Source organism: Mogibacterium kristiansenii, from assembly GCF_009695905.1.
In the GTDB taxonomy this organism is placed as follows: Bacteria; Bacillota; Clostridia; order Peptostreptococcales; family Anaerovoracaceae; genus Mogibacterium_A; species Mogibacterium_A kristiansenii.
This window is the reverse complement of sequence record NZ_VUNA01000010.1, coordinates 1-57,671: the sequence shown is the minus strand read 5'-3', so window position 1 is coordinate 57,671 and position 57,671 is coordinate 1. Positions and strand designations below refer to the sequence as shown.

General features: G+C 48.6%; 49 protein-coding genes and 1 pseudogene (1 of these 50 running past the window's edge). 11 read left to right on the top strand and 39 right to left on the bottom strand.

Annotated elements, in window-relative coordinates; all coding sequences use genetic code 11:
* Positions 1-1,026, top strand: the 3' portion of a protein-coding gene (locus FYJ65_RS06155; RefSeq protein ID WP_154554474.1) for an aminotransferase class V-fold PLP-dependent enzyme. It extends 129 nt beyond the left edge of the window; only the last 1,026 of its 1,155 coding nucleotides appear in the window; its start codon lies off the left edge, out of view; the stop codon is at positions 1,024-1,026.
* Between the two features lie 105 nt (positions 1,027-1,131).
* On the top strand, positions 1,132-2,148 hold the full coding sequence (selD, locus tag FYJ65_RS06150) for a selenide, water dikinase SelD (protein WP_235898218.1): 1,017 nt from the start codon (positions 1,132-1,134) through the stop codon (positions 2,146-2,148).
* 80 nt (positions 2,149-2,228) lie between these two features.
* On the opposite strand, the gene FYJ65_RS06145 is transcribed toward selD, so the two are convergent.
* Entirely contained in the window at positions 2,229-3,143 is a 915-nt protein-coding gene (locus tag FYJ65_RS06145) for a selenium metabolism-associated LysR family transcriptional regulator (RefSeq protein ID WP_154554473.1), read from the bottom strand.
* 163 nt (positions 3,144-3,306) lie between these two features.
* Positions 3,307-4,779, bottom strand: a complete 1,473-nt coding sequence (gene thrC, locus FYJ65_RS06140) for a threonine synthase (protein ID WP_154554472.1) — start codon at positions 4,777-4,779, stop codon at positions 3,307-3,309.
* Positions 4,780-4,920: 141 nt separating this feature from the next.
* On the opposite strand from thrC, the gene FYJ65_RS06135 reads away from it, so the two are divergent.
* From FYJ65_RS06135 to FYJ65_RS06125, 3 genes are read left to right on the top strand one after another with little or no spacing between them, the layout of a single operon-like run.
* Positions 4,921-6,069: a homoserine dehydrogenase gene (locus FYJ65_RS06135; protein ID WP_206157334.1), complete on the top strand. Its 1,149-nt coding sequence runs from the start codon at positions 4,921-4,923 to the stop codon at positions 6,067-6,069.
* 4 nt (positions 6,070-6,073) lie between these two features.
* Entirely contained in the window at positions 6,074-7,396 is a 1,323-nt protein-coding gene (locus FYJ65_RS06130) for an aspartate kinase (protein ID WP_154554470.1), read from the top strand.
* Positions 7,397-7,409: 13 nt separating this feature from the next.
* The gene (locus FYJ65_RS06125) at positions 7,410-8,420 is read left to right on the top strand and encodes an aspartate-semialdehyde dehydrogenase (protein ID WP_154554469.1); all 1,011 of its coding nucleotides are present in this window, start codon (positions 7,410-7,412) and stop codon (positions 8,418-8,420) included.
* Between the two features lie 101 nt (positions 8,421-8,521).
* Here the strand turns inward: FYJ65_RS06125 and FYJ65_RS06120 are convergent, their stop codons facing one another.
* Both FYJ65_RS06120 and FYJ65_RS06115 read right to left on the bottom strand, forming a co-directional pair.
* Complete coding sequence (locus FYJ65_RS06120; RefSeq protein WP_206157333.1) at positions 8,522-10,336, bottom strand: AMP-dependent synthetase/ligase; 1,815 nt, start codon at positions 10,334-10,336, stop codon at positions 8,522-8,524.
* Positions 10,320-12,023: an AMP-dependent synthetase/ligase gene (locus FYJ65_RS06115; RefSeq protein WP_154554467.1), complete on the bottom strand. Its 1,704-nt coding sequence runs from the start codon at positions 12,021-12,023 to the stop codon at positions 10,320-10,322. Before FYJ65_RS06115 ends, FYJ65_RS06120 begins: the two co-directional genes overlap by 17 nt.
* A gap of 193 nt (positions 12,024-12,216) precedes the next feature.
* Between FYJ65_RS06115 and FYJ65_RS06110 the strand changes: the two genes are divergently transcribed.
* From FYJ65_RS06110 to FYJ65_RS06100, 3 genes are read left to right on the top strand one after another with little or no spacing between them, the layout of a single operon-like run.
* The gene (locus FYJ65_RS06110; RefSeq protein WP_154554466.1) at positions 12,217-13,035 is read left to right on the top strand and encodes a purine-nucleoside phosphorylase; all 819 of its coding nucleotides are present in this window, start codon (positions 12,217-12,219) and stop codon (positions 13,033-13,035) included.
* Positions 13,036-13,092: 57 nt separating this feature from the next.
* On the top strand, positions 13,093-13,668 hold the full coding sequence (locus FYJ65_RS06105; RefSeq protein ID WP_154554465.1) for an HD domain-containing protein: 576 nt from the start codon (positions 13,093-13,095) through the stop codon (positions 13,666-13,668).
* A 42-nt stretch (positions 13,669-13,710) separates the two neighbouring features.
* Positions 13,711-13,965 (top strand): TIGR03905 family TSCPD domain-containing protein, encoded by a 255-nt coding sequence (locus FYJ65_RS06100; protein WP_154554464.1) that lies wholly within the window; start codon positions 13,711-13,713, stop codon positions 13,963-13,965.
* Between the two features lie 63 nt (positions 13,966-14,028).
* On the opposite strand, the gene FYJ65_RS06095 is transcribed toward FYJ65_RS06100, so the two are convergent.
* From FYJ65_RS06095 to rpmB, 20 genes and pseudogenes are all read right to left on the bottom strand, one after another.
* Positions 14,029-14,196: a DUF896 domain-containing protein gene (locus FYJ65_RS06095; RefSeq protein ID WP_154554463.1), complete on the bottom strand. Its 168-nt coding sequence runs from the start codon at positions 14,194-14,196 to the stop codon at positions 14,029-14,031.
* Positions 14,197-14,200: 4 nt separating this feature from the next.
* A complete protein-coding gene (gene nifJ / locus FYJ65_RS06090; protein WP_235898214.1) occupies positions 14,201-17,740 on the bottom strand; it encodes a pyruvate:ferredoxin (flavodoxin) oxidoreductase in 3,540 nt (1,179 codons plus the stop codon).
* A gap of 90 nt (positions 17,741-17,830) precedes the next feature.
* Positions 17,831-18,373, bottom strand: coding sequence for a sporulation initiation factor Spo0A C-terminal domain-containing protein (locus FYJ65_RS06085; RefSeq protein ID WP_154554462.1), 543 nt, complete (start codon positions 18,371-18,373; stop codon positions 17,831-17,833).
* Positions 18,374-18,388: 15 nt separating this feature from the next.
* Positions 18,389-18,946: a helix-hairpin-helix domain-containing protein gene (locus FYJ65_RS06080; protein ID WP_206157332.1), complete on the bottom strand. Its 558-nt coding sequence runs from the start codon at positions 18,944-18,946 to the stop codon at positions 18,389-18,391.
* 281 nt (positions 18,947-19,227) lie between these two features.
* Complete coding sequence (gene obgE, locus FYJ65_RS06075) at positions 19,228-20,511, bottom strand: GTPase ObgE (protein ID WP_154554460.1); 1,284 nt, start codon at positions 20,509-20,511, stop codon at positions 19,228-19,230.
* Between the two features lie 57 nt (positions 20,512-20,568).
* The gene (rpmA, locus tag FYJ65_RS06070; protein ID WP_154554459.1) at positions 20,569-20,829 is read right to left on the bottom strand and encodes a 50S ribosomal protein L27; all 261 of its coding nucleotides are present in this window, start codon (positions 20,827-20,829) and stop codon (positions 20,569-20,571) included.
* Positions 20,830-21,021: 192 nt separating this feature from the next.
* Positions 21,022-21,321 (bottom strand): annotated as a pseudogene (rplU, locus tag FYJ65_RS06065) (50S ribosomal protein L21); the annotation flags it as partial.
* A 168-nt stretch (positions 21,322-21,489) separates the two neighbouring features.
* Positions 21,490-22,557: a recombinase RecA gene (recA, locus tag FYJ65_RS06060; RefSeq protein ID WP_154554457.1), complete on the bottom strand. Its 1,068-nt coding sequence runs from the start codon at positions 22,555-22,557 to the stop codon at positions 21,490-21,492.
* A gap of 174 nt (positions 22,558-22,731) precedes the next feature.
* Positions 22,732-23,970: a competence/damage-inducible protein A gene (locus tag FYJ65_RS06055; protein ID WP_154554456.1), complete on the bottom strand. Its 1,239-nt coding sequence runs from the start codon at positions 23,968-23,970 to the stop codon at positions 22,732-22,734.
* Between the two features lie 12 nt (positions 23,971-23,982).
* The gene (pgsA, locus tag FYJ65_RS06050; RefSeq protein WP_154554455.1) at positions 23,983-24,507 is read right to left on the bottom strand and encodes a CDP-diacylglycerol--glycerol-3-phosphate 3-phosphatidyltransferase; all 525 of its coding nucleotides are present in this window, start codon (positions 24,505-24,507) and stop codon (positions 23,983-23,985) included.
* On the bottom strand, positions 24,491-25,825 hold the full coding sequence (rimO, locus tag FYJ65_RS06045) for a 30S ribosomal protein S12 methylthiotransferase RimO (RefSeq protein WP_154554454.1): 1,335 nt from the start codon (positions 25,823-25,825) through the stop codon (positions 24,491-24,493). Before rimO ends, pgsA begins: the two co-directional genes overlap by 17 nt.
* Positions 25,818-28,553, bottom strand: coding sequence for an FtsK/SpoIIIE family DNA translocase (locus FYJ65_RS06040; protein ID WP_154554453.1), 2,736 nt, complete (start codon positions 28,551-28,553; stop codon positions 25,818-25,820). The genes rimO and FYJ65_RS06040 overlap by 8 nt, the downstream gene beginning before the upstream one ends.
* 146 nt (positions 28,554-28,699) lie before the next feature.
* A complete protein-coding gene (rpmF, locus tag FYJ65_RS06035; protein WP_277672376.1) occupies positions 28,700-28,879 on the bottom strand; it encodes a 50S ribosomal protein L32 in 180 nt (59 codons plus the stop codon).
* Positions 28,880-28,978: 99 nt separating this feature from the next.
* Entirely contained in the window at positions 28,979-30,169 is a 1,191-nt protein-coding gene (locus tag FYJ65_RS06030; protein ID WP_154554452.1) for a tRNA(Met) cytidine acetate ligase, read from the bottom strand.
* Positions 30,132-30,716, bottom strand: a complete 585-nt coding sequence (locus FYJ65_RS06025) for a hypothetical protein (RefSeq protein ID WP_154554451.1) — start codon at positions 30,714-30,716, stop codon at positions 30,132-30,134. Before FYJ65_RS06025 ends, FYJ65_RS06030 begins: the two co-directional genes overlap by 38 nt.
* A 17-nt stretch (positions 30,717-30,733) precedes the next feature.
* Positions 30,734-31,255, bottom strand: a complete 522-nt coding sequence (coaD, locus tag FYJ65_RS06020) for a pantetheine-phosphate adenylyltransferase (RefSeq protein WP_154554450.1) — start codon at positions 31,253-31,255, stop codon at positions 30,734-30,736.
* Positions 31,256-31,312: 57 nt separating this feature from the next.
* Positions 31,313-31,894 (bottom strand): 16S rRNA (guanine(966)-N(2))-methyltransferase RsmD, encoded by a 582-nt coding sequence (gene rsmD / locus FYJ65_RS06015; RefSeq protein WP_277672405.1) that lies wholly within the window; start codon positions 31,892-31,894, stop codon positions 31,313-31,315.
* Positions 31,884-33,920 carry an ATP-dependent DNA helicase RecG gene (recG, locus tag FYJ65_RS06010; RefSeq protein WP_206157331.1) on the bottom strand — a complete coding sequence of 679 codons (2,037 nt, stop codon included), beginning with the start codon at positions 33,918-33,920 and terminating at the stop codon, positions 31,884-31,886. The genes rsmD and recG overlap by 11 nt, the downstream gene beginning before the upstream one ends.
* Before the next feature lie 4 nt (positions 33,921-33,924).
* A complete protein-coding gene (locus tag FYJ65_RS06005; RefSeq protein ID WP_154554447.1) occupies positions 33,925-34,344 on the bottom strand; it encodes a hypothetical protein in 420 nt (139 codons plus the stop codon).
* A 127-nt stretch (positions 34,345-34,471) separates the two neighbouring features.
* Positions 34,472-34,663, bottom strand: coding sequence for a 50S ribosomal protein L28 (rpmB, locus tag FYJ65_RS06000; RefSeq protein WP_154554446.1), 192 nt, complete (start codon positions 34,661-34,663; stop codon positions 34,472-34,474).
* 172 nt (positions 34,664-34,835) lie between these two features.
* Here rpmB and FYJ65_RS05995 point away from each other — a divergent pair, with 172 nt between their 5' ends.
* Positions 34,836-36,293, top strand: a complete 1,458-nt coding sequence (locus FYJ65_RS05995; protein ID WP_154554445.1) for a zinc-binding metallopeptidase family protein — start codon at positions 34,836-34,838, stop codon at positions 36,291-36,293.
* A gap of 102 nt (positions 36,294-36,395) precedes the next feature.
* Entirely contained in the window at positions 36,396-39,974 is a 3,579-nt protein-coding gene (locus FYJ65_RS05990; protein WP_206157330.1) for a transglycosylase domain-containing protein, read from the top strand.
* Between the two features lie 83 nt (positions 39,975-40,057).
* Here the strand turns inward: FYJ65_RS05990 and FYJ65_RS05985 are convergent, their stop codons facing one another.
* Positions 40,058-41,398 carry an acetyl-CoA hydrolase/transferase family protein gene (locus FYJ65_RS05985; protein WP_287795620.1) on the bottom strand — a complete coding sequence of 447 codons (1,341 nt, stop codon included), beginning with the start codon at positions 41,396-41,398 and terminating at the stop codon, positions 40,058-40,060.
* A 161-nt stretch (positions 41,399-41,559) separates the two neighbouring features.
* On the bottom strand, positions 41,560-43,383 hold the full coding sequence (locus FYJ65_RS05980) for a fibronectin type III domain-containing protein (RefSeq protein WP_206157329.1): 1,824 nt from the start codon (positions 43,381-43,383) through the stop codon (positions 41,560-41,562).
* Positions 43,384-43,570: 187 nt separating this feature from the next.
* Here FYJ65_RS05980 and FYJ65_RS05975 point away from each other — a divergent pair, with 187 nt between their 5' ends.
* On the top strand, positions 43,571-44,539 hold the full coding sequence (locus FYJ65_RS05975) for an aldo/keto reductase (RefSeq protein ID WP_154554442.1): 969 nt from the start codon (positions 43,571-43,573) through the stop codon (positions 44,537-44,539).
* A 776-nt stretch (positions 44,540-45,315) separates the two neighbouring features.
* Here the strand turns inward: FYJ65_RS05975 and FYJ65_RS05970 are convergent.
* The 13 genes from FYJ65_RS05970 to FYJ65_RS09505 form a co-directional block, all read right to left on the bottom strand.
* Entirely contained in the window at positions 45,316-47,307 is a 1,992-nt protein-coding gene (locus FYJ65_RS05970) for a polysaccharide biosynthesis protein (protein ID WP_235898213.1), read from the bottom strand.
* A 174-nt stretch (positions 47,308-47,481) separates the two neighbouring features.
* Positions 47,482-48,168 (bottom strand): hypothetical protein, encoded by a 687-nt coding sequence (locus tag FYJ65_RS05965; RefSeq protein ID WP_206157328.1) that lies wholly within the window; start codon positions 48,166-48,168, stop codon positions 47,482-47,484.
* A complete protein-coding gene (locus tag FYJ65_RS05960) occupies positions 48,116-48,823 on the bottom strand; it encodes a CpsD/CapB family tyrosine-protein kinase (protein ID WP_154554440.1) in 708 nt (235 codons plus the stop codon). The genes FYJ65_RS05965 and FYJ65_RS05960 overlap by 53 nt, the downstream gene beginning before the upstream one ends.
* The gene (locus FYJ65_RS05955) at positions 48,824-49,627 is read right to left on the bottom strand and encodes a YveK family protein (RefSeq protein WP_154554439.1); all 804 of its coding nucleotides are present in this window, start codon (positions 49,625-49,627) and stop codon (positions 48,824-48,826) included.
* A 63-nt stretch (positions 49,628-49,690) separates the two neighbouring features.
* Positions 49,691-50,713 (bottom strand): LCP family protein, encoded by a 1,023-nt coding sequence (locus tag FYJ65_RS05950; protein ID WP_154554438.1) that lies wholly within the window; start codon positions 50,711-50,713, stop codon positions 49,691-49,693.
* Between the two features lie 44 nt (positions 50,714-50,757).
* Complete coding sequence (locus tag FYJ65_RS05945; protein WP_154554437.1) at positions 50,758-51,489, bottom strand: CpsB/CapC family capsule biosynthesis tyrosine phosphatase; 732 nt, start codon at positions 51,487-51,489, stop codon at positions 50,758-50,760.
* A 237-nt stretch (positions 51,490-51,726) separates the two neighbouring features.
* Entirely contained in the window at positions 51,727-52,479 is a 753-nt protein-coding gene (locus FYJ65_RS05940) for an acyl-CoA dehydratase activase (protein WP_154554436.1), read from the bottom strand.
* A gap of 59 nt (positions 52,480-52,538) precedes the next feature.
* On the bottom strand, positions 52,539-53,693 hold the full coding sequence (locus FYJ65_RS05935; RefSeq protein ID WP_154554435.1) for a double-cubane-cluster-containing anaerobic reductase: 1,155 nt from the start codon (positions 53,691-53,693) through the stop codon (positions 52,539-52,541).
* Positions 53,694-53,809: 116 nt separating this feature from the next.
* On the bottom strand, positions 53,810-54,262 hold the full coding sequence (locus tag FYJ65_RS05930) for a C-GCAxxG-C-C family protein (RefSeq protein ID WP_154554434.1): 453 nt from the start codon (positions 54,260-54,262) through the stop codon (positions 53,810-53,812).
* A gap of 33 nt (positions 54,263-54,295) precedes the next feature.
* Entirely contained in the window at positions 54,296-55,105 is an 810-nt protein-coding gene (locus FYJ65_RS05925) for an aminotransferase class IV (protein ID WP_154554433.1), read from the bottom strand.
* Between the two features lie 262 nt (positions 55,106-55,367).
* Positions 55,368-56,585 carry an iron-containing alcohol dehydrogenase gene (locus tag FYJ65_RS05920; RefSeq protein ID WP_154554432.1) on the bottom strand — a complete coding sequence of 406 codons (1,218 nt, stop codon included), beginning with the start codon at positions 56,583-56,585 and terminating at the stop codon, positions 55,368-55,370.
* 184 nt (positions 56,586-56,769) lie between these two features.
* The gene (locus FYJ65_RS05915; protein ID WP_154554431.1) at positions 56,770-57,282 is read right to left on the bottom strand and encodes a helix-turn-helix domain-containing protein; all 513 of its coding nucleotides are present in this window, start codon (positions 57,280-57,282) and stop codon (positions 56,770-56,772) included.
* Positions 57,283-57,446: 164 nt separating this feature from the next.
* Positions 57,447-57,671: hypothetical protein (locus FYJ65_RS09505; protein WP_206157327.1), on the bottom strand; the 225-nt coding region annotated here is incomplete at its 5' end.

Sequence of the window (57,671 nt, the reverse complement as noted above, 5' to 3'; positions counted from 1 at the left end):
GCCGGCGTTGTGCTGGAAACCCGAGAGATGATTAGCAAAATGATGAACGGTTACGGTTCCCGGTACACGATTTTCACGCCGGGCAACACCTATTCTCTGAATTTCCTGATTAAGGGACTTGCCCGGAAAGGCGATAAGATTCTGATTTCCGGCATGGAACACAACGCCGTGTACCGCCCGGCATATCAGCTGGAGCAGGAAGGCCTGATTGAAGTAGGCTATATGCCGTGCAATGAGCGCGGAGAATTGAAGCTGGAAGAAGCCCTGGCCATGATTGATGAGTCCGTTCGGGCAGTGGTGATGGTTCACGCATCCAACGTCAGCGGCACGCTGATGCCTATCCGGGAGGTGGGACAGCGCTGTCACGAGAAGAATGTTCTTTTCTTCGTAGATGCCGCCCAGACTGCAGGAAACGTGCCGATTGACATGAAAGCCTGCCACATCGACGGTCTCAGCCTGCCGGGACACAAATCCATGCTGGGACCTCAGGGCATCGGGGCCCTTCTCCTGAACCCGGCGATAACCGGAGAATTAACCCCGATTATTTCCGGAGGAACCGGAAGCCATTCCGATATGGCGGAGATGCCGGAGGAACTGCCGGACCGTTTCGAAAGCGGAACCATGAACCTGCCGGGTATTTTTGGACTGCACGCATCCGTCGGCTGGCTGGCGGAGCATCAGCAGGAGGTTCACGAACACGAGCAGAAACTGGTAAAAAGAATGCTGGACAGTATTCGGGATGTGGAGGGAATCCGCATTGCGGGTATGCCGACGGAGGAAGGCCGAGTCGCAGTGGTTTCCGTGGATTTTCTCAATGGCGATAACGGCATGATTGCCTTTCAGCTGGAGCAGGAATACGGCATCATGACCCGGGTGGGACTGCACTGTGCCCCACTGGCCCACAAATCCCTGGGCACCTTCCCGGAAGGAACCGTTCGATTCTCCATCGGACCGTTCAACACGGAGGAAGAAATCGACACGGCAATTGAAGCCATCCGCAAATATGCACAGGAATCCAACGAGTAATTTTAACTATTGAAAAAAACTATAGGAGTTAAATTGTCTATGAGTAACAACGAAAAAATGGCCTGCCCGATTCCGGGGATTCCTCAGAAGGTACGGCTGACAGAAATGACCAGCGCCGGCGGCTGAGGCGCTAAAGTAGGGCCGGGAGTCCTAAGCGATATTCTTTCCAATTTGCCGAAAATCAAAGATCCGAACGTAATGGTCGGATTCGACAGCAGTGACGATGCCTGCGTCTATCGGGTTTCCGATGACGTTGCACTGATTAACAGCATCGACTTCTTCCCGCCGATTGTAGATGATCCGTACATGTTCGGTCAGATTGCAGCGGCGAACTCCCTCAGCGACATCTACGCCATGGGAGGCACTCCAAAGCTGGCCATGAACCTGCTCACCTTCCCGAACTGCCTTCCAATCGATGCGGTAGAAGCCATTCTCGCCGGAGGAAACGAAAAGGTCAATGAGTGCGGTGCCATGATTGTTGGCGGTCACAGCATCAACGACGATGAGCCGAAGTACGGCCTCAGCGTCACCGGTTTCGCCCATCCGGATGACATTCTCAGCAACAGCGCCGAGGAAGAAGACTATCTGGTAATCACCAAGAAAATCGGCATTGGCATTCTCACCTCTGCCGCAAAGGTGGATTTGCTCACACCGGAAGAGGATGCGGAAATGAACCGTACCATGGCAGAGCTGAACAAGTACGGCTATGAGGGAATGCAAGGGGTAAAAATAGACGGCTGCACCGACATCACCGGTTTCGGTCTGATTGGTCACGCCGCGGAAATGGCCAAAGCCGGAAACGTCACACTGGAACTTTACGCGGAACGCGTGCCTATTTTTGACAGAGCCTTGGAATTTGCTGCAGACGGCATCATTCCGGCCGGCGCCCACAATAACATGTCCTATTTGGAAAAGGACGTGATGGATTACACCATCCGGGTACCGCAGGAGCGCCTGGATTGCTTGTACGATCCACAAACCTCCGGTGGGCTTCTCATTGCCTGCAAGAAAAACGAGTTGGAAAGACTGCAGTATCAATTGGGGGAAAAGGGCTGCCAGAACGCCGTAATCGGCCGTTTCAAGAAGCGCACCTCCCACGCCATCGAGATTCTCAACAAATAAATATATTCTATACGAAAAAAGGTGCGGCATAAGCCACACCTTTTTTATATGGAAAACACATCAATGAGAAAAAACATACATTATTTCTTATTTCTCTTTCGACCACCTGCCGGCCGTCTCTCCAGAACGTACTGTTTAAAGGATTCCGCCACCGGAGACAGCGCCACGCTCTTCATGTTGATCATGTAGAAATCCCGGTTCGCATTGAAACCGTTGATATTCACCGCACGAATGCCTGGTGAACTCAGCTTCGCCACGGTCTGTTCCGACAGGATGGACACTCCCAATCCCGACTCCACGGAGCGAATAATCGCATCCAAATCGTTGAACATTGCCACCACTTCGAAACTGGTTCGATCGTATCCCTTTCGTATCACCGCATCCTCGAAGGATTTCTGCGTTGCGGAACCGTTTTCTCTCCAAATAAACGGCAGCCCCACAATTTCTTCAATATCCACTTCCTCTGAATCCGTGAACATGCCGTTCGGCACCACCAGTACCGAGCGGTCGGAGAACAATTTGTTGTATTCCAGATTCGGGTTGTTCCCCTTCTCCCCCACAAAACCAAGTTCGCCTCGGCGCTCGCAGATGTTGCCCGCTACAGTCGCACTATCGGACTGATCCACATAGAACATGGTCTTCGTATGTTCTTTGCGAAATCCCGCCAACATCTCCGGAAGAAAAGTAATTCCAGGAATGGATGAAGTCTGAAGTTCCAGAACCCCCTCCACCTTATCGCTATCCTTGTCCAGCGCATCAATCGCCTGTGCCCGGGTGTTCACCATTTCTACCGCATACTTGTAGAACTGACGCCCCTGGGGTGTCATTTCCACAATACGTCCCTTCCGATCCAGAAGTTTCGTCCCCAGCTCCTTCTCCAAGATGCTGATGTGCGTGCTAATAGTAGGCTGCGTAAAGAATGTCGCATCTGCCGCTCGGCTGAAACTCTTATACCGGACCACGTTTACAAAAGCTTCAATCTGTTTAAAATCCATATCATCCCTATTCTTTCTATCTATAACTCCATTGACTCCATTCTACTCAATTTCTTAGCGGATTTCAAGGAACATAAAAACAGGACCGAAACGGTAGTTTAATCCGGTCCTGTTTTTCTATAGATTTTTTCTATACATCTACATCTTTATCGCATAGATGTTTTTACTTTTCGGCATGCTTCACGACATAGCTCTTCATATCCGGCACATCGATTACATCGGTGTGGCAGATCGGCCGCTCAAAAATTCCCTGCAGCGGCACCGGTGCCTCCACCTGTGTCACCTTTTTCAGCTTCTGCATGCACTCTTCATCTGTCGGGCACTCTTCTTCACCCAGAGCCGCCAGAACCGCACGGGTGAACTTGTACGGAGATGCCGTGGAAAGAACCACGGTCTTATCCTTTGTCCATTCCTCGCCCCTATCCCGGCATTCCTCATAGGCTGCCCAAGCGATTGCCGTATGGGTATCCATCAGATAATGCTCCGCCCGGAACACATCGCCGATTGCCTTTGCTCCCCGCGCATCATCACACGCCACACCGCTGAATACCTCGTTGATTTTCTTCAATTCGTCTTCCGTAATCGTGTATTCGCCTTGTTTCGCCAGAAGATCCATGTAAATCTTCGTCCGCTCCACGCCGCACACGAAGCAGAGCAGGCGCTCCAGGTTGCTGGATACCAGAATGTCCATGGATGGAGATGTGGTCTTGTGGAAGTCTCTCTTCCGGTTATAGTGACCGGTTTCCAGGAACTCCCGCAGCACATCGTTGCTGTTGGATGCACATACCAGGCGGCCCACCGGAAGGCCCATCTCCCGGGCAAAATATCCCGCCATAATATCACCGAAGTTTCCGGTAGGAACTACGAAGTTCACCTTGTCTCCGTCTTGAATCTCGCCCATGTCCAGAAGCTGGCGATATGCGGAGAAATAGTATACCACCTGCGGCACCAGCCGGCCGATGTTAATGGAGTTGGCACTGGACAGGGATACTCCGTCGCACGGCTTCGGAATCTCACGGAACAGCTTCTTCACCCCGCTCTGGGCATCGTCGAAGTTCCCGCGAACCGCCACGGCACAGGTATTCTTTCCGTCCTGCGTCACCATCTGAAGACGCTGGGTTTCCGACACGCCGCCTTCCGGGTAAAAAACAATAATCTTTGTGCCCGGAACGTCCGAGAATCCATGAAGTGCCGCACTGCCGGTGTCTCCGCTGGTAGCGGTGAGAATCAAAATTTCATCCTGAAAATCATTCATTCTCATGGATTCCACCATCAGATTCGGGAGTGCGGAAAGCGCCACATCCTTGAACGCACAAGTCGGACCGTGATACAGTTCCAGTACGAAAGCGTCCTCCACCTTTGCCAACGGAGTGATTTCTTCTGTCGAAAACTTTCCGGTGTAGCTTCTGGAAACAACCTTCTCAATCGTTTCCTCATCAAAATCCGAGAAGAATTTTCCGAAAACAGTTTCGGCCATTCCCGGATAATCCTGCTGAATCACTTCGTGGTAATCCAGCTTCAAATCTTCCAGATTTTCCGGAATATACAGTCCTCCGTCCTCCGCCAATCCGTTGATGATGGCCTGAGAAGAAGTAATCGTATGCGTGTTGTCTCTTGTGCTTAAATATTTTATCATTATCTCATCCTTTTTATTGTAAAAATTATGTAATTATGATACATTATTTATGGTATGAAAACAAGTATGTTTGGTTAATTTTATGACATTTTACATAAAAATAACCTTTTTCACTGGATAATGAATGAAATGGAGATGCATATGAATATTGCAATTTTAGGTTTGGGAACCGTGGGGAGCGGTGCCTGTGAAGCGGTGAAATCTGCCATCGACCTGGAAGTGACTCGCATCCTGGTTCGCCGGCCGAAGCCGGAATATGCGGACCTGCAGACAGAAGATATCGACGATATTCTGAACGATCCGAATATCGATCTGGTAGCAGAATGTATCGGTGGCATCCATCCGGCATTGGAATACGTGCTGGGGGCCATGGAGCACGGAAAACACGTGGTTACCGCCAACAAAGCGCTGGTCAGCGCTCACTTCGAAGAATTGGAAAACTGTGCCCGGAAGAACGGTGTTCAGTTCCGATTCACCCCTTCTGCCGGCGGCGGCATTCCGTGGCTGTACAATCTGCAGCGAGCCGGACGGTGCGACACCATTGAAGAAGTACACGGCATCGTGAACGGTACCTGCAACTACATTCTGGATCTCATGCATACCAAAGGATTGGATTTCGCGGAAGTTCTCCGGGACGCACAGGAGCTGGGCTATGCGGAGAGCGATCCCGGAGCGGATATCGAGGGCTGGGATACCCAGCGGAAATGTGTGATTTCTGCCAACCTTGCTTTTCGCACGGTAATCCCGGAGGATTCGGTACCGGTTCTGGGCATTCACCATATTCTGGCAGAGGACATCGCATTTTTCAATGAAAACGGCCTCACCTGCCGTCTTCTGATGAACGCGTCCCTTCAGGGCGATGCAGTCAGCGCGTATGTCGAGCCAACCCTGCTCACCTCCGCAGCGTTGGAATCCGGCGTTGGTACTAATTACAACATGGTTAGCCTTACCGGAAAGAACGTAGGTCCGCTCAGCTTCTACGGTCAGGGAGCGGGAAAGATGCCGACAGGCACCTCTCTGGTGCACGATATCATCGATATCAAAGACGGCATTTCATTCAGCCCGTCTGCTTCCACGGGACCGGCGCCATCGAAGGTGGACAACACCAAGACCAGTCATCCGTACTATTTCCGAATTGCGGCCGGCGCCTCTTTCCCTGAAGAGCCGATTGCTTCGGAACAGGTTCGAAATTCGTATCGTTATATCACAACGAAGCCGATGACCGTTTCGGACGCCCATGCACTGGCATCCCGATACGAAAATGCTTTTGTCGCCGGCTACAAGGAGTAAAAATATGCTGAAAGTTGCTAAATTCGGAGGATCCTCCCTCAGCGATTCTGCGCAGTTCGCCAAGGTGAAACACATCGTGGAATCCGATGATGCCCGCAAGGTGGTTGTGGTCTCCGCACCGGGAAGAAGAACCTCCGACGATAATAAAATCACGGATTTGCTGTATCTCTGCAAAGCCCACCTCAAATACGACGTGTCGCCGGATCCAATCTTCGAGATGATTTCCGCCCGGTATCGGGAGATCCGCGATCAGCTGGGACTGACGCTGGACGTGGACTCCGAGCTTGCGGAAATCCGAAGCAAGATGACGAAAAACATGTCCGTGGACTATTTGGTTTCTCGAGGTGAATATCTGAACGCTAAGCTGATGGCGGAATATCTGGGATACCATTTCGTGGACTCTGCCGACTGGGTGGCCTTTGGATACGATGGAAAAGTGGATTACGAAAAAACCGAGCAACAGCTCCAGGAAATATACAATGTATACAACCGGATCGTGGTTCCCGGCTTCTACGGTTCCCTTCCGAACGGCCAGATTCATACTTTTTCCCGAGGCGGATCTGACGTCACCGGCGCTTTTGCCGCCGCCTCTCTGGATGCGGACATCTACGAGAACTGGACGGACGTAACGGGAATTCTCATGGTGGACCCAAGAATCGTCTCTAATCCAAAGACGATTTCCCGGGTTACCTATGCGGAACTGCGGGAACTGTCCTATATGGGCGCAGCGGTTCTTCACGAGGATACAGTGGTGCCGGTTCGCCGGAAGGATATCCCGGTTAATATCCGGAACACCAACGATCCGGAAGCGGAGGGAACCATCATTCGGGAATCCTTTGAAGCGGACAATGCGGAGGAAACGTCCCGTTTTATTACCGGAATCACCGGCAAGAAGGACTTCTCTATCATCAGCCTACACAAGGCCAATATGAGCGATGCGGTGGGGGCTATCCGTCGCGTGCTGGAAGTTCTGGAACAGTATCGGATTCCGATTGCACAGATTCCAAGCGGTATCGACAGCTTTTCCCTGGTGGTCCCGACGGACAAGCTGGCACCGGTGAAATATGATTTGATTTCCGATATCAAGCGGAACTGTCAGATTACGGACATCAACGTGCAGGATGATATCAGCCTGATTGCCATTGTCGGACGCCAGATGGCGTACCGCACCGGCATTTCCGGCAAAATCTTCGGTGCTCTGGGTGCAAACCGGATTAATATCCGCACCATCGAGCAGAGTTCCGATGAGATTAACATTATGGTGGGCGTGTTCACGAAGGATTTTGAGAAGACCATTCAGGTTCTGTACGAAAGCTTTGCGAAATAAAGGAGAGGTTCAAATGAAAAAATACAATGTTGCGATTCTGGGTGCTACCGGCGCCGTAGGTATGGAAATGCTAAAGGTACTGCAGGAAAGGGATTTCCCGATTCAGGAGCTGCGCCTTCTGGCCAGCAGCCGCAGCGCCGGGAAAGTAATCGAGACGGAGAAATACGGCAGCGTCACCATTCAGGAAGCGAAGGATTCTGCTTTTGAAGGAATGAATATCGTGCTGGGTGCCGCCGAAAATGATATTTCCAAGAAATTTGTGGATGCCATCAAGGCGTCCGGTGCGGCTTACATCGATAATTCCAGCGCCTTCCGTATGGATCCGGAGGTCCCACTGGTGGTTCCGGAAATCAACCCGGAGGATGCGTTCACCCATAAGGGTGTCATCGCCAATCCGAACTGCTCCACCATCATCACGCTGGTGGCAATCAACGCCATCAACCGTCTGTCCCCGATTGAAGCGCTCTACGCTTCCACCTATCAGGCCGTAAGCGGTGCCGGCATCAAGGGACCGAAGGAAATGTATGAGCAGAGCCGCAATATTTTGGAGGGCAAGGACATCGAATGCAGCACTTTCCCGTACCAGATTGCGTATAACCTGCTTCCGCAGATTGGCGGATTCGGCGAGAACGGCTACACATCGGAAGAGATGAAGCTTCAGAACGAGGGCCGGAAAATTCTCCACCTGCCGGAGCTGAAGGTTTCCTGCACCTGCGTTCGGGTACCGGTAGAGCGTTCCCACTCCATTTCAGCAAACGTCATCACAAAGGATCGTCTGGAGCTGGAGGATGTTCGGAAGGCCATTTCCGAGGCGGCAGGTTGCAAGCTGAAGGACGATACAGAGAAAAACATCTATCCGATGCCGATTGAAACCAGCGATCAGGACCTGGTATACGTGGGCCGCATCCGTCGGGATCTGGTGTGCGAGAACGGCATCAACCTTTGGTGCTGCGGCGACCAGGTGCGTAAGGGTGCCGCAACCAACGCGGTTCAGATTGCGCAGCTGCTGATTTCCAGAGATTAAAATAATCCATCTCATAAAGTGAAAGGACCTGCCGCCGGGTAGGTCCTTTTGTATTTACGATGCTTCAATGCGTGTCCGGAAACGGGATTGACCCGCTCCCTCTAATCCTCCGGAACCGGATTTTCGTGGCGCTTGATTTTTCTTGTGGTGGTGCGAACGAAATCATCCTTTCGCACGAATACTGCACGAATGCGCTTGTACACCGCCATGCCCTGGTTCAATTCCTGAATGACCTTTTTGTACAAATCCTTCAGCTCTTCCCGATCCGGCTCGTACCCCAGCTTTGTCCGAACGTATTCCATATTCGGCAAAATCTGCACGCCGACGATTTCCTCGCCATTGTTGTCGTACGGGAATACCATGGAATCCTCGATGTACGGGCTCTGATTGATGTATTCCTCAATCTCCTCCACATACACGTTCTCTCCGGTCTTAGTCACGATGATATTCTTCTTTCGGCCGGTGAGGTAGATCCAACCTTCATTGTCCATAAAGCCCAGGTCTCCGGTGTGGAGCCAGCCATCCTCTTCCAGAACCTCTGCGGTGGCTTCCGGCATGTTGTAATATCCCATCATCACGTTCGGACCGCGGAAAAGAATCTCGCCGATTCCGTTCTCATCCTTGTTGATAATCTTCACCTCGCCGGTTTTGACCGGAACGCCTACGGAGCCGGCTTTTCGATACCGTTCCTTCGGCGCGCTCATCGGCGTTCCGGAGATCAGCGGTGTGCACTCCGTCATGCCGAACCCCTGCAAAACCGTAATTCCCAAATCTTCAAAATTCCGATAAATGGTCGGAGACAACGCTGCCGCTCCGGTGATGACCAAGCGCAGCTTTCCGCCCAGCTCGTTCCGAATGCCCTTGAAAATCGTCCGGCTCAAGTTGATCCCCATCTTCCGGAGCTTCTTGTTCATGCCCATGATATTCTGGAATGTGTCCGCCTTGCCGCTCTTTTCAATGCCCTTCTGAATCCGGTCGTTAATCATTTCCAGCACTCTCGGAACTACGATGATGACCGTGTTCTGGGCTTCCTTCATGTTCTGGGTGATGTATTTCATGCCTTCACAGAATGCGGTGCTGGCGCCTCGGTAGAGGACCAGAAGCATACCCAGTGTGCATTCGTACGTATGGTGAATCGGAAGGATGGACAGGGTCTTGTCCGTCGTGGTGACATGCGCGATTCGGCATACGTCCATGATGTTCACCGTAATGTTTCGGTGGCTCAGCATCACTCCCTTTGGGGTTCCGGTGGTTCCGGAGGTAAAAAGAATTACCGCCAGGGCATCCGGGTCCACTTCGGCCTTCAGGTATTCGTCTTTCCCGCTTTTGAGAAGCTGATCGCCGTCTCGGAGCATTTCCCTCCAAGAGGTCACATTCACCTTCTTCTCCTCTTCCTGTTCAAACCAGCCTTCGTATTTCTCCAAATTCAAATTGGAATCGTCCGGCACTTCCTCTTCATCCAGCCGATCTCCGTAGAAATCCATCACCACCAGATTGCGGATGGACGGAAGCCCCTTCAGCTTGGAGCACTCCGCTTTGGTGCAAAAAATCGTATCGCACTCCGCCGTTCTCAGCAGGTTCTCGATTTCCGGGCCGGAAAGCTCCTTGTCAATCGGCACGATAATGCCGATTCCGTTCATGACCGCAAGGTAGGTGACAATCCATTCGTAGCATCCCTGCCCCATCACAGCGATTCTCTTTCCCTGCCATCCCATTTCCGTCATGCAAGTTCCTATGGCATTTACGTCATGCTGAAGAAGCCGGTAGGAAATCGGGCTGTATGGCTGGCCCTTTTTTCTTTTTACCCAAAATGCCGGGTTCTTCGCATACTTATCCGCACTTCCGGCCAACATATCCTTCAGTGTGACAATTTCACGGATATCAGTGTACCAATAATGATCAAATCTGTTTTCCATGTGTTCCCCCATCTTTATTCTCCTCTTCCAGCATCTTCTCAATTTCCAGGAATCGGCGAACCTTGCTGGTGCTGGTCTTAATCATCGGCTCATCCGTTACAAAGATTCGCTTGATGCGCTTGTACAGCGGCATGCGGTCGTTAATTTTCTCCACATCCTCGTGAATCCGCTTCTCAATTTCTTCTTTGCTCATGCCGGCAAACTGTTCCGGATCGTAGACAATCTTCAGGGCGACCACCAGATCCCGATCGTCTCCGTTCTTCGGAAGTCCTACGACGATATTCTCCATCTGATACGGAAGTGTGGAGATTTCTGTCTCCAACTCTTCCGGAAAAACATTCTTTCCGTTCTTCAGTACGATAACGTTCTTCTTTCTTCCGCTCAGGAAGAGATATCCGGATTTGTCAATATATCCCAGGTCTCCGGTATGGAACCAGCCATCCCGAAGAACCGCTGCCGTGGCTTCCTCGTTGTCGTAGTAGCCGTGCATAATATTGTCGCCTTTGGCAATGACCTCACCGATTCCGTTTTCATCCGGATTGTCGATTCGGATTTCCACATTATCCAGCGGCACTCCCACGGAACCCGCTTTCCGCTTGTCCGGACGTTCTGCGGTAAGTACCGGTGCGGTTTCCGTTAAACCGTATCCTTGCACACAAAGCACACCGAAGTCATTGAAGCCCTGAATGACCTGCGGATCCGCCGCGGATGCACCCAAAACCACCATGCGCAGCTTTCCGCCCAGCGCATCCAGCACGCCGTGGAACACCTGACGCCGAATATCGATCTTCGCCTTATTCAGCAGACGGGTCACCTTGGAGAACCGACGAATCCGGCCGTCCAGGCCTTCTTTTTCCGCCGTCTTCATGATTTTCTTGTACATCTGTTCGATAATCAGCGGCACACCCACAAATACGGATACGCCGTATTCCTTCAGATTCTTCTGGATGTACTTCAGTCCGTCGCAGTACACCGTGCGAACACCGTTCGCCAGCATCACCCACTGACCGGTGGAGCCGAACATGTGGTGATACGGGAGCAGTGCGATATTGGTATCCGTCGTCTTGAACGGAATGATTCGAATCATGTTGGTCACATTGGAACAGATATTCCGCTGGGACAGCATGACGATCTTGGACTGAGACGTGGTTCCGGAAGTGAAAATCAACATGGATACCGCATCCGGATTAATCTGTACATGATCCACGGACACATCTCCCTCTCCAATCAGTTCCTTTCCCTCTTCCAGCAGCGTGGTGACCGTCTCCAGGTCCTCCGCTTCGTACATCGGGAATGCGAACTCAATGGATGTCTTTCCGGAAAGAATCGCTTCTTTGGTCTCCTTCTCCTGTTTCTTGTCGAAGAAAATTACCTTAGCCTTGCACCGCTCCAGGGACTGTTCGAACTCTCCATACTTCAATTCCTTATCCAGCGGTACGGTTACGCATCCGCTAATCTGCGCTGCCGCGTTCACCATGAACCAGTGATAGCTATTTTTGCCGGTAACGGCAATCCGCTCGCCGCTGAATCCCCTGGAAATAAAAGCGGTCGCCAGCGATTTCACTTCTTCGTAGAATCGAATAAAGCTGATGTCCGTATAACGGTCTTTCCCCTCCTTCAGGGTAAAAGCAGTTCCGCTTCCGAACTGCTCGACCGACCGTACTAACAATTCTTTAAAAGTCTCCATCTATCCTCCCATTGCTTTTTTCAAATCTCTGTCTGTTGCAACAATTGCAATCACTAAATTATAGCACATTTTCTGCTGGGATACCCTCCTTTTTGTTCTTTTCCCCCTTCTCAAATCCCTTTTCTTCCGATTGAAAGACATGAGGAATTGTGGTAACATCTAGAAGTTGAAAGAATATTAGGAGGTGCAAGCGATGAACCGATTGGAACAGCTGAAACAGGCGGCGCAATATATCAGAGAACAGATTTCCGGAGATTTGCCGGACACGGGAATCATTCTGGGCAGCGGACTGGGAACCTACGCCGACTCTCTGGAGAATCCCGTTGAGATTCCATATCGAGATATCCCCGGCTTTGTCACTTCTACAGCCCCGAATCACAAAGGGGTTCTTTTTGCAGGACGCAAAGGCGGTCATTCCCTCCTGGTGATGTCCGGACGCTTTCACTATTATGAAGGATACTCCATGAAGGACGTCATTTTTCCGGTTCAGGTTATGGCACTGCTGGGAATTCGGCGCTTGATTATCACCAACGCTTCCGGTGCCATCAACCCGGATTTTCGCCCGGGTCATCTGATGCTGATTCGGGATCACGTGAATATGTCCGGTATGAATCCCCTTATTGGGCCGAACTTGGACGAATTGGGCGATCGTTTTCCGGATATGTCCGATGTATATAATCGGGATCTGCGAAAAAAAGTGCTGCGGGAAGCACAGGCTGACGGAATTGAATTATATGAAGGCGTGTATGCCATGATGAGCGGTCCGAGCTTCGAGACACCAGCGGAGATTCGTTTCCTCCATACCATCGGTTGCGATGCGGTGGGCATGTCCAGCGTTCCGGAAGCCATCGCGGCAAAACATGCCGGACTGGAAATCATCGCCATTTCTGCGCTGGCCAATGCGGCGGCGGGAATTTCACCGGTACCCCTCAGCGGCTCCGATGTGCTGGAGGCTTCTGCACAGATTGCGGATTCCTTCCGGACCGTCGTGGACATTGCCGTAAACGTTTAATGGACTGCTGTAAGATGTTGCTGCAAAAAATTATTTTTATAAAAGGAGATTTATATCATGAGTGAACCACTGACAAGAGAAAAAGCCAATGAGCTGTTGCACAAATATGTGAAGGCGGATCATTACATCGTGCACATGTATGCCGTGGAAGCCATCATGCGCGGGCTGGCAGAACGCCTGGCACCGGAAGATGTAGAATATTGGGGCATTGTGGGTCTGCTTCACGATCTGGACGAAGAGACTTGCGACTGGAAGAACGATATGTCCACTCACGGACCGGTTTCCGGAGACATTCTTCGGAAGGAAGGCTACGACGATCAAGTTCTGATTGATGCCATCTGCGCACACAATCCGGAATCCGGCGTAATCGCCCACACTACTTTGCAGTATGCCATTCTGGCGGCGGATCCGATGAGCGGATTCGTGAAAGCCGTTGCCCAGATTTATCCGGATAAAAAGCTGGCCAGCGTTAAGCCAAAGTCCATCAAGAAGCGCTTCAACGAAACTCGTTTCGCAAAGGGTGCAAACCGTCAGTTCATGATGGCCATTGAAGAAACAGGCATCACCTTCGACGAGTTTATCCTCATCGCGATGGATTCCATGAAGAAGATTTCGGATGTTTTGGGCCTGTAAGTTATTTCCAAACGCAAATTATTATGAAAGGATTATTCAACCATGAACCAGTTTACATTCAGACCGCAGGGCGTTTGTTCCCAGCTTATCGAGATTGAAACCGAAGGAAACATCATTCAGGACGTTCGCTTTACCGGCGGATGCAACGGCAACCTCCAGGGAATCTCCGCACTTCTGAAAGGAATGACCGTGGAAAATGCCATTGACCGCCTCAGCGGCATTCGCTGCGGTTTCAAGGATACTTCATGTCCGGATCAGCTGTCCAGAGCATTGAAGGCTATGCAGGAACAGGCGTAAACGCGAAAAGAAAAGCTTGTACAACAAAATGGACTGCCGCATCGGCAGTCCATTTTGTTGTACTTAATCAACGATTTCAATGCTCTCCAGCTGACTCCGTACATCGGCACGGATTTCTTTGATAAACTCTTTCCGAAGTTCCTGCTGTTCGCTTTTTTCTTCGGCCGTCAGCGCTCGCTCTTTCGATAGTTTTGCCAGTTGGTTGATTCTATTGATTTTCTCTTTTTCCATAAAATTATTTCTCCAAAGAATTTCGTTGGCGAATCAATGCGTCATATCTGTTCTTCGCATTTTCAGAAGCCTCATCAAAGAGTCTTTCCGCTTTCTCCGGATCCGCCTGCTGTAACGACCTGTAACGTACTTCTCCCATCAGGAAGTCTTTATAGTCTACGGTTGGTTCCTTGCTGTCCACGGTCAGCGGATTCTTTTTCTCCGAAACGTTTGTTGGGTTGTAGCGGAACAGGTTCCAATATCCGGATTCCACGGCCTTCTTCATCTCCTGCATGGAATTCTTCATGCCGGTACGAATACCGTGGTTAATGCACGGGGAATATGCCACGATGATGGATGGGCCATCATACGCCTCTGCTTCCCGAATCGCGCGAATCGCCTGGTTCGGGTTCGCACCCATCGCAATCTGTGCCACGTATACATAACCGTACGCCATTGCCATCTGTGCCAGATTTTTCTTTCCGTTCTTCTTTCCGCCTGCGGCAAACTGTGCTACCGCACCTGTCGGAGTGGATTTGGATGCCTGTCCGCCGGTGTTTGAATATACCTCGGTATCGAATACCAGTACATTGATGTTTTCACCGGATGCCAGTGCGTGATCCAGACCGCCGTAACCGATATCATATGCCCAACCGTCTCCGCCGAACATCCATACGGATGGTTTTACCAGTAAATCGGAATTCTCCCGTACATACGCCGCCTCCGGCAGTTCGCAGTCCGAAATTGCCTTCAGCAGGTTATCGCCGGTCACCTCCGACTCAATGCCGTCATTCATATGATTCATCCACGCTTCCGCGGCTTCCGCACACTCCGGATGTGCCGCCAGCTGAGCAACTTTACTGCAAAGCTCCTTGCGACGAGCCTGAACCGAAATTGCCATGCCCAGTCCGAATTCCGCATTGTCCTCAAAGAGGGAGTTGGACCACGCCGGACCTCTTCCGTTCTTATCAACGGTATACGGAGTGCTCGGTGCACTGCCGCCCCAGATGGAACTGCAGCCGGTGGCATTCGCTATAATCATGCGGTTGCCAAAGAGCTGTGTTACCAGCTTTGCATAAGGCGACTCACCGCATCCCGGGCACGCACCCGAGAATTCCAAATACGGCTTCCGGAAGCCCACTTCCTTAACGGATTTTGCCTCCGTCGCACCGATTTCCTGGCCCACATGCTTCTCCAGGTAATCGAAAACCTTCTGCTCCTCCTGGGATTCCGAAGACTCGAAGGAAACCATCTCCAGAGCCTTGTTCTTTGCCGGGCAGGATTCGACACAGGAACCACAGCCTGCACAGTCATAGGAAGAGATTGCCAGAGCGAATTTCCGGCCGTCTCCATCCTTTCCCTTCATTTCCATTGCAGCCGCACCGGACTTTGCCGCTTCATCCTCGGTAACCGCAAACGGACGGATTGCACCGTGCGGACACACGAAGGAACACATATTACACTGGAGGCAGTTTTCCGGAATCCACTTCGGAACGGAAATGGCCACGCCTCGCTTCTCAAATGCTGCCGTGCCGGAAGGAATCATTCCGTCGTTCGTCTTTACAAATCGAGACACCGGAATGGAATCTCCTTCCATTGCCGAGTCCGGAATCAATATCTCTTCGACGTACTGTTTCAGGTCCGGTCGATCTGTCTCTACGGACTTGTCGGCCGGTTCCTCAACCGCATTCTTCCACGCTTCCGGTACTTCTACCTGATGAACATGGGTAATTCCGGCATCCACCGCTTCGCAGTTCATGGCAACGATATCTTCTCCCTTGCGGCCATAAGTCTTCTGAATCGCTTCCTTCATATATCCAACCGCTTTATCAATTGGAATAACTTCAGACAGCTTGAAGAAGGCCGCCTGCAGTACCGTGTTGGTTCTTCGAGCACCCAGGCCCAGTTTCACGGCGATATCCACCGCATCACAGGTGTAGAACCGGATATTGTTCTCTGCAATGTATCTCTTTGCCGATGCAGGAAGTACTGCATTCAGTTCTTCATCACTCCAGCTGCAGTTCAGCAGGAAGGTTCCACCCGGATTGACATCCTGCACAATCTGATATTTATGCATGTAGGATGCATTATGGCAGGCAATAAAGTCTGCGTTGTTTACATAATAGGTGGAGCGAATCGGTTCATCGCCGAAACGCAGGTGGGAAATGGTAACACCGCCGGATTTCTTCGAGTCGTACTGGAAGTACGCCTGAACGTATTTGTCGGTGTTGTCTCCGATTATTTTTACGCTGTTTTTATTTGCGCCCACTGTTCCGTCGGCACCCAGTCCCCAGAACTTGCAGGAAATCGTGGATGACGATGAAACCACCGGATTGCAGGTTCTCGGCAAGGACAGATGCGTCACATCGTCGGTGATGGAAATCGTAAATTCCATTTTCGGATTTGCGGCACCGAGATTGTCGTATACCGCAATAAGATCTCCCGGCTGAGTATCTTTGGATCCTAGTCCGTATCTGCCCCTCGCAACGGTAATTTCGCTGCGGGACTGTTCCTTCAGCGCACTTACCACATCCAAATACAGCGGTTCGCCCTGTGATCCCGGTTCTTTGGTTCGATCCAGCACGGCGATTCTCTGAACAGATACCGGGATTGCTGCGGACAGATACTTGGAAGAGAACGGACGGTACAGGTGTACTTTCACCAGCCCCACCTTGCGTCCCTGCGCATTCAGATAATCCACGACTTCTTCTGCCGTTTCACAAACGGAACCCATTGCCACGATTACTTCGGTGGCGTCCGGCGCACCGTAATAATTGAACGGCTTGTAATCCGTTCCCGCTTCTTTGTTCACCTGTTCCATTACCGAAGCAACTGTTTCTACCGCATCCAGATATGCCTCATTTCTGGATTCGCTGTGCTGGAAGAATGTTTCCGGTTGCTCCGCAGAACCCATAAGGTGCGGATGATTCGGGTTCTGTGCTTTCTTTCGGAATGCCGCAACGGCATCCCAATCCAGCATCTTTCCCAGTGTATCGTAATCCCATACTTCAATTTTCTGCTGTTCATGACTGGTTCTGAAGCCATCAAAGAAGTGGAGTACCGGCAAGCTAGCCTTAATTGCCGCCAAATGCGCCACTGCCGCCAAATCCATTACTTCTTGCGGGCTGTTAGAGGCCAGCATGGTAAAACCGGTTTGTCTGGTGGCCATCACGTCCGAATGGTCTCCAAAAATAGACAAAGACTGCGTGGTGATAGCTCTTGCCGCTACATGAAAAACGCCCGGCAACCGTTCCGCCGCAATCTTATACATGTTCGGAATCATCAGGAGCAGACCCTGCGATGCGGTATAAGTAGATGTTAGCGATCCGGTAATTAACGAACCATGGACGGCACCGGCAGCGCCGCCTTCCGACTGCATTTCTACAATCTTTACTTCTTGGTCAAACAGATTCTTCCGGCCCTGGTTTGCCCAAGCATCTATGTTTTCGGCCATCACTGACGATGGTGTAATGGGGTATATTGCGGATACCTCGGAGAAAGCATATGCTACATGTGCAGCCGCAGTATTACCATCCATGGTTTTTAATATTCTTTTTTTACCCATCGTAAATACCCCCTTCAATTTTCTCAAAGCATTTACATAATAGCACGGAAGTTAGTACTTATCAATGAGTTGAGGTATTGATTTTGTGAATTACTTACAAAAATGCAATTCTTCATTTTCTATATAGTCGCATAATTTCCGTATAAAAACTAAATTCGACGGACGCTTCTGAAACAGCGCTCGCATGCCTTTCTCACTTCCCTCTCGGGTTTCCTCCCAAGTTTGTTTGATACAGCAGCGAATAGCCGATTCCACTACCGCTGCGGAAGTTCGATTTCTCTTGGCGATTTCCGGATAAATATCCTTCGTTACCGCATACTTTTCATCCTTATACTTTCGAATCAAAAAAATGCATTCGTAAATATAGGATGTACCGTTTCGAGAGTCCGGTATGTTGCATGTTTCCAAGAACGTGTGAATATTATCCATCACACGATTTCCCGTTTCCAATTCCATAATTCGGTCGTACGTTATAATCGGTGCATATTCCCGCATCATGGAGGGAAAATCCGATTCTTTTTGCAACGTGAACACAATGGTGGAATGTTGTGATTCCTTCAATGTCTTGTGGAGTTTCTCTAACCAATCCTTTTTCTTATCCAATGAATTATCTAACACAGAGCGATCATTCATAACAAATACTCCTGTCTACACCGTAATACTGCCTTTCATTTTCTCAAAAGTCGCATCCCCGATTCCCTTCACGTTTTTAATTTCTTCAATACTGTTGAACCTCGCACCGTTCCTGTACTCTACAATTCGTTGAGCAATTACAGTCCCGACGCCCGGTATCGATGTCAATTCCTCTGCAGAAGCCTGATTGATATTAATTTTTCCACTCGTATTGCCGACAGACGTTTCCGACGCATCTGCCCCCGCCTCATCCGAATTCTTATTCTCTCCTTTCTTCGGAATGATAATCTTTGCACCGTCTTCCACATAGGAAGCCTGATTAATTGCATCCAAATCCGCCTTTCCGGTTAATCCCCCGGCCTTGTCGATGAGAAACACCAGGCGGGTTTTCTTCTTTACCTTGTAAACCCCCGGTTTCTTCACCTCCCCACTGATATCCACATAGTATTCCTTCTCTGAAGTTTCCTCAGCGGAAACCTTGTCCGTTTCTTTCGCCGCGCCCAAATCAATTTCATTCGATGCATTCTGTCGGACACTAACTACAACAGTCAATATAACTATAATCAATATCAATAGAAATTTAAATACTATTTTGGAATTTTCTTCATATATTTTTCTAATAAAACTAATCATATCTCATCCTCCTTCTTTTTTTCCATCATAATTGAAAAAAGAAGAAAGCGCAAAGGTCTGAAAACTCCCGCAAAAGGTTTACGTTTCTCGTAGAATGAATTAAAAAACCGAAAAAACCGTTTAAAAACAGATTTTTTCCACAAAAAATAAAACCACAGAATTTACAAACCCTGTGGTTTTCGTTTTAGCTCAACATGCCGGCCGGGAGCCGCATTATGAGACTAATCGTCATAATATTCAAATTCGTAATCCTCGATTCGAACCGTATCCCCTTCCTGAAGACCCAGTTCCTTCAGCATATCGATTCCGCCCTTGTTCACAATATACCGATACAAGTACCGCATGGATCCCACATCGGTAAAGTTGGTAGAACGGAAAATCTTCAGCAACTGACCGCCGGTTAATTCGTAAGCGCCATCCTCTGCCACGAATGCTTCCAGCTTCTTGTAATCCGCATCGTATTCATCCTTTTCAAAGTCGAAGAGTTCGATTTCATCTTCTTCCGGAGGAATGTAATTCTCAATCCGATTTAATGTTTCATTGAGAAGCTCTTCCACGCCCTGGCGAGTCGCTGCGGAAATCGGGAAGACATCTCGACCTTCCTTTTCCATGAAATCCATAAATGCGTTCAGCGCTTCTTCATCCTCCACCAAATCAATCTTATTGGCAGCGATAATCTGCGGTTTCTTCAAGAGTGACGGATCGTACTGCTCCAGTTCCGCATTTATTTTCTTATAATCCTCGATTGGATTCCGACCTTCACTTCCGGAAACGTCGATGACATGAATCAGCATCTTAGTACGCTCTATATGCTTCAGAAAACGAATTCCCAAGCCAAAGCCCATATGAGCACCTTCAATGATGCCGGCGATATCCGCCATCACAAAGCTCTTGTCGTGGATGTTCACCACACCCAGATTCGGATCAATTGTGGTAAAATGATAATTCGCAATTTTCGGTTTTGCACTGGTAGCCACCGACAGAAGAGTGGATTTCCCCACATTCGGGAATCCCAAAAGTCCAACGTCGGCGATCAACTTCAGCTCCAGAATAACGGTACGTTCCTTTGCCAACGCTCCGGCTTCTGCAAAATTTGGCGCCTGACGTACAGAGTTCTTGAAATGCACGTTTCCCTTTCCGCCTTTGCCACCCTTTGCGGCAACCAGTCGATCTCCCGGATTCTTCATATCCTTCATCAGCAGCCCGGTTTCTTTGTCGATAATCAAAGTACCCACCGGAACGTGAATGATGAGATCCTGACCTTTCTTTCCGAAACGTTTCCGGCGCATTCCATCCTGACCGGATTCCGCCTTATACACACGCTTGTATTTGAAATCCATAAGGGTACGCAGGTTGTTATCCGCTTCAAAGATTACACTGCCGCCGTTACCGCCATCGCCGCCATCCGGGCCTCCTTCCGGCACAAATGGTTCCCGACGGAAGGTAACCGCTCCGTTTCCGCCCTTACCGGAAACGATATTAATTTCTGCTCTATCTACGAACATGTTTATCTCCCGTTTTACAAAAAAATATGGCCCTTTCCAAGAAAGGGCCATAAAAAACTAAGCTTCGTTGCTGTATACGCTGATCTTCTTTCTCTTCTTGTCAAATCTCTCGAATTTAACATTTCCGTCAATCTTAGCGAACAGAGTATCATCTCCACCAATACCAACGTTGTTGCCCGGGTGGAACTTGGTTCCTCTCTGTCTTACGAGAATGCTTCCTGCACTTACGTACTGACCAGCACCAATCTTCAGTCCAAGTCTTTTCGACTCAGAGTCACGGCCGTTCTTGGAACTACCTACTCCTTTTTTACTTGACATAATGACACCTCCTAAATTAAAGTCAATTTCTTATGCTTCAATTGCTTCCAGAATCTCTGCCTTAGTAGCTTTGCTGGATACTTCGATTCCCTTCTCGTTTGCGATTGCAAGAAGTTCCTCTTTCTTCATGGACATGCTTGGCTTTACATCGTCCTGTTTCTCAGCTGCAGCTGCCTTCTGACCACCGGATACGATATCGGTAACCTTAACCAGTGTGTATGGCTGTCTGTGGCCATTCTTCTTTCTGTAATCCTTCTTTGCCTTGTACTTGTAGATAATCACCTTGTCGTTCTTACCCTGCTCAACTACTTCAGCATGTACAGCAGTGCCCTCAACAAATGGAGTTCCTACTGTCAGGGTGTCACCACCTACAGCGATTACCTCATCAAAGGTAACGGTGTCGCCTGCTTCAGCATTGATCTTCTCGATCTTGAATACATCGTCCTTCTGAACTCTGTACTGCTTTCCGCCAGTTTTAATAATTGCATACATAATACTTTTCCTCCTCTATCCAGACTCGCCGGGAACGGGTGCGATTGCTTATAACCCTACCCGAGCGGCTAACCATTGAATAATAGCACGATTTTCGCATTATGTCAATACAATTCTGCCATTATTTTCAAATTGAGGTGTTTCAAACACCCATGAACCGCCGTACGTCTAGTCCTCGATTACAACGCCGTCTTCGTCCACCTTAATGTCATCATCGGTGGATTCCGGTTTGAACTGATCCATCACCTTCTTACGGATTTCTTCCAGCATCTCTTCATGACTCTGAAGATAATCCTTTACATTCTCTCTGCCTTGTCCGATACGTTCTCCGTTGTAACTGTACCAGGATCCGGCCTTATCCACAATCTTGGCCTCTACCGCCGTATCCAATACATCGCCGGCCAGAGAAATTCCGGTACCGTACATAATATCGAATTCCGATTTCTTAAACGGCGGAGCCACCTTGTTCTTTACAATCTTCACGCGAGTCCGGTTTCCCAGCATCTCATCCCCTCGCTTCAGCGTTTCAATCTTCCGCACGTCCAATCTCATGCTGGCATAGAATTTCAACGCCCGACCACCGGTGGTGGTCTCCGGATTTCCGAACATCACACCGATTTTCTCACGAAGCTGGTTGATGAAGATTACGCAGGTATTGGTCTTGTTCACGGTTCCGGCAATTTTTCGAAGTGCCTGAGACATGAGTCTGGCATGAAGTCCCACGTGGGAATCACCCATCTCACCCTGAATCTCCGCTTTCGGAACCAGTGCCGCTACCGAGTCGATGACAATCAAATCGATTGCTCCGCTTCGTGCCAGCATCTCACAGATTTCCAGCGCCTGTTCTCCGGTGTCCGGCTGAGATACCAGAAGTTCATCTACGTCTACCCCAAGATTCTTCGCATATACCGGGTCCAGCGCGTGCTCCGCATCGATGAATGCAGCCTTTCCGCCCGCTTTCTGCGCTTCTGCAATGGCATGTAAAGTCAATGTAGTCTTACCGGAAGATTCCGGTCCGTATATCTCAATGATTCTTCCCCGCGGATATCCGCCCACGCCGGTCGCCAAATCCAAACTGATAGATCCGGTGGAAATCACGTCTACCGATCCGGTGAGGCCTTCCTCTCCCAGCTTCATAATTGCGCCTTTTCCGTACTGTTTCTGAATCTGTTCCAGCGCCTGCTCCAATGCTTTCTCTTTATTCTCCGCTGCCGATGCGGTCGATTTTCCTGCCATGTTTCCTCCTGTATCGAACATTTGTTCTCGTTTATAATACCTGTTTCTCCGGTTTCTGTCAACCTCTTACGGGCTTCCTTTTATGATACCATTATACCCTCCTGCACTTTATGGGGTCAATTCTGCCGGGTTTAAGAAACGAGGCATTGGGTACTTTTTTCCGAAGAAAAAGTACTATTTTATTTCATCCAATATTTCGTTCACGACTTTCAGCATCATCAGTCGAAAATAGTTTCGATTCCATGCCCGGTCATTTCTTTTGGTGAACAGTTCCACCGCACCGACGGTATCGTCATAAGCATAGCCGATATACGCATTTCCGGCCTCCCGACCTTCGTCCGCTTCCGGGCCGGCATATCCGGTGATGGATACGGCGATATCGCTCCCTGCTTCCAGGCGGGCACCCTTGGCCATTTCAATGGCCACCTCCGAGCTTACCACCGTGTATTGATCGATTACTGTCGGATCCACACCCAGCATGGAAATTTTCGCTTCCTCATCGTAGGTGATATAGCCTCGGCTCAGGACCTTGGATGCACCCGGAACATCCGTAATGGATGCGGCAAATGCACCACCAGTACAGGATTCCGCGGAAGAAATGGTCAGTCCCTGCCTCTGCAGCTTATGCACTACGACCGATTTCAATTCCTCATCATCGTAACTGTAGATATACGATCCAATCAGATTATTCATCCGGGAAATCATATTTTCTACCGCCGCCTGCGCCTCTTCCATGGTATCTCGCTGAGAGGCTACACGGATGGTGCATTCCCCTTCCTTCGCATAGGTGGCGATGGTTGGATCCGTCTGATTGTCAATCAGTGGCATCAGGAGCGTCTCCAGATCCGATTCTCCAATTCCGATGGTTCGAATGACCCGGTAATAAATTTGCTTCTCCTTGAACTTACGCAGGAAATCCTTTCCGCTGTCTTCAAAGATCCACTTCAGTTCCCGAGGCGGTCCCGGATAACAGATGACCCATTTATCCCCTTTATTCACAGCAAAGGCCGGAGCCGTACCGGCTTCATTTCGGAATATCACTGCATTCTCCGGTATGTACGCCTGCTGAACATTGTTGGGCGCCATTTCCCGATTTCGAATCGAAAAATATCTCTTTACCTCCGCCAGGCACTCCTCATTCAAGTACAGCGGCGCATCCATCACCCTCGCAACCGTTTCCTTCGTCATATCATCCTGGGTGGGACCCAGGCCACCGGTAACAATTACCAGATCCGTATCCGTCAGTGCCCGCTTCAGCGTATGCTCCAATCTGCCGTCGTTATCGCCTACCACAAAATGATACATTACATTGAAGCCCAGATGATTTAGATTCTCCGACAAATAGGCCGCGTTTGTATTAACAGTCTGTCCGAACAGCAACTCCGTTCCGACAGCGATAATCGATGTGTTCATTCTCCTTCGCTCCTACATTGAAAATACGCTCTTGTTCTTCAGCACATATTCCGTTCCAGAATATACGGTCATTACCAGGGATGCCCAGAACACCAGCATGCCAATGGTCTTCAGCTGCGGAACCGGACCTACCGCAATAATCAGGATGATTACGGCAACCATCTGCAAAACGGTCTTGATTTTACCGCTCATGGCCGCAGCAATAACGATTCCCTCGGATGCCGCCACGGTGCGCATTCCGGAAACAACAAATTCCCGCGCCAGAATAATAATCAGCGTCCAGCCCGGAATGGTCCCGTTTTCCACAAACAGACACAATGCGGAATACACCAGGATTTTGTCCGCCAACGGATCCATAATCTTTCCGAAGTTGGTCACCAGGTTGCGTGCTCGGGCAATTTTTCCATCCAGCATATCCGTCAGCGACGCGACGATAAACAACGCAAATGCCACAAAGAACCATTTTTCCATATAGGCTGCAATGAAAAACGGCACCATGATAATTCGAAGAACGGTCAACTTATTTGGTAAATTCATGTGAAACCTCCTCACCATACAAATCATATTCTGAACTGTCTGTTACATTAACGAACACAATATCTCCCGGCTGATGGGATGTCGTTCCGGTGAATTCCACCGCATCATCGATTTCCGGCGCATCGTACCGAGTTCGACCCAGGTACCGGCAAGCCTCTTCATCCACGGCCTCATCCACCATCACCTCGTAGGTCTTTCCGATTTTCTCTTCATTCAGAGAATCGCTGATTCCCGACTGAAGGCGCATCAGCACCTCTACACGTTCATTTTTCGTCTCTTCATCCAGCTTTCCCGCCATCCGATAGGACAGGGTTCCTTCTTCATCGGAAAAAGCAAATGCGCCCAACCGAGGAATCCGTGTTTCTTCTACAAAATCCAGGAGCTCGTTGAAATCTTCTTCCGTCTCTCCCGGGAATCCCACGAGAATTGTGGTTCGAATATGGATATCCGGAATTTCTTTTCTCAGCTTCGCAATCGTCTTCCGAATCGAATCCCCGGTGGATTTTCGGCGCATGCCCTTCAGCACCGGATCCGCCACGTGCTGAATCGGAATATCGATGTAGTTGCAGATTTTATCCTCCTGCTTCATGGTTTCAATCAGCTCATCGGTAATTCCGTCATCGTACACGTACATCAGACGAATCCACCGAATTCCGTCCACCTTACACAATTCGTGCAGCAGTTCCGGGAGCATCGCCTTGCCGTACAGGTCTTTCCCGTAATACGAGGTGTCCTGAGCAATCACAACCAATTCCCGAACGCCTGCCGCCGCCATATCCTCCGCTTCGCGCACGCAGTCCTCGATGCGCTTGCTGCGATACGGTCCGCGAATCTTCGGAATCGCACAGAACGCACAGGTGTTGTTGCACCCTTCGGCAATCTTCAGGCTGGCAGTGTAGGTTCCCTCCGGAAAAACGCGTTTCCGATACGGAAGCACATCTTCCACTTCCCCCTGCACTTTGTCGCCGGTGCTCTCCGCCAGCAGCAATCCCGGCAGGTCGTCGTAATCGTTTACGCCGGTGAACAGATCCACCTCCGGAATCTCCTTGGACAAATCTTCGTGGTAGCGTTCGGAAAGGCAGCCGGTAACCACCAGTTTCTTGCTCTCCCCTTTCAGTGCCGCCATGCTAAAAATATGTTCGATGGATTCCACCTTTGCGGCCTCAATAAAACCGCAGGTGTTTACAATCAGGATGTCCGCTTCTTCCGGCGAATCCGCCAAGCCGCATCCCCGTTCCAGCAGTTGTGCCGCTAAATTCTGGGAATCGTACTCATTCTTCGCACATCCCAAGGTGTCAATAAAAATTTTTTTACTCATGTGTCGTTTCCTCTGCTCCGTTATTCTGCGAATCAATCGCGTCGTAATATTCTTCCTCTGTATAGAGCACCTGGCGCGGCTTGCTGCCGTCCGCCGGGCTGATAATCCCTCGGGCTTCGATTTCATCAATGATGCTGGCTGCACGGTTATATCCGATACGGAACCGTCGCTGCAGCATGGACACTGAAGCCTTTTTCTGTTTCAGGATAAACGCAATGGCATCCTCTGTCAATTCATCGGAAACCTCTCCGTACTGGGATTTTTCCGGTGTTTCAATGGTTTGAATCACCGACTCATCGTAACCGTTCTCCCCCTGCTTTTTCACAAAATCAATGATTCGCGCGGTCTCCGAATCAGAGATATACGGCCCCTGAATTCGGAGGGGCTTATTCTCGCCCACCGGGGAATAGAGCATATCGCCCTTGCCCAAAAGCTTCTCGGCGCCTCCCACGTCCAGAATGGTTCTAGAGTCCACCTGAGAAGACACGCTGAACGCAATCCGAGACGGGATGTTGGCCTTAATCAAACCGGTCACCACATCTACCGACGGTCGCTGGGTTGCCACAATCAAGTGCATTCCGGCTGCCCGGGCCAGCTGTGCCAATCGGCAAATGGATTCTTCCACCTGAGACGGTGCCACCATCATCAGATCCGCCAGCTCGTCGATAATAATGACGATTTTCGGCAATACCTTATCCGGCTCCTGATTGGCTCTCATCAATTCGTTGTAGGAATCCAAATCCTTTACGCTTTCTTCGGCAAAGAACTTGTACCGCTGAGTCATCTCGTTTACCGCCCAGTTCAGCGCAGCCGCCGCTTTCTTCGGATCTGTCACCACCGGAACCAGCAGATGGGGTATTCCGTTATAATTTCCCAGCTCCACCACTTTCGGATCAATCAGAATCAGCTTCACCTCATCCGGCAAAGCCTTATACAGCAAGCTGGTGATAATCGTATTGATGCATACGCTCTTTCCCGATCCGGTCGCTCCCGCAATCAGAAGATGCGGCATCTCTTTCAGGTTCGCAATTACATTGCGTCCGGAAATGTCCTTTCCCACCGCAAAGCTAATCTTCGATGCAGCGTTCCGAAATTCCTTGGAATCAATCAGTTCCCGAATGGAAACCATATCCGGTTTCTCGTTCTCCACTTCAATTCCCACGGCCGCTTTTCCCGGAATCGGGGCCTCGATTCGGATGCTCTTCGCCCGAAGGTTCAAGGCGATATCATCTGCCAGCTTCGTAATGCTGCTGACCTTTACACCCACCGCCGGCTGCACTTCGTACCGCGTTACCGACGATCCCTGGGTGACATTCAGCACCCTCGCATCCACATGGAAATTCTGCAATGTATTCTCCAGCAAAGCCGCCTTCTGCTGAAGCTGATGTTCATTCATCTGCATCTGCTTTGCCCTCGGCTTCTTCATCAAATCCACAGGCGGGAACACATAGGATGTGGCCGGAATCTTCTTGGCCAAATTCTCCTCCGCCTGAAGCGCCATCTCCGTATTTTCCAGTGCCGTCGGAGTATTCTCCTTCCGGATTTCTTTGATATTTTCCGTAGCCGCGGGTGTCGACAATGCCGACACTTTTTCCGGTTCCGCATTCAGCCCCATCGACTCCGTCGTTGCCGAATCCACACTCATAAAATCATCCATAAAAGGATTCGGCGCCGTAGCCGCGTTTTCCGGCGATGCAAAGCCTCCCGAGAGTCCCAGTCCAAGACCTGCGCCGGAAGCATTTCCGCCGTCCAGCCCAAAACCGGTATTGCCATACGAAGAATCGCCTCCGTCCAGTCCGTACTGCAGTGATTCTGTTTTCGGTTCCTCCGGCAGTTCTGCCGGTATCTCCGAAATCGTCGGATCTTCCTTTTTCGGCGTTACAATCGACTCGCCGAAATCCGCTCCCTCTAGGTTCTGCATGAAGTTTTGCCGAGCCCCTTCCTCCATCGGAAATGCCAGCGGGTTCTTTACCTGCGGCACCGAATGAGATGGGGTGATAATCGGGACGCCGCTCTCTTCCGGCATGGTCTTCGCCTGCGCCTCTCTCTTCTCGGTCAGCATTTCCCGAAGAATAGTCTTTTCTTCCCGTTGCTCTCGTTTCTTGCCTAGATACTTGGAAATCGGCGTATCCGCAACCAAGAGAACGGAGATGGCAATCACCGCCACCGCAAAAATAATCAAGCCCGGTTTTCCCAGCAGCTTGATAATCAATCCTCCCAGCCACATGCCGAAAACGCCGCCGTTCCGAAGCTGAATTCCACCGTCGAAAAAATCACCGATTGCGGAGATGGACAGCTGTATGTTCGTCTCATCCAAGTAACGATAGGAATTCAGAATACACAGCACGACAAAAATCAGGAAGGAGAAAAATGTCGTCCTTCCATTGATGTGCTGCATTTTTCGAAGGAACAGGCAGAGAGCCAGCGCAATAAAATAATACGGCAAAGCATACGCCATCAGCCCAAAAAGTCCAAACGCGAGACTGTGAATCGCATTTCCAAAGGTGCCGGTGGTGTTCAGCTGCGTCGTAATCACCAGAAAAATTCCTACGGCCAAAAATATGATACCCCAAATCTTATCCAGAATGCGGTAATCCCGTTTCCGCTGCTCCTGAAGCTCTCGAATCTGCTCCTGCCATTCCTTTAGATGCGGAGAGGATGCAGTTTCTTTTGTTTTTGCTGCAGTTTTTTTCGTCTGTTTTTTCTTCTTTCCAGAACCGACTGCCATCGTCCCTCCCTGTATATCACTCAAAATAAGCTAAACCTAAATATCGTATTATTATACTCCATATTCAATTGGATTGCAAAATCCGTATACTTTGCATAAAAAAAGTGATTCAAGCTATGCTTGAATCACTCACAATCAAACATCAATTAGTTTTCGTTTACAACGTCTTTTCCGTCGTAGTAACCACAGTTTGGACAAACTCTGTGCGGAAGCTTAGGCTCATGACACTGAGGACAAATTGAAAGTCCAGGAGCGCCCATCTTCATATTCGCAGACTTTCTGCTTCCAGTCTTTGCTTTTGATGTTTTCCTCTTAGGTACTGCCACTGTCGACACCTCCTTATAACTCTATCTGATTTTGTTTATTTACGCGTTACAACAATTAATTATAGCTTTGCACATGTATATTGTCAAGTCTTTTCTAAATTATTTTATAACTACCCTTCGGCAGTTGTCGGAACCGTCCCAAACCGATTGACCGGTCATCAGATTATACACATCCGAAGCCAGTACATCCATCTGAAGCATCCGGGAATCCAACCCGCATTTGTTGATATTATCCACAAAAGGCAGTCGATTCCATTCGTTTCTCTTGGTTTCCCGAAGAATTTCCCGACCTCTCTCGCTGAAACCCAGTACCCGCAGGTATTCCGGCGACCGATTCTGCAGTTCAACGGTAATCCCCAGAAGAATCTGATACAGCCACCTGGAAATTCTGGTATAGGTATATCGCTTGGATTTCGTATTCAGAATCAGTTCATCCAAGGACTGCGCCTTTCGAGCTGCCTCCTTCAAGCGGTTTCCCAGACCTTCTCCTCCACCCGGAGCAGAGTCCAGTTCCTCCGGTGTTTTCATGAGAATCGCATATCTAATTCCTTGAAACCATTTCTCTTCCGAAATATGGAAATCCAGTTTCTCGGAAGACCAGGGTACCCGATCCTCCGGCAGTCGATTTTCCGAAATCGCCTTTCGGATTCCGGTACTGCTCCAGAATTCTTTTTTCGGCGAATCCGTCTCGTGATATCCGGCTCCCTGTCGCTGCACGGCAACCGGTTTCATAGCCCGGATATTCTTCAGGTATTCCAAAGCCAAAATATCGTTAGATGCCTGATACATAGAGACTTCCTTCATGTCGGATTCTCTCAGTACATTCTCCCGAGCAATGGGGTAGCTCTCCCCCGACTTTCGGCGCAAAGCAATCTTCCGGCGAATTTCGGACTCATGTTCCCGCATATAGTCAGAAACCTTCCGCAATCCTTCCAAATCACCGGATTCGCTTCCGAACGCAATGTGGGTAACTCCACCGAAAGCCTCCAGCAACTGAACTCCAGAAGCCGCATATATCGCGGCATTTCCGAGGCAGTGTACCGTCGGAATCTCCAGCACCAAATCGACGTGGTTTTGCAAGGCAATCTCCGTTCGCTGCCATTTATCCAAAACAGCCGGTGCGCCTCGCTGTACGAAATTACCGCTCAAGGCACATACCACGGCACTCGCCCCCGTCCGGCGCTTCGCCTCTTCAATCAGATAGCGATGGCCGAAGTGCATAGGGTTGAATTCCGCAACAATTCCAACGATGTTACTCTTCATCTTCTCCGTAGGATGCATAGCGGTCATCAGAAGCCGCTTCCCGGCTCTGAATGCGCTCTGCCATATCCCGCATTTCCTGACGGTTGCTGTTCACCTGGGTGTTGATTCCATTCAGCATCTCCGTGAAGTGATCGTTCATCGGCTGAATGTAATCGGTCGCCAGCTTTGCGATTTCATTCTGCATATCGTACAACATCTTGTCGATGTATTCGTAAGAACGCAGCTTCATGTACCGTCCGTGGCTCTCCGCCTCTGCGATTACCGCACCGGCACGTTTCTCTGCTTCTCTCTTGATTACATCCGTCTCCACAAGATATTCTGCCTGCTTCTTCGCTGCAACGATTACCTTGTCGTACTCTGCTTTTGCTTCGTTGATGATTCGATCCTGTTCATCCTTCACCCACTGTGCCTGCTGAATATCCTTCGGCATGCTGAGTCGAATGTCGCTGATAATCTGCGAAATCTCCTCGCTATCCACAATGGCCTTGTCCGAGAAAGGAACCTTCGAGGCAGTCTCCAGGATATCTTCCAATTCATCCAGCAGCTGCATTACTTTAATGGATGCATCACTCATAGCATTAATCCTCCCATTTATACATATAAATTCGAATTATGTCCGTCTTCTGTTCGCTCTACAAATTTCCGCTGAATCGCTTGCAGCGCACACTCCGGCAAAAGGCCGGATACATCGCCTCCCAAAGACGCCACTTCCTTTATTAATGAAGAACTGATAAAAGAATATTTCGGATTCGTCATTAAAAAAATGGTTTCCGTATTTCCGGTGTACAATCGATCGTTCATCTGCGCCATCTGAATCTCATATTCGAAATCCGTTGTCGCGCGAAGACCTCGAATCACTGCACTGAACTGCTTCCGGTTTACATAATCCGCTAAAAGGCCGCCGAAACTTTCCACTTCCACATTGTCGAGATGGGTCGTCGCCTCCCTCACTACCTGAATTCGTTCTTCCAGTGTCAGAATCGGTTTCTTTGAGTTGTTCACCAGAACTCCCACTGTAATCGAATCGAACATATGTGCCGCCCGTTCCACGATATCCAGATGACCGTTTGTGATTGGATCGAAAGAACCGGCATACAATGCGGTACGTTTCATATTTTCACCTACCTCTTCAGTTAATTCTATCAAAATACAACAAGCTATGCAACCATTTTAGGCTCTTGTGTAGATATCCACTCCAATGGTTCCGTACTTCTTCTCTTTCATCTTTTTCAGGCCGGCAATTTCCTCCGGAAGAGTTTCTTCGTACAGATGTTCTGCAACAATTAAGCCTCCCTCCGCAAGGAGGTCGTTCTCCATTATTTTCTCGATTGCTTCTTCGTAATAGCCGGCCCGGTACGGCGGATCCAGGATAATCAAATCCATTTTTTTCTGCAGAGAATCCAGGCACTTTCGGAAATCCATCGTGGATACGGTGGCCTTGTCATTCGCCTTGCAGTGGTCGATGTTTTCCTGAACGATAGCAACATGCTTTCTGGAACAGTCATTGAACCGACAATGACCCGCCCCACGGGAAAGCAGTTCCAATCCCAGCACCCCGGATCCGGCAAACAGATCCAGAACGTTGGCCTCCGGAATTGACGGCATCACCATGCTGCAGATGGCCTCCCGAACCTTCTCGGTGGTCGGCCGGATATCCGCCGGAAGCTCAATTTTTCGAAATTTATAATCTCCCGCATTAATTCTCATTGATTCACGCTCCTTATTTTTTCTATAGCAATATTTATATCGTATTCTCGTAATTATCCCAAAGGTACTGCTTCATTTTGTTTCGCACGTTTTCATCCAGATGAAGCAAATCCATCTCTTCCACATCCTCTTTTGCATATTGAAGAATGTGTTCGTATTTCAGAAATTCTCCTAACATGCTCATGCTTCCGTGCTGCATGGTTCCGTGCACATCTCCCGGTCCGCGAAGGCGATAATCTTCCTCACTAATCAGGAACCCGTCATCCGTCTCCTGCATAATCTGAAGTCGATCCGCCGCACCTTCCGAATCGCTGTAGTTTACCAGCCAGCAGTAGGACTGTCGATTGCTTCGCCCCACTCTTCCTCGAAGCTGGTGCAGCTGCGCCAGTCCGAACCGATCGGCATTCTCGATAACCATCACAGTGGCTTCCGGCACATCGATACCCACCTCGATTACCACCGTGGATACGAGAACCTGAATCTTTCCTTCAGCGAACTCCGCCATAACTCGTTCTTTTTCCGAAGGGTCCATCCTTCCATGAAGCACGGACACCACCGCCGGGGAAAACCATTTTTTTACCTCTCGATACAGTGCTGTCACGGAAACCATTTCTTCCCCTTCATCGATAGCCGGCGCCACGATATAGGCCCGATTTCCGCCTTGAACTTCTTTTTTCACCTGAGTATACGCCTTCGACCGCAAGCGGTGATTCACCACCCGGGTGATGATGCTCTTTCGCTCTGCCGGTCTGGACCGAATCATGGAAAAATCCATATCTCCGTACACTGTGGCCTGAAGCGTCCGCGGAATCGGCGTTGCGGACATGACCAGTACGTTAGGAATTCGGGATTTCTCCATCAGCAAACGCCGCTGATTCACACCAAATCGATGCTGCTCGTCGGTAATCACCAGTTCCAGGTTCTGAAAAATCACATTCTCCTGGATGATGGCATGCGTTCCCACCACCACATCGGCCGTGCCCTCTTGAATTTCCTGAAGCACCTTCTTCTTCTCCGGTGCACTCAAAGCGCTAATGAGCAGAACACAGTGAATCCCCAGAGGCTCAAAATCCTTCGACAGCTTCTCATGATGCTGCCGCGCCAGAATCTCTGTGGGCGCCATGAACGCACACTGTCCGCCGGCCGCCGCCACCCGGTACAACGCCGTCTCCGCCACCGCCGTCTTGCCGCAGCCCACATCTCCCTGAACCAACCGATTCATCGGCCTTGAAGAGGTCAAATCCTGCTGAATGTCCCGCACCGCACTTTTCTGACCCTCCGTCAGCTCGAAGGGCAACTCCTCCAAAAACGGTGTCAGATCGGTTTCCGCCACCGAGGAATCCCCCGCCTCGTGGCAGAGCTGCGCTCGATTCCACTGCGTGACAAGTTGGTATAAAAACAAATTTTCATAGATATAGCGCGACCGAGCAATCCGATACGCCTGCAGCGATTCCGGAAAATGAATGTGTTCGTATTTATATTTTTCAGTGCAGAGTTTTCGCTTTCGAATCACGTCCTCCGGAATCCATTCCGCATCGTATTCCAGCGCCTGCAGCGCATACTTAATCCACCGATTGAAATCATTGGTGGTAATGCCCGCCGTACACCCGTATACCGGGAGATATCCCTTTCGCTCCAGATCCTTCGCACTGCCTTCCGGACAGATTTCCGGATTGTCAAAAATCGGCAAATCGTCCCAGCCCCGTCTCCGGCATCTGCCAAAGACAACGTACCCTTTATTCAGCCGCAGATTTTTATCCAAGAAAGGCATATTGTAGAACCACACCTTGTATTGACCGTATCCGTCCCGAAAGATGCATTCCAGCATCGGGGTTTTTCCGTTTCGGCCGCCGTACGCGCTGAACCTCTTTCGCTCCAGCTTTCCGGCAACGCGATACTCCCCGCCGTCTTCCAAATCCTTGGAAAACCAGTTCCACCGCCAATCCCGATACCGCACCGGAAAATGGTCCATCAAATCCCGTACCGTGGCGATTTCCAGCTTTCCGAGAAGCTCTTTTTTCTTCTTCCCGATACCTCGAACCGAGGCAATGTCATCCGATAATTTCAGCATCCCGTCACTCTTTTTCCCGTACATTTCTTCTTCTCAAGGTATACTTTCTTCCCACCGGCTGCTTCCCGCCCTCCGGCAGAAAGCCCATGATATTCATTCGAATTTCCGCCGGTTTCTCCAGGCACAGCACGCCGAAATCTTCTTCCACCATATTAAACAATTGCTGGGAAGCTCCCACCAAAGTTCCGTGAACGGCCGCCACCGCAAAAATATCCACGTGAATGCCTTCCGACTTCTCCCGGATTTCGACGGAATTTCCAAGCTCATGGTTTCCGGTAAAAATACCCTTCCGAAGCAGCTTGCCTTTCCGATTGCACGGCAGCAAGGTATCTTCAAAAAAAAGAAGGTTGTCCACAATCATCCGGGTAATTGCACTTCCCGCGACGGAAATGACACCGTATTCATTCTTCGACATCGTTGCCATATTGAAACCTCCTTCACCTCGTATCGAATAAATTGTATCACAGCGCAATTGCTCTGCATACAATATTTGCATATAAAAAAAGTCTTAAACGGAAATCCGTTTAAGACTTTTACACAGCCTGTATGGACTAGATGGCACGGTTAACCTTGCCAGATCTCAGACAACTTGTGCAAACATTCGCCTTTCTGACCGAACCGTTCTCACTGACTCTTACTGTCTGAATATTCGCATTCCATTTTCTTCTGGAGTGTCTATTCGAATGAGAAACAGCGTTTCCCGAAGTCTGTCCCTTACCGCAAACTTCACATTTCCTGGACATTTGCCGCACCTCCTTTGTTCTCAAAAATTTACATCTCATTTGACGCAATTAGTATTATAGCACACTTTCACAATCCCTTGCAACAGTTTTTTTATTTTTTTCACTTTTAAAATCTGCTGAATCGGGTTATAATGAATTCGGTTAATTATATATGGAAAGACGGTATAATTCAATGACAAAAAAGAAAAAAATCATTTTGTGTATCGCAGTGTTCGCCGCGGTGGTGATTGGAATCTTCAGCTACAGCATCGCTCGCCTGAATCGAATGTACGACCTCGTGGATAAAAGAGAACTGAGCAACATGCGAGACTCCATCGAGAGCCATATGGAAGATGTTGACAGCACCGACCGCATCACCCACCTGCTCACCGACTGGTGCGATGTGAATAACGTAAAGTTTACCATCGATGACAACAAGAATGTGATTATCCGAAAGACGAATTCCAAGGCGGACAAACACACTCCGACCACCGTGCTGGCAATGGAATACAACAACAAAACTTTTCAGCAAGACATCTCCGCCTATGCAGTTGCGGAATACTTCGCAAAGCACGGGCTCAACCACGGCGAAGTGAACGTTGTCTTCTTTTATAATGACAACAATCACCACACCGGCGCACGGAATATTTCGAAAAAATATATTCCGAAGAAATCTCGAATTATCTTGCTGACCCAAGGGGAATCTTCTTATATTTCCCGCAATTCTTTCGGGAACAGCCTTCAGACGGTGTCGATCCCTTATAAAAAGGTTTCTCGTCGGTGCGACTCCGCACTCCGAATTCGAATCGGCGGCATTCCGACCGGCGTTCCTTCTCAATCTACGGCCGCACAACCGAACCCGATTTCGCTTCTGGGAAACATTCTCACGCATCTGAAGAGCAAATCCGTTTCCTTCCAGCTGGCGGATGTAAAGGTCGAAAATAACGGCAATATGTCCCCTACCGGAATTCAGGCCACAATTCTAATTGATTCCTATTCGATGGAATCCGTGACCACCTATTTGGACGACCGGATTGAGGACTTCGAGGATGACAACAAGAAGGATTTTCCGGATTCCTACTATGAATACAAGGAGCTTACGGAACAGTTGCCGAGCACGGCCTATTCCAAGAAAGCGGTAAATCGCTTGATCACCTTCCTCTACACCTTCAAAAACGGCACCTACCGCTTTGACAAGGACAACGTCCCGGAAGGATACAAGGAGAAAGATATCTTCGGCATCAACAGCATTCAGAATCTCAGTGCAGATTCCTCCACGCTGAACCTCCGACTTAATACGATGGGCATGAACGACAAATATCTTAAGCAGATTGTAAAAGAAAACCTCAACGCTGCTGAGTTGTCCGACGTGAAAATCAATACAACAATCACCGATTCTCCTTATGAGAATACGAAAAACGAATTATTCCAATTGATTCAGGATGCATATAACAAAGCCAATGACGTTTCCACCGTCGATGCAACGATTCCGGAAAAGCCGGATTGCGGTTTCACAATTCTGACGTTCCTTTCCGCTAAGAATCGGAACATGGATGGAATTCATCTGCAGATTACGGACAAGACCGCCGCAAAAATTGCCAACGGCATTCTGAACAGTCCGATAATGGACCGAAACATTTTTGGATTCTAACGAACACCGAATCGAATCAATCATCTTGTTTTTAAATTCAAAAAAGCTACAAGATGTATCCATATTATGATATAATGGAATATCTTTATGGGAGGATATAACATGCAAAAAGACAACGATCAGCGGACTGACAAAGATTTAGAAGTAGAAGAATATCTTTCTCAGTTCGGCGCCGACGAAGAAGTTCAGGATGATACGGATATCTCGTCCTTCTTGATTGACGATCCGGAAGAATCCTTGAATGCAGAATCGACTCCTTCAGAAACGGAATTGGAACCGGAGCTTGTAGATGAAGAACCTGAAACGGATGCCCCACCTTCGGAAGCAGACGATTTCGATTTCGAAAGCATCGATTCCCGCAATTCCGATGAGACGGATTTGAATCTGGAAGATCTAAACGACGACATTGCCTCGGATGCCGATTTGGAGAGCTCCGATGCGGCAGCAGGTGCAGCCTACGCTAATTCATTGATATCATCTGAAAGCGAAACTGCAGCGGCAGATGCCGAGGAGCCGATTGAAGATGGCGCATCGGAATGCCCGGACTCCGATGCTGAAGAAGATGTCTCCAAAGAATTAGAAGAAAATGCCACAGAGGATGTAACACCACTGGAGGTCATTGACGATACTGATACGGAACCGGATGATACCGGCCTTCCCCTTTCCGATGATGATGTGATTGAGGCTGATGACACAGCCGAAACAGAAACGGAAGCGCCTCCGACGGAGGAGCCTGCCGAGTCAGAAGAAAATGCGGATGAAAATCCACACGATGAGGGAAATTCACACGATGCCGAAGAAACAGAACCGGACGAAGTTTCTTCGGAAGACTTGATTCGAAGCAAGGAAATCTCCGCCGTTTCCGATGTTCTTCTGGAAGACGACGCAGCAGATGTCAAAGAAATAAAGGAACCGAAATTAACTCGCCAGGAAAAGAAGGCTGCTCGCCAGAAGAAAGGCAAACGCGCTGCTCGTTTCCTTTCTCTTTTCGTGGAGAATCCGGATTACGATTCCTCTCAAGGAGAGACTATAGTGAAAGAAGGAAAGCACATCAAGAATAAGCCGAAGAAATTCAGCTTCTTCCATCTTTTCCGAGATATTATCCTCGCCGGTGTTCTCTGTGTCATGATTTTCATCTGTTATTCCTTTGTGATTATTACAAAGGCCCCGAAAATTGATCCGGTGAACATCTACGACAATATCCAGCAGAGTTCTGTCATCTACAATGATGAAGGCAGAGCAGTGGATTCGGCCTACTACACGCAGGACCGGAAAATCTGCAAATATGAAGATATGCCGGAAAACCTGGTAAACGCCTTTGTTGCACTGGAAGACAAAACCTTCTGGAAGCACCACGGCTTCAACTGGACTCGTATGATTGGTGCGGTGTTCCAGTCCATCACCGGCTCCGGAAAAATCAGCGGTACCAGTACCATTACCCAGCAGTTGGCGCGTAACGTCTATCTGCCGGAAACCATGAGTACCCGAAGCATCAAGCGTAAAGTGCTGGAAATGTACTACGCTGCTGTAATCGAAAGAAAGCTCTCGAAGAAGGAAATCGTCGAAGCCTACCTGAACACCATTTATTTGGGCTTCGGTAACTACGGTGTCGAAGCGGCATCCGAATCTTATTTTGGAAAGAAGCCGAAAGACTTATCGCTGGTACAGTGCGCTTCTCTGGCAGCTCTTCCGCAGGCACCGGACAGCTACGCACTGGTTCAAATGCTGGGTAGCGGTGAAACACCGGATGACAACGATACCATCATCAAAAAACGTCCGAACAAATACGTTGCTAACGACGAATCCAAGAATCGCCGGGAAACCTGTCTGGCGCTGATGAAGGATCAGGGTTACATCACCGAAGACCAGTACAACAAAGCCAAGGGACAGAAGCTGACGAAGTTCTTGAATGCACAGCTTTCCAACAAGGCCAGCAAATATTCCTACTTCCATGAATACCTGTTGGATGAAGTTATTCAGGATCTGATGGAGAAGTACGATTATTCCGAAGACAAGGCAACGGATTTGGTATACACCGGCGGTTTGAACATCTACTCCACGGTAGACTCCCATGCCCAGGCAATGATCGTAAAAGAATTCAATAAGGATTCCAACTTCCCGTCTATCGCCGGTTACAGCACCGACGGAAACGGAAATATCATCAATTCCGGCGGCGGAATTATGTTGTATTCCTACCGCAACTTCTTTAACAGCAAGAATGAATTTAAGCTGAAAAGCCAGGAATGCAAAGTTAACGAGGACGGTTCTCTGACCATCAAATCCGGCTACCGCTTGAACATCTACAACACCAGTGCCGGTTACAGTTTGGAGTTCAAACCGACTTACGTGAATGAAGGCGGCAAGCTCTACATGTATAACGGCGGATACATCAATATTCCGGAGAAATACAAGAGCATGGATGACAACGATAATCTTGTCATCTCTGCTAAATTCTTCAAGAAGTATCCGGATTGGATTAAACTGGGCAAGAACACGGCAACCATCACCGAGAATGCCTATACCCTTCCGGAGAAAACCATCGAGCCGCAGGCATCCATGGTTATCGTAGAGGTCGGAACCGGTAAGATTAAGGCGATGGTAGGCGGACGAAAACAGCAAGGACGTCAGCTTTACAACAGAGCACTGAATCCGCGTCAGTCCGGATCCTCCATCAAGCCGATTTCCGTATATTCGGGCGCACTCCAGAAGAGTTATGACCTGGCATCCGAAGGAAAGAAATTCCCGTTCAAGGATACCGGCCATGACCGACAAGGCAGCAAGTATTATGGCGATTACCTGACCGCGTCCTCCGTTATTGTGGATGAACGAATGACCTTTAACGGACAGACCTGGCCGCAGAACGCCAGCAACTCCTTCAGTGGTGCGGTAACGATGCGAAAGGCATTGCAAAATTCCATCAACGTCTGCGCCGTTAAGCTGGAACTCCAGGTCGGTGCGGAGTACATTGCCGATCTTGTGGAGAAATTCGGAATCACCACTTTAGACCGGGAAGGCGGTACCAACGACTTGAACCCGGCAGCATTGGCTCTGGGTGGTCTCACCAACGGTGTTATTCCGCTAGAGATGGCACAAGCCTATGCGGCATTCCCGAATGGCGGTGTGCGTCAATCCTCCATTGCATATACCAAGGTCACCGACCGCAACGGAAAGGTACTGCTCACCAGCAAGTCTGAATCCTCAAAGGTGCTGGATGAAGGCGTTGCCTTTGTCATGACAGACATGCTGAAATCCGTTGTCAGCCAGGGAATCGGATCCCCGGCCGGAATCAGCGGCGTACAGGCCGGTGGTAAAACAGGTACGACCTCCAGCGAGTTCGATATTTGGTTCGATGGATTCACCCCATCCTACGCGGCAGCGCTGTGGATCGGAAACGACGTGAACATGCAGCTCACTTCCATGTCCGGACCGGCTGCAGCTCTGTGGGGAAAGATTATGAACCAGATTCCGAAAGCGAAGAAGGGACATTATAAATCCCAACCAAGTGACGTAACTCACGTCAACGGCGAATACTATACCAAGGGAACGGAAAGCGGACGTTCCACCTACTTTGCCGATCGAGCACGTGAAGCGGCTCAACGAAAAGCCGCCGCTGCCAAGAAGAAAGCGGCATCATCGAAAAAGAGTTCTCACGACGATCACGACGACGACGATGATGATTAATCTTTAGAACAAAAGAAGTGTATCTCGCGAAAAACGAGATACACTTCTTTTTTATGCTGTGTTGAGAAACGGTTTCTCCTCCCCTACTTCAGCTTATTGCTTCGGCGCCAGATTTTCATTTCTTCCGCGGACTGAATCAGCTCCTCCCGGAAATCCGGGTGAGCAACACTGATCAGCATTTCGGCCCGCTCCCAAGTGGAACGTCCGGCAAGGTTCACCATTCCGTATTCGGTCACCAACTGATAGCTCTGGCTTCTCGGATCCGTAATGATATCCCCATGGAACGTGGCATGTACGTTGGAATGGCGCACACCCTTTCGATCCACGCGAGAAGACGGCATACAGATAAAACTCTTTCCCGTAGGGTTATCGTAGGCTCCGGTAAGGAAATCCAGTTGTCCGCCGGTTCCGCTGATATGACGAGTTCCTGCGGACTCAGAACTAATCTGACCGAATAAATCCACTCCGACGCAGCTGTTAATCGATGTAAACTTATCCAGACTTCGGATAATGTTCACATCGTTCACGTAGTCCATCGGACAAATCATTACGTCCGGATTTTCTGCCGTCCATTCCACCAGCTCCTTTGTTCCGTACACCAGTCCGCCGACGGTCTTTCCCTTCATCTCGCCGGTCTTGTTGGAGTTGGTGATTTTGCCCGCCTTATACATATCCAGGTTGGCATTTACAATCAGTTCCGAGTGAACACCCAGATTCTTCAAATCCGATTCGGCAATTTTCTTTCCAATCAAATCCGGCATACCGCCCACACCCAGCTGTACGCAGGCACCGTCCTCCATCTGTGAAACAATCTGATTGGCAATCAACTCATCGATTTCGCTGCCGGAAGCGGATGGGATTTCAAATAAATCCGGGTGTTCGCCTTCCACAATGGCATCTACTTCCGAAATATGCACCTTATTCTCTTTTCCGAACAGTCTCGGAAGCTTATCGTTAATCTCCAGGATGATTACTTTCGCCGTATCCAGCACGGCACGAGCTGTTGCGTTGTTTACGGAAAAATTGAAATACCCTTCTTCATCCATCGGTGTGACCGCCATCATGGCCACATCAACGTCCAGGAAACGGCGGTAGTATCCCGGCAGATTTCGGAACAGCATCGGGATAAAATAACACAGGCCTCGGTCGCACAGATTCCGTTCGAATTTAACCATGTGCCACGAATTATACGTAAAATGCTCCTGATTCGGGTCTTCCTCCACAATATGAAGGGGGCCATGCATCAGCAGGCTTCGCACCTTCACGTCTTCCAGTTCCTCTTTGCGGTCCGCCAGTGCCCGGTCCAAAAGCGCCGGATACGCATGCAAGCAACCGTAGTCCACCCAGTCACCGCTTTTAATCACCTTCACCGCCTTTTCCGGGGTGGTGAGTTTTGCGTTATATTCCTTATTGTAGTCGTTCACGTTCTCCTCCTCGTTCTCTGAATCCCTTTATAGATACGTTACTATTTTATCATATCGAAGGAAATGCTACAATAACGCATATTTCGGTACCTCTTACATGCAAAAAAGAAAATCATAGGAAGAGGCGGCTCCGCCTCGGAAGCCGCCTCCATGCACTCCATTTATTTTGTTTTTACGCTCTTCGTCTTGGACCAGCCGGAGTAGTATTTGATTCCACCCACCGTCTTATAGGTTTGAATCCGAACGTAATACTTCTTCTTTGCCTTTAATTTTTTTACCTTGAGCGATTTCGTCTTATAACTCTTCACCGTCTTGATGTGAGTACCTTTCTTGAACTTGGAAGAAGTGCTGTACTGAATCCGATATCCGCTCACCTGGGTCTTCTGCGCCTTCCAAGTCACCTTCATCTGCTTTCTTCCCTTTGTCAGCTTCTGCACCGCTGTCCCTTTTGGATTGATGCGGAAAGTAACGGTCTTCTTGCCCGTATATTTGCCCTTCATGGTGACTGTCACGCTGTATTTGCCCACGTTCTTTCGGCCACCGGAATACTTCACGGCGAACTCGGAGGCGGAGAACGTCTTTTCCCCTGCTTTTACCGCAACGCTCGGCTTACGAACCTTGCCGTTGTATGTGTATGCGGTGGCAGAAAGCTTCAGCACCGGATTGATTTCATTGGAATATTCCAGAACCACGGATTCCGCCGGCAACGCGTTTACATGGAAACGCACCTTACCGTTCTTCTGCTCAAAGTCGCATTCCTGCAGCGCGCCGTTGGCATCGATGCGGTAGACGTTGTCCACGGTCCGACCAAAAGACGAAGTCGTTACCGTGAAATCTCCACTGGCCAGCTTGCAGATTTCGCCCCGGTGTGGGTTCACGGTAGTGATATCCATCACCCGATAGTCCTTTTCACCCAGTTCCGGAATATCCCGATTCACCTTCCGGTCCAGAAGCACGATATCCTTGAACTGCATGCCTTCCACCGTTACGTTGCCGGAAAGGCTGGTAAGCGGCTTGTCATGCTTATGAGCCTGCCCCTTGTCCAAGAGTGTTATCGGTTCATCCGTTACGGTTATCATTTCTTGCTTTTCCTTGTCAAATGTCTGATATCTCAAGCCAACGCGATGACAGGTGGAATGGTCATAAAAAAATCTGTTTACATACGACCAAATTTTACTGTCACTATACTCACTCTTATCTTTCACTGCGATTGGAAATGGATCGATTTCATACCTTGGATCATCCGTCGAAACCATATAGTTTACATCTTCCAGAAGAATCGGCTGCACCCTTCCGTACTTATCCGTTTTTGCCGTTACCGTCTCTCTGTCACTGGTAAAAACAATATTAATTCCGGCCTCAGCTTCCTTTCCCTGGTAGTATACATAGATGTTATCATTTCTATTTCCATTTAGTCGATCCGTTGAATCTGACTGATTATTGAATGGCATAACAGTAATGCTGTTTACTCTATCATAGCAATTCTCACGTTCTTTATCTGTTGGTTTATAATCCTCCCCTTTTCTTTTTTGTAATTCTTTTAAATTTGGTTCATACGATTTTATGTTACAAAGATTTCCTTTATGAACCCAATAGTACCGATTTGCCATATACCATCTGGAATTATCCAAGACCATAAAAATATAATTAAATCCCTCCGTCAATGACAGCTCCGGCAGTTTTCCATCCTTCGTAGTCACCACCTGATCGATTTTCTGAAGGGTGCTGTTGTAAATCGTGAAAGTGACATCATAATCGACCGGTTTATCACTACTATATCTTCCATTAAAAACATCAATCGGCCCGATTTTCACCTGCTTCTGGGAGTACACATCCCGCATCTGATACGCCGGAATATCGTGGTATTTCTTAACCGTCGACGCCCCGAACACCGTGCCGCCCAGCATTCCCACCAGTAATGCGGCCAGTACTGCAATGCGGCCCACGCTCCGCCTCTTGAAGCCTTTTCCTTCCCCTCTTATCATCTCGTCCATCTCCTTCCGAATCTCAAAAAATCATTATATAATTCAATATATCGAAGAATTTACCGCTTTACCAATAGATGAAACTTATATTCCACCCACGAAAAATCGGTGTTTTTCAATACCATTCCCTGACGTTTCTATTTCGTGCTATAATACTAGGGTTATTACATTCAGAAGGTGAGTATTTATGGTAAAAAAAATATTGGGCCGGACGGGGATTTCCGTCACGCCCGTAGGTATGGGGACCCTGACGATGGGGTTTTCCCAGAAAAATTTAGATATCGAAGCCGGTTCCCGGATAATTGTACACGCGGTGGAAAAGGGCATTAATTTCCTGGATACCGCTCAGTATTACGATACCTATCGATATCTCCGGCCGGCACTGGATGAAATCCGCCAAAGGGATCTGGACTTTCCGATCATCTGCAGCAAGACTTTAGAGGAAGGATATGCCGAAACGGAAGCGGCCGTTCTGGAATGCCTGGAACAATTGGATATTGATGCAGTCGATCTTTTCCTGCTTCATGAAGTCCGCGGAACAGAGGATTTCTATGCAAGGAAAGATGCATGGCGGTCGCTCTGCGATTTGAAAGCCAAAGGTCTTATAAAAGCAATCGGCATCTCCACCCATCATGTGGATGCTTGCGCGGAAATGGCCGCAATTTCAGAATGCGATGTGGTATTTACGCTGATTAATCAAGATGGAATGGGCATTCGGAAAGGATTGGAACCGGGAACCCGAGAGGAGATGGAAGCGGCAATTCGGAAATGTGCGGATGCGGGAAAGGGTATTTTTACCATGAAAGCTTTTGGGGGCGGAAACTTGATTCACGATTACAGGAGTTGTCTGGAGTACGCTGCCGGAATCCCAGGTAATACCTCGGTAATGATTGGGATGGCGGACACGGAACAGGTAGATCGAGCGGTGGAATTCTTTAGCGGACGCCTTTCTGCGGACTACCAACCGGATGTTTCGAACAAGCGATTGATGGTGGATCAGTCCGACTGCGAAGGGTGCGGCACCTGCAAAAATCGCTGCGTCAGTGAAGCAATTTTCTGGAACGAGAATGGGCTGGCGGAAATCGATCCGAAGAAATGCGTTCATTGCGGCTACTGTGCGCCGGTATGCCCGGTACGGGCCATTATTTTCTTATAGCACCACAAGAGCCAGGTGACATATCCTCATTTCACCTGGCTCCTAGCACTCTTCTTTCATATTCATTAACTTTTCCACTTCTTTCTTTATTGATATCCTGAAAATTAACTTCCGTCCTCTATCGTATCAACCGTTTTTACTTTAGCTTAATCAGCCACAATTTACGGATTTTCTACTTTCGGATACCTTCCTTTACGTTACCCATTGGTCTAACCTCTACTTTCTGCCGTTGGCTATTTGCTGTGTTTCAGATCAGCTATCTGCTAAGACTGTGTGTTGGTCCGTCCTCCCTGTGATAGATTACTGTTGTAGGTCAGTTACCGTTTTCTAATCTACTTTTGGTCTTACCTCCACTTTCTGCTTCCCCGATTTTTTAATGAAAGCTCATTGGCTTTATTTCAGACCAGCCTGTCTGCTAAATTTTTCCTTTGGTCTAACCTCCTTTCGACTAAATTTGCTGTTTCGGATCAGCTATCCTTCGAACTTACCCATTGGTCTTTCCTCCGATTCCGAAGTCTTTCAGATACACCCTTCTATATCCAAAACCGTTAGGTTTGTCGCTTGGTTCTTTGGACTTCTTCTTTTGTTGTCTATATAATAGCGCGGAAAGAATTTTAAAAACAGTCTTAATTTTAAAATTTTTTAGTGGTATAATAAGAGTGTTGTGAGGCTTATTCGTGAAAATGAACAAAGTCTCTTTTTTTCTGCCCGAAAATCAATTCTTGCTCAACAAATAACCGGCATGGAGTTCGCTTCCATGCCGGTTCGTATTTGCCCTACTGAGCACCCTTTACCATCCGATTCTCGTCAGTAATCTGATAGGTGCTTACCAAATCCGCTACCAAATCGCGGATATAATCCTTATTCTTATATGCCGCATCCATCAGAGGCTCCAATTGATCCAACATCCACTCCACATCGAAGGGAATCGGCTTTCCGATATGAATCAGCTCGTTGTCCGTCTTCTCAAGACCTTCTTCCGCCATGAGCTTCTCTTCATACAGCTTTTCCCCCGGACGGAGACCGGTGTACTCTATTTTGATGTCCACATCCGGTTTCAGTCCGGACAGACGGATGAGGTTGCGTGCCAACGTATCTATTTTTACCGGCTCGCCCATGTCCAACACGAAGATTTCGCCGCCGTGGGCGTAACATCCGGCCTGAAGCACCAGGCTGACCGCCTCCGGAATTGTCATAAAGTAACGAATGATATCCGGATGGGTGACGGTAACCGGACCACCGGCAAGAATTTGCTTCTTGAACAGCGGAATCACGGAGCCGTTACTGCCCAGTACATTGCCGAACCGTACTGCAACGAATTCCGTCTTGCTTTGGCGCAGCTGTTCATCCTTCTCCGGCGTCGACGCCCATTTTTTGAGAATCGGATTGCAGAACAGCTGCGGTGCTTCATCCGCTTTGCCCGTCTTCACCAAATGGTCGAAGGCCTGCACAATCATCTCGCACAATCGCTTGGTGGCGCCCATGATATTGCACGGGTTTACCGCTTTGTCCGTACTAATCAGCACAAATTTATCGACGTTATGAATCATTGCCGCAAATGCGGTATTGTAGGTACCGATGACATTGTTTTTAATCGCTTCGCACGGACTGCCCTCCATCAACGGTACGTGTTTGTGGGCCGCCGCATGGAATACGATATTCGGGTGATACTGCTCGACCACCTGGAAAATTCTTCTGTTATCTCGAACCGAACCGATTAGCGTTACCAGGTTCAAATCCGGATATTTCTTAATCAATTCCTGCTGAATATCATATGCGTTGTTCTCGTATATATCGAAAATAATCAATTGTTTCGGGTTGTGTGCGGCAACCTGCCGGCACAGCTCCGATCCGATGGATCCGCCGCCGCCGGTGATCAGAACTACGTTCTTTTCAATATAGCTGCAAATATCATCCAGGTTGACCTTAATGGGATCTCTGCCCAGCAAGTCCTCAATTTCCACTTTACGCATCTTCGACAGAGATACTTCTCCGTTAGCGATTTGGTAGATTCCCGGAAGGCTCTTCAACTCGCAGTCCGTCTCCTTGCAAATGTTCAAAATATCTCTCCGAATCTGCGGCGATACAGACGGAATTGCCAGATAGATTTTGTCGATGTTAAATTGATCCACCGCTTCCAGAATGCGGTCTCTGCCGCCGAACACCAGAACCCCGTCGATGAATCGTCCCCATTTATTTGGATTATCATCGATTATGCATCGCGGTTCGTCGTTCAGATGTTTGGTGGTATTCAGTTCTCGGATAACCATGGATCCGCTTTTCCCGGCACCGATTACCAATACGTTCTTCACCTTATGACTCTTCTTGTATTTATCAGATCGTAAAAGAAGAATGAATCTATATGCAAAACGAATACCGATTGTAAACCCGAACTGAAGCGTTAGTCCCATTAAATAGTAAGAAATCGGCATGCGAACAGTAATCGCAAATGCTGCGTGAACCAGTACGCATAATCCGGTAGATTTCACCACCCGCAACAGTTCATCGTAGCTGGCGAATCGCCAAATGCTTCGATAGAGCCGCATTCCGGCATAGATTATGACACATATTACAATGTAGAACGGGATATACTTCTTGTACGGAGAAAGATATTCGTACGGAATTTCGGAATAATGAAAATCAAACCGCAGCAGCAATGCGATGAAATAAGCTGCCGCAATTGAAATAACGTCGTATATAACCAACATGGCTTTAATTACTTGCCAATGTTCGATGAATGGTCTTCTTGTTTCTTTTTTCTGCTGCATTTTCGCTCCCCCCCGCAAAAATATGTCTATTGTAAAAATGTACTGTGTTGCTTCCTATTTTTATTGTTTTTAAATTTCATTACAACCGCCGAAACCTCCCCCGGAATATTCTTCGTGGCCAGAATAATGAGGGGAGATTTCGCAACTGTATTTAAGTAAAAAGGTTGTTTATAATTACTTTACCCTAATCTTGATGTACTTTACGCACTTACCGTAGTTGCCCTTTGCCGCAACGGTAACCTTGATCTTGTAAGTACCCTTCTTTGCCTTCTTGGAAATAGTAACTTTGCCCTTCTTGCTTACCTTGACATACTTGGAAGAACTCTTGTAAGTTACCTTACCCTTGTTCTTGCTCTTCGTCTTAATCTGGAAGCTCTTGCCCTTCTTTTTGAGCTGCTTCTTGGTGTAAGTCTTGTTCTTTGTAACAGATACTACGTTCTTTGCCTGCTTGATGGTGTAGTACACAGTCTTGCCGTTAAATGTATATTTATACGTTCCGGCATTAACAGGGGTTGTAATAGTTTTTACTTCCGTCTTAATGTTGTCGCTACCGTCATCGGTAATTACGTATACCTTTACTACAGCAGACTTTCCATCGTAGGTCTTGGAATTCGCACCCTTTACAACTGCGGTGTAAGTCGGGTTCTTCGCCGGACTGTCCACTGCCGCAAAAGCGAACGAAGGCATTACCATGGTAAATGCAAGAATAGCCGTTAACAAAATTAACTTAAGTCTCTTCAAGCTAAAATCTCCTTTCTTTATATTATTATCATTAACGATTCGCCACGTAATCTGATAACCGTATCCACTATTTGTCTTCCCGGTCTCCTCCATAATAGCCATCATAACCGTAATAGCCATATTTCCCGTAGGACTTGGACGAAACGGATTCCCGATTCAATACGACCCCCAGCAATTTGCAGTGAATCTGCTCCAGCTGCTGAATGGATGTTCGAATTAACTTCCGGGATGTGTATTCGTTTCGTACCACGAATACCGCCCCATCGCTCATTGTCGCAATGACATTGGCATCCGCTGCCGCCACCAAAGGAGCGGAGTCGATGATAATATATCGATATTCCTTGCTGAGCCGATCCAGCAGCTCTTCAAACCGATGATCCTCAATCAACGATGTCGGATTTTCCAACAGGTTGATGCACGGAATGAAATCGCCGTGCTCCACGTTGGTCTTGTAGATGACGTCCTCGTATTCACACTGTCCGGAAAGGTAGTAATCGATGCCCACCGGATTCTCGTCCTCAAACTCCATATTCAGCCGCTTGATCAGCACTGAATTTCTCATATCCAAATCCAGGAACAGGGTTTTGCTTCCGGATTCCGCCAGCATCTGCCACAGCTGCACCGCCACAAAACTTTTTCCCTCGTTGGGAATGCTACTGGTAATCAGAATTTTCTTCGTATCATTTCCCACAAACTGAAAATTGATTTTCAGCTTCTTAAACGCTTCTTCCATCATGTACGGAAGTGCCGGTAATTCTATATTTAAATTTTTCATTTATCTTGCACCTCCATTTTTCTTCGAACGGCGTTTCCGTCCCTTTCGTTTTTCTCGCTTTTTGCCTTCTTCTTCCTTGTCAAACAGGTCTCCGCTTCCTTCCGGAATGGATGCAATCGGCATAATTCCGAAGTAGTTTTCGAATTCCTCTGCCGAGTGAATGGTATCATCCTTCAGATATTGTACGGTCAGAATTCCGCATGCCAGGATAAAACCAAGGAGCGCGCCAATCAGCGTATTCCGGCTGTTGCTCGGTCCGGATTTCTTATCCGGCATCTTCGCACGCTGTGCCACATTCGGCGGATTCGTGCTCATGGTATCCGGAAGGTATTTCAAGGAGACATCCATGAATTCATTGGCCAGCTTCATACTCTCGGACGGAGATTCCGTTGTAGCGGTAATGTACAGTACACGAGTATCCTGCGGATTGGAGATGGAAATCTTCTTTAATAGTTTTTCCGGAGTTTCCTTCAGCTTCAGATTCTTAATAACCTGTTCCGCCACCGGTTCACTAATAATCAGTTCTTCGTAATCCGCTGTTAAAGTAGTACCTACATTCAAGTCTGTTAAATCCACAATAGAACCCTTGGAAGCGGAAATGATATACAACTTCGCCGTGGATTCATACTTCGGATGAATTAAAAACATCGATACGGCACCGAAAAGAAATGCCCCGATAAATAAACTTACAATGATAAATTTCGCATGTTCCAGGAAATGAGATGCCAGCATCAGAAGATCGATTTCATCTTCTCGTACCTCATTCCCCCTTCTCGACGATTCCGCAATCGTTTTCTCTGTCATCTGTCTGTGTACTCCTTCCGTAACTGTTCTCTCTCAATATCTTTCTTTCCGTATCTTTTGAAATTATTCCTCGTCCGAATCATCCGGCCACTCTTCCACCGGTTCGTAGAAAAGTTTCTTAATCACGCTCTCCAGACTCCCCTCGTCGTATTCCACTTCCGCATAACCGGTATCCTTGTTGATTGTACGGGAATACTTGATATCCGATACGTTTATTCTTTTATCGGAGGAAAGTGCTTCGATAATCTTGCTGAAATCCGAATCCGTCATATTCGTGACCATGTACTTGTCCAACTTTTTGCGGGCGTTTGAAACAAAATTATTGTCTTGCTTTGCATGGTCAATCACCGCCGGATACAGCGCCTCGATGTAGGTCTGCTGCCGGTTCATTCGATTTTCGTTGGTGCCGTCCCCGACAGACTTTCGTCCGCGCACAAAGGTTTCCGCCTGAGCATCCGACAGGTGTACGGTCTGACCGCTTGCCAGGCCGCTCTCTCCGGCAAAATCATCCGTTACCGTAACATCCACACCGCCCACCAGGTGGTTCACCGTGCCGATAGCGTCCATGCTCAAAGACACGTATCCATCTATGCGCTGGTCGTGCAGCAGTCCGGAAACCGCATCCTCGGCCAGCTCACAGCTCTGTTCTTTGCCGTCTCCGTAGGCATAGGCTAATGCCAGCTGCATGGTATTCTCGCCCAGTATGTTTCCATCTTCGTCCGGGATCTCCAACGATACCATCGCATCCCGATCTAACGGCAGAATGGCAAAGTTTTTGTTCACCCGATCGATTACCAGAAGAATCACGGAATCGCATTGAACGGATTGATTCTTTTTCTGCTTCGTATTTTTACTGTCGCCGGCAGCGTCCACACCGAGGAACAGGTACGTCTCGATGTTCTGTTTTTTGTAACATTCCTCCCCGTCAATGGTGTAGACCTTTTTGCCGGAGCCCTCGCTTGTACCGGTGGACCGGTGATCCATATAGTACATAAGGGCGGCCACCGCCAGAACTATCAAAAATGCTGCGCCGATCATCACCATGGATTTTTTGTTTAATTTTGCCTTTCGGTTCCTATCGTTCATCCACTCACTCCATACCTGTATATCTGTTTGTTCTATTCTATTTCTTACTTATCGTGCCCTTCGTCCCGAGCATCCTGAAGAAACTTCCGATTCTGCGCTTTCAGCTGTTTCACAAAAGCCGTTCCCAGGCTGTCTTCCAACGCCTTCATACCGCTGTCCATGTTCGGCGGCCGGCGAGTCATGTTATGAGAATCACTCCCTAGGAAATGAGCCTCTCCGTTCCGAAACATCTTGATGAGTTTTTTTCGCATCGATCCTTCTGCAACCGATCGACAATTAATCTGAACGTACAGCGGCAGCCGATGCGTCATTTCAATTACCTTTCGAATATACTTTCGATTCTTGAAGTTCATATACCGTTCTAAATGAACCAGCACCACTCGATATTCGCGGCACAGGTCTTCAATCTCGCTTATGTAGGAATCCTCCCAGACATCAAAGGGCATTTCCAAAAGCAACACGTTTGTACCCCGGATGGTCAGCTTCTTCAGATCCTTCACTTCGCTCATGTGGCGGAAAAAAAAGACCTCTGCAGCCGGATATAGCCGAATGTCAACTGCGTCCGACGCATCGATCCATTTCTGAAGTACTTGAAATGCGTGATCCCGGTTTATCAGGAATTCTTCCATCCGATCTTTGGCCGCATCAAAATGGGGTGTACACACAATCTGCTGCACCCCTTGCGTTTTCGATGCCTCCAACATAGATGCGGAGGTTTCCAAATTTCGGCTTCCATCATCAATGCCCATCAAAACATGACAATGAAAATCAATCATATCCCTCTCCTTTTTGCAAAGAAAATTCATATGCATTTTCGTATTTTTATTTTACATGCTATTCTTTATGATGTCAATGTACCTATGGTATCAAAGGATTCTACCTGTAGTTTATTTGTTATTTTTTTTGTTATTGTACAGAGAGAAAGGCTAATTTAAAAAGATAAATCTGTGCTTTTTCTCATGCAAAACCGGCATCCCCCTCAGATGCCGGTTTCATTTTTCCGTTTTAATCAGTTATTCCTCCGCTGCCAGAATTGCAGCACCGATGGCTCCGGCATATCTTGCCAGCGGTGTGCTCTTTACCGGCGCATTTAATGCCAGCTCCAAGCGCTCCCGCACATAGTCATCCTCGCACAGTCCGCCGGTGAGGAAGTATTTATCCGCCGGCACTTGGGCAATTAATGCTACTACCTTGTTGATGACGGATTCGATTACGCCAAACGCAATATCCGCTCTCGGTGTCCCCTTTCCAATCAAGCTGATCACTTCCGATTCCGCAAACACGGTGCACATGGAGCTGATAGAAATCTCATTTCCTTCTCTTGCCAAGTCCGACAATTCTTCCAATGTCAATCCCAGCCGGCCGGTCATAACCTCCAGGAATTTGCCGGTTCCCGCGGAGCATTTGTCGTTCATGATAAATTTCATGACGCGCCCTCTCTTAAGAGAAATTCCCTTGGTGTCCTGTCCGCCGATATCGATTACCGTTCCGTTTTCCTTGAACAGGTAGTCTGCGCCTTTTCCGTGACAGGTGATTTCCGTTACCACATTGTCCGCATACGGAACGGAAACCCGGCCGTATCCGGTGGCCACGTATTTCGCATTGTCCTTGGTAATTCCTTCGGACGCTAATGACTCATAGATTTTGTCTGCCACCTTTCGGCTGCTGAACCCGGTGTCCAGCAGCATTGTTTTTGCCACTTCGTCATCCTTGATTACAGCCACCTTGGCGGCACTGGAGCCGATATCTATTCCTACTTGATACATATTTTTCTCCTATAGAAAAGAGCAAGAGAAATCTTGCTCTTTGTGATGCTATTGAAAGTCTATAACATTTCCAGGAACGCTGCAAGTCTTGTTTCAATCTGACCGCTGTCGGTTGTGGAGTAATCCGTTTCCAGCTTCATGTACGGAATTCCTTCTTCGTCGCACATCTCCTGCATACGGGTTGCTTCCACGTTGAAGGTGTGGCACGCCTGAAGTACCAGTTCTACCACGCCGTCCACGTTATACTTCTTGCACATTTCCTTTGTGTTCTCGATACGGCCCTCATTGGTGGTCATAACGGAACAATGGATTTCCAGATAACGGTCCGAAATCGCTCTCAGAATATCGTCCGCATCCTCGTCTACCATCATCTTTGTGGTACGTTCACCGCCGCAGTCGTCCAGACAGACGATTACGCCGCCGTTGTTCTCAATGGTAACGCCCACCTTTTGAATAACACCGGTGGATGGACAGCCGGTCAGGAGAATTCTCTTGGCCTTCTCGGAAACCGGTCTTTCTCCCGCTTCATATGCTGCTTTTGCCGCATCGACCCTTGCCCGGTAAGTTGCATGCTGTGCATCCACGCCGAAGTGAAAGAGTCCCTGAGCGAGGGTGGACATCACCTCGGTGGATTTCAATGCCGGCGGATTCATTCCCTGAAGTGCGTACAGCTCCAGCTGAGTTCTTCTCAGGGCGTTTCTCTTTCCGGCCGCCTCTCTCAGCTTTTCGTCGGTAATTTCCACACCGTATTTTTCTTCCAGCTTTTCTTTCAGGAGTTTGACTTCTTCGTACCAGATATCCTTCGCATACGCTCTCTTCTGACCCTGCGGAAGCTGCATTACGTAGGTTTCCTTGATGTCGTTGAGCAGTTCAAACATCTTCTTTTTCCCGTCGCAGGTGGTTTCGCCAACGATAAAGTCGCAGAAGTAGGTATACGGGCATTTGTCCGTATATGCAAAACCGTAGCTTGCTTTAATCAGTGGACATAGATTCTTCGGAAGCACCTTCTCCGCATCCGCAATCGGCTCATTGCTGGTTCCGCACAGACCAATCGCACATACGCCGGCCGCATCGAACAGTTCCAGCGGAGTGTAGGAACAGAAGATTCCGACTAGATGTCCGCCGTTTTCCACGTAATCTTTTACGTGAATGAAGCCGGCTTTTCTCGCATCCACAAATTCGTCAAATGACTTCGGTAATTCTAAATTAGGCATATTATTCAATCCTTTCTCAGATGATACAAATTCCCTGATCATTGTAATCGCCGAAAAAAGTGAAGTCAAATTCACGATTTCAATATAAATGTGTGCTTAGATTAATTTTTTGTATCTTAACCATTCTCTTTCTGCAAATATTTCTCTGCGATTTCCGCCGCAGTGCGGCAGGCGCCCACGCAAGGGCGGCTCCGGTAATACTCCTCGGTTCTCACCGCCGGCTCCTCCAAATCCTGTCCCTTCTTCAGTCCCAGCAGCTCGCGGCAGATGAGGGATCCCTCTTTCTCCTCAAATTCCCGGCACATCTTCTGCACCAGCGCATACAGTGCTTTTTTCCCTTGCGCATCTGCCGGGTCGGAGTATCCCCGAAGAACACCGGCTGCCATCGTCATTCCGGAGACGGCCCCGCACACTTCCCGGAGCTTGCCGAAACCCGCACCGAAGGGAGATGCCATTCTCGCCGCCTCTTCCTCACTCATTCCAAGTTCCTCTGCAAAAGCCACAAATACCGATTGGCTGCAGTTGTATCCTTTGCGGAATAATTCTTCCGCTCGGTCTGCCTTATTCATAACGTCCTCCTGTACTCTCTAAAAACAGCTTTCTTAACATCCAAGGTATCCGGCAATCTCCGAGTCGTACAGCGCCATCACGCGTCTCAGAGTTCCATCATTCACATCATATTCTATCATCCGATCCTCATCTTTCACAAAGCGAATCGGCAGTACATTCGGCGACGTTCCGCTGATAAACGCCGCATCGAAATCCCCCAGGTCCTTCCGCGGAATCTCCCGATATTCGATGGGCACCCGGCTCTCCTCGCACACCGAAATGATTCTTTTACGAGTAATTCCCAGAAGAACGCCCTCGGCCGGACTGGTCACCACAACGCCGTCCTTAATGAAGAACATATTGGATCGGCTGCCCTCCGTGATGCAATCCTTCCGATTTGCCAGCATCACCTCGAAAAACCCGTTCTCCGCAATCATGCGATTGGCGAATTCCCGCAGCCAGAAGTTGCTGATCTTCACCTGTGGGTTCTCCCGAACCGCCGCCAGAACCCCTACGCCCACGCCGTCACGATACATCTCTTCGCTGGGATAGGTGGCCCCGGTAAACATCATGCACACCGTGTCCTCCCAAATGATGATTTTCACGTTATCCGACGAAACACCGTTCGCCGTGCAAAGGCGCCCGAAATCCGCCCGAAGCGACTCCGCCGTAAAATCACATTGCATCCCGATTCCCGCCAGGGTATTCTTCAGCCTCTCCAGGTGATCCTCCAGGAAAAGCGGTTTTCCCTCAATGACCCGAATCACTTCGTACGCATACGCTTCCTGGGAATTAATCAGGGCATCGTACTCTGACGCATCACACAAATTCCCATTTACAATAACAATATTTCTTTCATTCATAATGCAATCTTCTCTCTGAATTTTTTTCTCGAACTTTATTATTATAGCCTATTCGCTCGTATATTTCAAAAATATGTCATCACTGCGTGCAGCTATCCGCATAACGTCCGCCCTCAGGAAGATCGGTTCGGCCCGGGGCGAGTGCATTTTGTTTTATAAGTGATAATAGCAGAAAAGGACCTCCGCATTGGATTGAAATGCGGAGGTTCTTTTCTGCTAGTGACTATTTTGAATTAAGTTGTCTCGAATTATACAACGCATTCTAGAAATCTACTTCGGTGTCGTAGTAGCAACACTTCAGCAGTTTTTCCATGTCTTCCTGACTCGGCTGTCTCGGGTTGGAACCGGTGCAGGCATCCAGAATTGCGTTTGCAGCGATTTCCGGGAGTCTTTCCAGGAATACATCTTCCGGTACGAAGCCCTGTTCGGTCGGATAGCTGTCGCCGCCGTAGTTCCTAATGCAGTGCGGGATGTTCAGTTTGTCGTTCATTCCGCGAACGTATTCAATCAGAGCGGCAACCTTCTCATCTTCGGTGGTTCCGCCAAGGTGCATGTAGTCTGCGATTACGGCATATCTCTTCTTAGCTTCTTCATTCTTCGCATTGTAAGCGATAACCTTTGGCAGATACATTGCATTCGCCGCACCGTGGATGATATGGGAACCGTAGTCCGCAAATGCAGCACCAGTCTTGTGAGCCATGGAGTGTACGATGCCCAGCAGGCCGGACGAGAACGCGATGCCGGCAAGGCACTGTGCGTTGTGCATGCTGTCGCGAGCGGTCATATCTTCATTGTAGGAATCGATCAGGTTCTCCTGAATCAGCTCGATTGCACGGATTGCCGGTGCATCGGTGAAATCACTGTGAACTGTGGATACAAAAGCTTCAATCGCATGGGTCAGCGCATCCATTCCGGTATGAGCTACCAGCTTCTTCGGCATGGTCTCTGCTAGCTCCGGATCCACGATTGCAACGTCCGGGGTAATCTCAAAGTCGGCGATTGGATATTTAATTCCCTTTTCGTAGTCTGTGATGATGGAGAATGCGGTAACTTCCGTCGCTGTTCCGGATGTGGAAGAAATCGCACAGAATTTTGCCTTGGTGCGCAGCTTTGGCAGTCCGAATACCACGCACATATCCTCGAAAGTTACTTCCGGATATTCATACTTAATCCACATTGCTTTCGCCGCATCGATTGGAGAGCCGCCGCCAATTGCTACAATCCAATCCGGACCAAAGTCCTGCATAAATGCCGCACCCTTCATTACGGTCTTAACGGATGGATCCGGTTCGATTCCTTCAAATACACGAACTTCCATTCCGGCCTCTTCCAGATAACTCTTTGCTTTGTCCAGGAAACCGAAACGCTTCATGGAGCCGCCGCCCACACAGATAACTGCTTTCCTTCCTTCAAATTGTTTCAGCACTTCCAGTGCACCTTTGCCATGATAAATGTCTCTTGGGTTAGTAAATCTTTGCATTTTATTTTCTACCTCTATTACCGGAAATAAAGTCCTTTTTGAACTTGATATTTATTTATCAATTTCTGACAAAAGTATAACGGTTTCGTAATTTATAATCAAGTCTTTTGGAGAATTTGTTTGTATATTATAAAGAACACTTTCACGACGGTAAAAAAACTTTCATTCCTCTCCCAGAACTGCACTACTTACTCTTAAATTCCTTCAATAGGCGATTGCTTTTCCACATGGATACCATTCCATTTGAAATAATCAATCCGATGAAGCCGAGCATCCCCATTGTCGCCGCCTGAGGTAATCCATAGATTCGATGTTCATTAAGAACATAGGATGCGTAAATGGCTGCGACGAATAGAATCATCCCAATGACGATTGAATATAATCCCCGGTTTCGAAGTTCTTTCAAGGTAGCAACTTTTTCCTCCTGTGATATTCGAACTACACTCGCAATCGTCTCTTCCGCTTTTTCCATGTAGTCTTCTACGCGAATTCTCTCACCACTTAACAGTTCGTTTACGGTAATGCCGAGAAAGTCACACAAGTCAATCATGATGGATGCATCAGGCAGACTTTTCCCGGTTTCCCATTTGGATACCGCTTTATTGGAAAGGCCGAAACGCTCCGCAAGTTGTGCTTGGGTAAGGCCTTTTTCTTTTCGAAGTTCCGCAATAAACGCCCCAGTTTTTTCTTGATTCATAGATTTCCTCCTTATGTTCGGTTCCATAATAGTGAATTTCTTTCCCAAATGGAATGAACCATCGGTAGACTTAGCACCATTTCACACGAGGTTTTATTTCGCGACAATTAGAATCGTCAGTGCCTCTGTTTGTGTAGTTAGTGTGAAAAGTTATGCAGATTGCCCTATTGAGCACACTTTTGCACAACAAGCGAGGTGAAAATAGAGGATGATGGTAAACAGAAGAGGTTTCGAACCCGGTTCACATAGCAGCTTGAAGGCTCCTGAATTGAAAAAGTAAGTTCTGCTTTTGTTATGGCAGCACTGGATTTTAAATTTGCAAATCCAGACAAGAAGTTACTTTTGCAAAACAGTTGCGCTGTCTTTTTCATTTGATGGAAGTGGATAGT

Bases quoted from the DNA above. Each gene is read 5' to 3' on its own strand.
- FYJ65_RS05940 (WP_154554436.1), bottom strand. From the start codon at position 52,479: ATGTATCAAGTAGGAATAGATATCGGCTCCAGTGCCGCCAAGGTGGCT.
- nifJ (WP_235898214.1), bottom strand. From the start codon at position 17,740: ATGGGTAAAAAAAGAATATTAAAAACCATGGATGGTAATACTGCGGCT.
- FYJ65_RS06115 (WP_154554467.1), bottom strand. From the start codon at position 12,023: ATGGAGACTTTTAAAGAATTGTTAGTACGGTCGGTCGAGCAGTTCGGA.
- FYJ65_RS05945 (WP_154554437.1), bottom strand. From the start codon at position 51,489: ATGATTGATTTTCATTGTCATGTTTTGATGGGCATTGATGATGGAAGC.
- FYJ65_RS05935 (WP_154554435.1), bottom strand. From the start codon at position 53,693: ATGCCTAATTTAGAATTACCGAAGTCATTTGACGAATTTGTGGATGCG.
- rpmA (WP_154554459.1), bottom strand. From the start codon at position 20,829: ATGTCAAGTAAAAAAGGAGTAGGTAGTTCCAAGAACGGCCGTGACTCT.
- FYJ65_RS05955 (WP_154554439.1), bottom strand. From the start codon at position 49,627: ATGACAGAGAAAACGATTGCGGAATCGTCGAGAAGGGGGAATGAGGTA.
- FYJ65_RS05975 (WP_154554442.1), top strand. From the start codon at position 43,571: ATGGTAAAAAAAATATTGGGCCGGACGGGGATTTCCGTCACGCCCGTA.
- FYJ65_RS06120 (WP_206157333.1), bottom strand. From the start codon at position 10,336: ATGGAAAACAGATTTGATCATTATTGGTACACTGATATCCGTGAAATT.
- FYJ65_RS06110 (WP_154554466.1), top strand. From the start codon at position 12,217: ATGAACCGATTGGAACAGCTGAAACAGGCGGCGCAATATATCAGAGAA.
- rimO (WP_154554454.1), bottom strand. From the start codon at position 25,825: ATGAGTAAAAAAATTTTTATTGACACCTTGGGATGTGCGAAGAATGAG.
- FYJ65_RS06095 (WP_154554463.1), bottom strand. From the start codon at position 14,196: ATGGAAAAAGAGAAAATCAATAGAATCAACCAACTGGCAAAACTATCG.
- FYJ65_RS05950 (WP_154554438.1), bottom strand. From the start codon at position 50,713: ATGAACGATAGGAACCGAAAGGCAAAATTAAACAAAAAATCCATGGTG.
- FYJ65_RS06125 (WP_154554469.1), top strand. From the start codon at position 7,410: ATGAAAAAATACAATGTTGCGATTCTGGGTGCTACCGGCGCCGTAGGT.
- FYJ65_RS05965 (WP_206157328.1), bottom strand. From the start codon at position 48,168: ATGGCTATTACGGTTATGATGGCTATTATGGAGGAGACCGGGAAGACA.
- FYJ65_RS05920 (WP_154554432.1), bottom strand. From the start codon at position 56,585: ATGCAAAGATTTACTAACCCAAGAGACATTTATCATGGCAAAGGTGCA.
- obgE (WP_154554460.1), bottom strand. From the start codon at position 20,511: ATGTTCGTAGATAGAGCAGAAATTAATATCGTTTCCGGTAAGGGCGGA.
- FYJ65_RS06005 (WP_154554447.1), bottom strand. From the start codon at position 34,344: ATGGCAACGATGTCGAAGAATGAATACGGTGTCATTTCCGTCGCGGGA.
- FYJ65_RS06130 (WP_154554470.1), top strand. From the start codon at position 6,074: ATGCTGAAAGTTGCTAAATTCGGAGGATCCTCCCTCAGCGATTCTGCG.
- FYJ65_RS05960 (WP_154554440.1), bottom strand. From the start codon at position 48,823: ATGAAAAATTTAAATATAGAATTACCGGCACTTCCGTACATGATGGAA.
- pgsA (WP_154554455.1), bottom strand. From the start codon at position 24,507: ATGAATTTACCAAATAAGTTGACCGTTCTTCGAATTATCATGGTGCCG.
- FYJ65_RS06025 (WP_154554451.1), bottom strand. From the start codon at position 30,716: ATGAGTGATGCATCCATTAAAGTAATGCAGCTGCTGGATGAATTGGAA.
- FYJ65_RS06040 (WP_154554453.1), bottom strand. From the start codon at position 28,553: ATGGCAGTCGGTTCTGGAAAGAAGAAAAAACAGACGAAAAAAACTGCA.
- recA (WP_154554457.1), bottom strand. From the start codon at position 22,557: ATGGCAGGAAAATCGACCGCATCGGCAGCGGAGAATAAAGAGAAAGCA.
- recG (WP_206157331.1), bottom strand. From the start codon at position 33,920: ATGCTGAAATTATCGGATGACATTGCCTCGGTTCGAGGTATCGGGAAG.
- FYJ65_RS05915 (WP_154554431.1), bottom strand. From the start codon at position 57,282: ATGAATCAAGAAAAAACTGGGGCGTTTATTGCGGAACTTCGAAAAGAA.
- FYJ65_RS06055 (WP_154554456.1), bottom strand. From the start codon at position 23,970: ATGAACACATCGATTATCGCTGTCGGAACGGAGTTGCTGTTCGGACAG.
- FYJ65_RS05925 (WP_154554433.1), bottom strand. From the start codon at position 55,105: ATGAATGAAAGAAATATTGTTATTGTAAATGGGAATTTGTGTGATGCG.
- FYJ65_RS06135 (WP_206157334.1), top strand. From the start codon at position 4,921: ATGAATATTGCAATTTTAGGTTTGGGAACCGTGGGGAGCGGTGCCTGT.
- rpmB (WP_154554446.1), bottom strand. From the start codon at position 34,663: ATGTCCAGGAAATGTGAAGTTTGCGGTAAGGGACAGACTTCGGGAAAC.
- FYJ65_RS06145 (WP_154554473.1), bottom strand. From the start codon at position 3,143: ATGGATTTTAAACAGATTGAAGCTTTTGTAAACGTGGTCCGGTATAAG.
- FYJ65_RS06100 (WP_154554464.1), top strand. From the start codon at position 13,711: ATGAACCAGTTTACATTCAGACCGCAGGGCGTTTGTTCCCAGCTTATC.
- thrC (WP_154554472.1), bottom strand. From the start codon at position 4,779: ATGATAAAATATTTAAGCACAAGAGACAACACGCATACGATTACTTCT.
- FYJ65_RS06105 (WP_154554465.1), top strand. From the start codon at position 13,093: ATGAGTGAACCACTGACAAGAGAAAAAGCCAATGAGCTGTTGCACAAA.
- FYJ65_RS05980 (WP_206157329.1), bottom strand. From the start codon at position 43,383: ATGATAAGAGGGGAAGGAAAAGGCTTCAAGAGGCGGAGCGTGGGCCGC.
- FYJ65_RS05930 (WP_154554434.1), bottom strand. From the start codon at position 54,262: ATGAATAAGGCAGACCGAGCGGAAGAATTATTCCGCAAAGGATACAAC.
- FYJ65_RS05970 (WP_235898213.1), bottom strand. From the start codon at position 47,307: ATGCAGCAGAAAAAAGAAACAAGAAGACCATTCATCGAACATTGGCAA.
- FYJ65_RS05995 (WP_154554445.1), top strand. From the start codon at position 34,836: ATGACAAAAAAGAAAAAAATCATTTTGTGTATCGCAGTGTTCGCCGCG.
- coaD (WP_154554450.1), bottom strand. From the start codon at position 31,255: ATGAAACGTACCGCATTGTATGCCGGTTCTTTCGATCCAATCACAAAC.
- FYJ65_RS05990 (WP_206157330.1), top strand. From the start codon at position 36,396: ATGCAAAAAGACAACGATCAGCGGACTGACAAAGATTTAGAAGTAGAA.
- FYJ65_RS06030 (WP_154554452.1), bottom strand. From the start codon at position 30,169: ATGACCGCTATGCATCCTACGGAGAAGATGAAGAGTAACATCGTTGGA.
- FYJ65_RS06085 (WP_154554462.1), bottom strand. From the start codon at position 18,373: ATGAATGATCGCTCTGTGTTAGATAATTCATTGGATAAGAAAAAGGAT.